Here is a 57,671-nt window from a genome sequence, read left to right on the forward strand (position 1 = left end):
AGACTTTTTCAGCCCTTTTCGTACAATTGTTTTTAAATGCTGTAGAAACTGTACAATAAGAAACGGCGTTAAATGATCATCTTTCTGGTCAATGCTAATAGGGTGGGCCTTCCAGTCGATCTGGATGATCTCTTTTGAATATCCGGCTGTTTGTGGTAAAGCCATGATATCCAGAAGGATTTTAAGGTAATTGATTTCTCTGGTTTCGGCTTTTTCATTACTTTCAAACTCTTCAGTAGCCGGTATGGAGTTTTCTTCCTCACTGAGACAGTTCTGGAAATATTGTGATAAACCCGCATTTATTTTAGGTTCTACATATATGGTTCTGCCGGTTTTTCCCAACCAGTCCACGCCCACAAAATAGCCAGCTTTGATTTCACACTGGTTTTCCCCTTTTACCACCGAAAAAGAGAAAGACTGATGATTGAATTTTTTACTTTCCAGCGTATTAAACAGCTGGAAAGAGTCGTCATCAAGATACAACTCATCATGGATCTCTGAAAAAGGCTCTTCAGAGATGATTCTCTTTATCAGAAAACTTTTATGTTCCGAAAGTAAAATTCCCATCAATTATTTATTTTCAGATCATTGATATAGGCTTTGATGTCCTTTCCGTCATGATCTCCGATAAGAACTCCGTCTTTTACGTATTCCAGAAGAATAGGAACGACCTCATAATTCATCTTCATTCTGAAAATTTCCTCTTTTGTCTGATCAGGGCGGATATCTTCTGTTTTGGCAATAAAATAACTATGACCCAGCTGAACATCTTTCGCTTCAAATTCGCCACTTACATTTCCGTTGCTGAATAGCTGCGAAACTTTTTCAAAACCTTCTTTATTAAAATGAATATGCCTATCTTCCACCAGAGCTTCAGGTAATACATCAATAAAAGCAAAACGCCTTCTTACCGCGTAATCAATATGTCCCACACTGCGGTCTGCGGTATTCATGGTGCCGATGATGTAAAGGTTAAAAGGGAGGATGAGCTCTCTTTTACCGTCCACTTCATATACACTTTCCACTGCTTTATCCCTGTATTCAAGAGCGTAGATCAACTCTCCCAAAACAGATGAAAGATTAGCACGGTTGATTTCATCAATTATCAGAACGTACTTGTCTGACTGGGATCCCGGAGGTGAGGGAGCAGGAGCAGGCTTATCCTTTACAAAGTTTCTGAATTTCTCAACTACAGGAAAATAATAGGATGTTCTGTGGTATACTGCCTTTGCCAGATCATGATAATTTTTTGTGTCTTCTTTTTCAGTGATATCATATTGGTAAAGTTTTATAATCTCACTGAATTTTAAACGGTCTCCCTTCCAGCCGTCACTCGAAATATGGAAGGAATTTTCTCCGATATGGGTGAGGAAAAGCTTATTGGTAAGTCTTATTTTATGATCATTGGCAATAAGTTCTTCCTCTATAGAAGTTTTGAAATCTTCAAATACTTCTTCCAGCCATACGGCAGATGAAATAGTATTGTTGTGTCGGGTATGTTCACAGGCTTTTTTGATAAAATCGCCGAGAACTTTATTTTCAGCTTCATAGATGATGCCGTTTCCGTCTTCATCCGGTTTGGCCACAATACCTCTTACAAAATCTTCATATGTGTAGCTGGGATGAAACTGAATCAGCTTAAACTGGGGGTGATCTTTCAGTTCCTTAATATCATCTAATCCCAGTAATTGAATTGCCAGTTCTTTTGCCTGTCTGGTTTTTCCGGTTCCCGGAGGACCCTGAAGAATGATTTGTTTTTTATATTCTAAAATTCGGAGCTGATGATCCAGTTTGTTTTCACTCATATCATTTTGTTCTGTAGAAGAAGGGGTATTTTGTTCCTGAAAATAATCATAAACCTGCCATGGAAGAGTTACAATGTCGAAAACGTCTCGGTCGAGTTTTTCTTTAAAGATCTGAAGCAGATTATGGCTGTCCTTAAACCAGTCATAGGTAAGTTCCATTTTGAAATCGTCAACATGGGTATTCAGCAGATACACCAGATGGCCTAGTTTATCTTCATTGACGATAGTACATAAAAGTTGTGGCTGTAAACCTGCGATAAGCCTATTGGTAGCTGCTTTTTTATTATTATCCGTACATTTTCGGATCAGTTCCTTGATCTGATGGTAGGTTTCAAATAAAGGCTCTTCCTGATTTAAAGCAATCCTCTGTAAAAGTATGGAGAGTTCGGGCCAGTTTTGTTTAATCAGCTCTCTCTCTGCATTCGTAAAATATCCTTGTTTCAGAGATGAAACACATTGATCTGCTGAGCGCATAAAAAATTCATAAAAAATTTCTTTGTCCCAGTCTTCCCAGTTCTTTCCCGTACCGGCTTCCTGAATAAACTGGGGTACGTGATGGATGTAGCCTTTCTGCCATTCATCCCAAATCTCTAATTTGTCAATTAATTCTGTAAAAGTCATATTGGTTTTTAGTTTGCTGACTGCCATATAATACATGATCCGTTAGCAGCGAACGGAGCCTTTATTGGCGGTAAATTATTTGTAAATAAATGTTGAATATCTTCTATACCATCATATAAAGAGATGAAGTGGTATTTGTTTTCATGGATTTGTTGTTTATGGATTACAATAATAAGGAAAATCTTTAACGGATAATTACGGGAAGACGTAAAATATAAGACTTTCACCACTTATTTCTGAAGTTGAAATATAAAGCCTTTTATGGATTCCGGATTTAATGATACGATCAATTTTCTGGAAGATAAAATTTATAAACAGGATGCTGCCGCAGAATCTGTCGATTTTACCATAGATTTTGAGTCGGCTAAAAAAAATACTCAGACAAAATGAGATGGATAATTATCCGCCACAAAAGCAGCTTCCGCCACCACCAATGAAAGTAGGCAGATAGAGTATAAATGGGTTGAAGATGTAATCTTCAGAATGGAAAACTGATGATTACATCTTGTTATTTTTAATGAGAAGATCAATTGTATGTGAGCCTATGCCGCGATTTCAATTTTCCTGCACATCCATCTCCTCAGTCTCCACACCGGCAGATATACAAACACGACAGACAAAATCCCGGCCAGTACACCTACCACTACAGCCATTGCTGTAGCATCCAGTTTATAATCTTTTGAGAAATTATATTGTCCGATGAACAGTAGGGAGAGGACGAGTAATCCTGTAATCACTCCATGCAGAATGCTTAGCCTGGTCATCAGTTTTTTGAGGTTAAGCTGTTCGTCTACAGTAAACTCTATGGCACCTTGTCCGGCGGCATCAGTCACTCTTTTGAGGATATCGATGGTAAGAACTACCGGAAGGAATATCGCCATCGGAAGGGTGAGACGGGCTAAGTTTTGGGTGCCTGCAAAAAAATGAGTGTATCCCAGTTCTTTGAAACTCGCATAAGCGATAATAAAGTTGAAGAATACATTCGGAAGGACATAGTAAATGGTACGCTTTATCAGAAAGCGTTTCAGGGTGGTTTTTTTTATTAATTTAGGCTTTGCAGGCTTTATTTTAAATTTCATAATGACAGGGTCAACAGCTCAATGGCTTTATCTTTAATTTTACGGGCTTCTTCTTTCGGAAGGAAATTCTCATTAGACATAAACGTGAAATCCATCTGCTGATTATATGTACTGGCTACGAATGTATTGGAATTTAACCATGGAAAAGCAACCGTAGGGCTAATAATGGATTCTACTTTAAATTTCTGATACTCGTTCGGAATATCAATTTTACCCATATTAGAAAGTGTAACATCATGGCTTCCGTTGCTGGTTTTCAGCAGGGAAATCATACGTTCCACCACAGGGTGCATTTGTTCACCCATCCATAACAATTCACGGGCTTCCATTTTACCGATCTTTTGGATGAGGTCATTTTTAATGTCTTTCGCATTGCTCAGAACATCCTGGCTGTCTTTTTTTATGGTGAGTTCCACCGTTGGGGCAAAAGCAAATAAGTGATCCTGTCTGATTTCCGGAATAAAATGGCGGACATCTACAGGGCTGATCACCTTACCTTTGGCCTGTGTTCCCTGTATATCACGGAAAGCCTGCATCACGGCGGCACAAAGCAGTGCATGTACCGAGATTCCGTTGGCCTTACATTTTTCGGTGATCTGTCGGGTCGTTTCAATATCCAGTTTTCTGTGCAGGGCGTAGTTTTTCCCGTGGTTTCTCTTTTTGCTTTTTCTTTGCAGCAGGAAAAAAACACCGGCAAACATGAGGTAAATTCTGGCCTTTAGCTTTTTGGATTTGAGATTGAAATCTTTAGGAAGAAATTCATCTACCGACCGGAAAGCTTCATAAGGCGGAAGTTCTGCCGAAGGATTATCCAGCAGACAAAGCAGCTCCCGCATCAGCGTTATACCCGTAGTACCGTCGCCGATACAATGGGGCATAACCCAGAGAATCTCAGAAACATTCGTCCCTTTGATCCACACCAGTCTGGCCAGAGGCGTTTTTTCACCGTCAAAAAGATGAAACCATTCACTTTCAGACTCAAAAAGCCAGTCATGATCAGTCTGTCGGCTTATAATCCTGAGCGGGATAGGAGTAATCTCTTTTTCTTCTGTAAAAAAAGGATACTTTCCGCCGGATTCATCAATAATCGTTCTTAGCAAAGCATGTTTCTGCTGGATCTTTGTAAGGGCCGTTCTAAAGTTTTCTTCGGAAAGTTCTCCGGAGATTTTTGCAGTAAATACACAGTTTAAAGGTGTTTTAGAATCTACATACATGATTCTTTCCACCATCATAAGCGGTCTTTTCATCATGATACAGCTAAATATTCCAGTTGTGATTTAATAATTTTCATGACTTCGTCACGAACGGCCAGTGCTTCAGCATAAGGCAGGTATCCCTCACTTCCTACAAAAGAAAAATCCATTTCTCCTCTGAAGGTTGAGGTCACCATCGTGGTAGTATTCCCTAACGGACCAATCACAGAAGGACTGAAAATAGTCTCCAGGGTAAATGCTTTATACCGGTGTGGGATCTGAATACGTCCCAGATTGGAAAACATGCAGTCATTGGATGATTTTCCGTTTTTTAATAATCGGGTAAAATTATTCAGGGCATCGTGTCCGGATTCCATCACCATCATAGTGATATAAGGATTCAGCTTTGAAGTTTTACGTTCTACAGATTCCTGCATCAGGCGCAGGTTGTCTAAGAAACTTAATTTATGATCAGAAGAAACAACAATCATCAGCCCGAAAGCAAAAATATGATCTTCCTTCACCTGCGTAGCAAAACGTCTGATATCTACAGGACAGGAAACTTTATTGAAAGCTGCCGTACCTTTTACCCTTTTAAATGCCTGAAGTACAGCGGCACTCAGAAAAGTGTTCACAGTGACTTCATTCGATTTGCAGTAAGAAATCAATTGCTGGCTTACGGTATGATCAAGCTTCCAGTGGATTAAATAATCGTTTTGTCTCTCCACAGCTTTTTTGCCGACAGGAATCCACCTGATGGCGGTAGCAGCCAGTCTGCCAATAAATTTCGCTTTAAGCTGTTGTCTGCGGCTGGCCAGAACCGAGGCCGGAACAACATCCTGAATTCCCAGGATAGGTTTTTCTACCCCGATATCCATTGAAGGATTATCCAGGACCTGAAGGAATTCATATAAAAAAGCCATTGCAGAGCCACCATCACATAAACAATGATGGAACGCAAAAAGCATATCTGAAATTTCTTCTCCCTTGATCCATACAAACCGGATTAAAGGGAGTTTTTCGTAATTAAACGGCGTGTGCCATTCTCTCCTGGATTCTTCCTGCCACTGGTTTTCATGCTGGCGCGCGATAATCCTTACCGGAATGGAGATCGGATTTTCCGGTACATCAAACCATGGAATATTCTTTTCATCATGAGTGATGAGAGCTCTTAACCACGGATGTTTATGCTGAATCTGAGCCAGCGCACGCTGGATATCTTCCAGTTTGAAGCTGCCTCTCAGCCTGAACGGAATGACGGCGTTAAAAGGTTCGGTTCCGTCTCCTAATAACATGCGCTCGCCAAATAACAATCTTCTTTTCATATATAGATATCTGTCTTTTTTAGGCCATATACCATCGCTTTGTCTTTATAAATGCAGACACATCATAGCGATTTCATAGGCTATACTGAAGCTAATGTTGAATGTTGGTGTACAAAGTCTTCTAACAATTCTACTGCTTTGTCGTTTCCTCCGGCAAGGGTGAATGTGTCTCGAACTTCCTGAGCTGCTGCCCTGTATTTAGGATTTTCAAGCAATTCAAAAACGGTTTCACGGAGAGCATCCACACGCAGCCTTTTGTACCGGATACTGATTCCGCAGCCTGCCTGTTCTATTAATTTTGCAATATGGAAATGATCATAAGCGATCGGGGTAATCAGCATTGGTAAACCATTACGAAATGTATCGTTAACAGTATTGAATCCTCCGTGGCAGATCACCATATCCATTTGCTGCATCACTGCAGACTGAGGAACAAAGCTGTTGACAATGAAATTAGACGGCCATTCTTCAAAAATTTCCGGCGGAGTAGCGGCAATTACCGTAACCGGCTGATCAGCAAATGCTGCAATAATTTTTTCAAAGAATGCTTTTCTGATATCCACTAAAAGAGTTCCTAATGAAACAAAGATCTTGGGTGTAGTAGAGGCATTCAGACGGTCCCAGTCAAACGGAGCATCATTAGGACGTCCTTTTACGGGCCCTACAAATTTCATATGAGAGGGAACGGTTTCAAAACCGGCGAAAGCCTGTGATGTAAACACCATATTCAGTTTGTGTGAATGGATATAAATACCTTCTTCATGAATGCCTACTTCTCTTTGAAGGTCTTTGATCAGGTTTTGCTGCCATTCCCAGATTTTAGGAGCACTTTTTTCCGTATCTCCCATCACATCCGGTGGAACAGGAGTGGTGGTTACACAAGGTATATTATGTTTATGGGCAAAAAGAGCCCCTCCGAAAGTAATACAGTCGTTTACAATAACATCGGGTTTCCAGCTTTCCGTAAGCCGGCCTAAACCGGGCATCATCATTTTGGCAAACGGGACATAAGTTTCTTCCAGTGCCAGTTTCATCACTTCCGGACCGGAACACGCCGGACCGTCATCCTGTCTTTTTAGAATACGGGTAATTTCCTCCTGATACGGAATAAGATCTTCTTCAGGATAATAGTAAGAACCTCCTTCCGGAATATGCTTGCTGTCCAGTGGAGTAATACCGAACCATTTCACTTCATGGCCGCGGGCAATCAGGCTGGCTCCCACACTTAATGTCGGGCTCACATGTCCGAAAAACGGCGGAACAACGAATAAAAATTTAGAAGGGTTTTCAGGTTTTGAAGTCGTTGATACAGCTTCTTCCAATAAATCTGCTGCCGTGGCGGAACCTCCGGCTTCTGCGAAAGACTGTCCCACTTTCTGAGCAGCTTCACGATACCCCGGGTTATTCAGAATCTGTTGTACCGCTTCTCTCAGGTGATTCGCTTTGAATCTGTTGAAATTAAGACGTTCACCGGCTTCCGTACGTACCACACGTCCTGCAACGTGTGACTGGTCATAGGCAATTGGAATCACTACCAAAGGGATTCCGTTGGATAAGGTTTCGGAAACGGTATTGTGACCACCGTGGCATACCACTCCGTCAAGATGAGGTAATAAATCCAGTTGCGGAACCTGTTGGTATACCATGAAGTTTTCCGGCCACTGATCGAAAAGTTGCGGGTCGGAAACCACTACAACGGTTAAATCTTCATCCTTAAAGGCATCTACTACTTTTTGAAAGAAAGCTTTTTTATGATCGTGATCGAAAGTCGTTCCGATGCTGACCAGAATCTTTTTATTGGTGGCACTTTTTAAGCGGTCCCAGTCAAATTCACATGAAATTCGGCGTTCGGTAAGAACGGGGCCGGTGAATTGATATTGAGCCGGTAAATCCTCCATTTTACCAAAGAAATAAGTAGAAGTTAATACCAGTGTCAGCAGATCGGAAGTCGCCAGAGAATGTTTTTCATGAACGCCCAGTTCTTGCTGTAATGCGACGATCTGATTCACTTCCCATTCATGTACTTTAGGCAGCTCATTCATAATTTTAATGGCAGCCGGAGCAGTAACGGAAGTGGCATAAGGAATTCCCAGTACTTTGGCAGCAACAGGGGCCGCAAAAAGCTGGTGATCTCCGATAATCAAATCGGGATGATATGTGGTAAGTAAAGAAACAATTCCTTTATAACAGTGTCTGTTCAGCGGGATAAGAACCTCTTCATAAAGGAACTTCACGCTGTCTATTCCGTACACTACTTTTTTTGAAATAATATCGAGATATTGTTCGCTTTCTTTTTTTTCCTCGTCGGTCTGATCATACCGGATCAGTAATAATTTTCCTCCCTCGGGAAGTTTAGCCTCTAAAGTTGGGTCAAGACTGATCCAGGCAACTTCATGTCCTCTTTCCAGCAGGGTAGCACCGATGCTTAGAGTAGGGTTGACATGTCCTGTCAATGGTGGAACTATAAATGCAAATTTAGCCATGGTTCTTCGTTAAAATGTTAGATAAAAACTGAGCGATCGTCTCTGCAATCAGCTGAGGTTGCTGGATGGGAATATTGTGATCGCCGGGAATTAATTCAAGTTCGGATGATCCGATCTGAGTATGCAGCCATTCACCTGTAGGTCTGCAGTTGGAATCAGCACCGTAAAGCAGTAATACAGGAGTCTTCAATGTATGGAATGAGGCTTCACCTAGGAAATGCTTTTCCCTGATCATATCTGTCTTAATACTGGTCTGATTAAACAAAAACTCATACATACGATGATTCTTCTCCATTTGCCTTTTACCCATTTGAACTTTGGTAGTATCTGTAAAATTGGCGACATAATGCTCAAGGAATTCTTTGCTGTATTCATCAATGATGTTACGGGCTTTTTCATCCTGAGGATCCGGAGCTTCCATTACCACCAGTTGGTTGATGCGGTCAGGATATTTTAAGACTGTTTTTAAAGCAATAAGTCCCCCGAAACTATACCCTACCAGATGTACCTTTTCCAGTTGCAGATGATCCATTAAACCTATGAGATCGGATGACATGTTTTCGAGATCATATCCGTCTAAAAAGCGCTCACTCATTCCGTGGCTTTTCAGATCATACATCACCACATGGAAATGCTGCGCCAGAATAGGGGCGATATTAAAATAATAAATAGACAGGTTACTGAACATACCGTGGATCAATACCACGGTTTGTTCGGCACCTTTATTGAGTTCCTGTATATGAACTTGTCTGTTGTTGACAGTGATTATTGGCATTCGTAGATATAATTGATGATCATACTAAGGTCAAGATTGATCAGCTGATCCAGATCCATAGAAGACAGCCAGCCTGTAAAATCAATCTGATCGCCAAAATGGGCCTTAATCTTTTCAGAGAAAGAGACAATCTCGATGCTGTCCATTTCAAGATCTTTCGTGAATGAACTTTCCGGAGTAATATCCATTTCTTCTGCAAATTCTTCACCGATTACTTCAGTAATAAAACCTTTTAAAAGGGTGAAAAGTTCTTCGTGGTTCATTTTTAATGTTGCGTTTACAGTGTCCATCCGATAATATAATTTTTATGTTTAATAGTTTTGATTTCAATATTGTTGATCCACAGGTGATCATCTTTTATCTGTTCGACTTCGAAGGCTTTTGGGTTTCCTTTCAGCCCTGTTCCCAGAAACTTTCCGTATGCTTCTTTCGCGGCCCAGAAACGGGTCGTCCATTCCGCCTGATCTCTGTCTTTTAATAATGTTAATTCGTTGTCGGTAAATACCATGTCGTAGAATCCGGAACTGCGCTCTTCAATGGTTTCCATATCAATGCCTACCGATTTTCCATATCTTGCAATACCCACGGCTTCTTTTCCTTTATGAGCCAGTGAAATATGAATGTTTTCCGTGAAATCACTAATGAGGTAAGGTTTTCCGGCTTCGTCTGAACGGATTTCAAACGTAATCGGGAAGCAGGCATGATTTTTCTCCTGGCGGAGAAGATTTCTTACCGCATCCTTTACCGCCACACGGCTTACCATCCAGTTTTTCTTCTTGTTCGGTAATAACTGCTGATGATGCTGTTTTTCCGTCTGGTTGAAATATCTTTTAAGGATAAAATCCCATGAAGCAACTCTGGTATAGGCCTGATGGAAGAAGAATATCTCAGGAGCAATTTCTTCAGAAAGACGGTTATGTAACGGTGACATGGAAACATTCCACAGAGCAGCGTCGATTTCCAGTCTTCTGTTTTGCCATCCCGTGATGGCACACCATACTTTTCCGTCTCTTTTCAGAATGATATCTGCAATAGCAAATTCATCATTAAGCTCCGTAAGCATACAGGTACATTCAAAAACGCCTTCCTGATCATGCATATCACCAAAGAATTCAATATCTCTGATTTTCACAGGGAATGCAATACGGTCTTTCACTAAGGTAAGCTGCAGCCAAAGCCCGAATAATTGTCCGGCATTGTCCAGCAGAGATCCTTTTCCACCATTTCCTTTGATCTTTCCTACGATCCCTTTAGTTCCCACTGCTGAAACTTCCGTAATTCCCTGATATTTATCTCCATGGAACATATGCATGTCATAGATCTCTTCAGGTGTTCTTTCAATAGGCAGAAGATCCCCGACTGAAAGATTAAATACCGGAGCAGCAACAGGGGAGGATTTTAAGATCACTTCCGCATTGGCAAAGTTTTCAATATCCAGATAAGCATGGTGGGTTCCGCGCCATTCTCCTTTTACTGTTTTTTCAAAAGGTTTAGCCACGTTCATCCATTGGAATACACTTACGTTCATGATTTTATGAACCTGTGTTCCCGGCATTTCTGCTTCTGCGATTTCCGCCAGTTGTTCAAATATCATGGTCATCGGGATTACCGGTTCCATGTCAGCAACATGAGCCCACCCTTTAGGCTGTCTCAGCAAGCTGTGGTCGATAAGGTAAGGATGGCTTTCCAGTGTTACATACAGATCCTTTGAAAAGGTTGTACTTCTTGGTGCTTTTGGAGCAGCCTGTGCTACCGGAGCCGGACGCTGAATTGTAATTTCCGGACGGTTCTGGAATAAAGTGAGAACTTCTTCCTGCATACGGATCATATCGGCAACATTGTCCTGAAAAGCCTTTACAAGAGGATGACCGGATTTTGTTGCAACAGAGGAGCTGGCATATTGTTTAGGCCCATCAAAAGACGGAACCAATGCTTTAACTTCTTTAAAATTACGGATAATAGGAGAACCTAGTTCCAGTTTGATACCCTTTCCTGAGGCTTTTTTTGAATGATTCTGAATCTCTAAAAAGTCGAGAGCAATCGTTTTACCCTCCACAAATAACGAAGCGACAACACGTTGTAACTGCGCTAATGCGGAACGGGTAGGAACACTGGAAGCAATCGTACTGAATGCTTTTCCTTTCAGGGTATCATCAATGAATCCGATGAGTCCTCCGGTACCTACCTGAATGAAAACTCTTGCACCTTCTTCGTATAATCTATCCGTCAGTTCACGAAAACGTACCGGCTGAACAAGATGTTCCGCACTCAGCTTTCTGATGGCTGCCTGATCTGCAGGATAAGGCTCCAGCGTTGTTGCAGACCATAAAGGAATCTTGGTTTGCTGGAACTGTGCTTTTTCCATTCCTGCAAGGATCACATCCAGTTTATCAGCGATAAAAGGAGAGTGGAATCCGGACTGAAACGGCAGTACCTGATGGAAAATCTGTTTTGATTTTAACAGAGGTACCAATTTATCCAGTGCGGCATTGCTGCCACAAAGAATGACCTGATTCGGGCAATTGTCATTAGAAACATATAAGTCTGAAATTTCAGCAATAAAAGGAGTTATTGCATCAATTCCCGCTCCTATGGCAATAAATTTTGAATCTTTTAATTCAAATGTTTCAGGATGAAGAACGTCTATTAATGCTTTCACAGAATTAGCTTCTGCCAACTCTGAGGAATAGCCGGCGAGCCATTCTCCCAAGCTGTGGCCTGCATTCATATCCGGAATAATTCCCAGTTTTTTCAGAGAATTGTCAAGGATACTGCAGTTGTTGAATATATTCAGTGCATCGGTTAAAAGACCTTCACCTTCTGTTTCTATAGGTGCTGCCAATCCGAAATAACGGCTGACACTTTCTACTTCACCTTTAGCCAGGCCGTCCAGTCCGGGGAATACGAAGGCTACTTTACCACCATCTTTTAATAGCGGGGCAGAAGTATACCAGATGTCCTGCTTGTTTTTCCAGGTAAGGTTTTTAGAAACAATTTTAATGGCTTTTTCTATTCTCGCAGGAGTGGGATCGAATATCGCTATTCTGAAATCTCCCTCACCTGTTGTCGTATCATTATTTTGTAATGCAGAAAGTAAAGCTTCATGCGTTGGCCTTGCTAGCAGCAATACATTGTCTTTTTTGGGCATATCATAGCCTTCAAGAACAATGTGAGCATTGATTCCTCCAAAGCCGAAGGCATTCACTGCTGCTACTTTAGGTAATCCTGTTTTCGACCAGTTTTTAGGTTCCTGTACAGGTTCGAAGCGGGTGTGCTTCATATCGGCAACAGGATTCTCACAATATAACGTCGGAGGTAAAGTATCGTGGTGTAATGCCAGACAGGTTTTGATGAGTCCGGCAATTCCGGCAGCAGGCATAGCATGACCAATATTGGACTTTACAGATCCGATCCCGGCTGCTGGAGCTGTGTCTTCTTTTCCAAAGAACTGTGCTAAGGTCTGAAGTTCTGTTTTATCACCCAGCGGAGTTCCTGTTCCGTGGGCTTCCAGATATCCTACTTTGTTTTTATCCAGATCAGCATTGATCCAGGCCTGTTCCAACGCTTTCAGCTGTCCTTTTACAGAAGGACTCATCACGCTGGTTCCGTTCCCGTCGCTGCTTACTCCCACACCTTTGATAACGGCATAGATTTTATCCTGATCGCGAATGGCATCTTCGAGTCGTTTTAAAACAACGAAACCGCAGCCTTCTCCAATCAGTAACCCGTCGGCGTCACTGCTGAAAGGTTTGATTTGTTGTTGACGGGACATTGCTCCCAACTGAGCAAAAATACTCCAGAAGGCAGCATTTTGTCCGGTATGGACGCCGCCGGCGATCATGATGTCGGATCTTCCTCTCTGGAGTTCCTGTACCGCATGATCCACAGCAATCAGGGCACTGGCACAGGCTGCATCAACGGTAAAGGCAGCTCCGCCCAAATCAAAACGGTTGGCAACAAGCGATGCAACAAGATTAGGAATTAATCCCATTGCCGTATCTGCTGCAAAACGTCCTTTACGTTCCTGAAAGGCATGCTTTACTTTTTCAATATCAGCGGAAGATACCTGAGGCAGTAATTCCTGTAATAACGAGGAAATCTGTTCTCCGGTTCTTACAATTTCTATAGCCCGGGTTGCTCCCGGTCCTGTATAATTTCCTTTACCAATTACAATTCCTGTTTTTTCAAGGGATGTTTTCTTCTGAAATACACCGGCATCTTCCAATGCCTTTTGAACTAAATCAAGGGTCAGTAAATGATCCGGCTCTGTTCCTTCAACGGCAAGCGGCAGGATTCCAAAGGCCGTAGGATCAAATTCATAATCAGGGATAAATCCACCGCGTTTACAATAAAAACGGTCTACAGGATTGGTGGTATCACTAAAGTGTACCGGATCTATCCTGTCAGCCGGAGCTAACTGGGTAGAATCAACTTTATTGACAATATTCTGCCAAAAAGTGTTGGCATCCTGCGCCCCCGGAAAGACACAGGATAAACCAATGACAGCAACATCTGTTTTTTTCATACTTAGTTTTACAGAGGATTACCAATTATTTCCCGACATGATCAGCACCTGGCTCTCAGTTCCGTATTTTATCTCGTTAAGGAATATTTCTTTTCCTTCATCCAATGGGATCAGAGAAATACCTCTGCGTTCATATTCGGTTTCTAATATTGAAGAAACCATTCCGGCGCCTTTCCAAGGTCCCCAGTTGATAGAGATTACCTTTCCTTTTAATTTTTTATTTAATGCTTTAGCATAGTCATCAAGTACACTGTTTGCAGCAGCATAATCTGTCTGTCCTTTGTTTCCGTATACTGAGGCAATACTTGAGAATAATACTACAAACTGGCAGTCTGTACGTAACTGTTCTGCCAATACACGTAGAGGTTTTACTTTAGTATCGAATACACGTCCGAAAGAGCTTGTTGTTTTTTGCTTGAATAATTTATCTTCTAATAGACCCGCTCCGTGAATAACGCCGTCTAGACGGTCATATTTTTCATAAATATTATTGATCAGAGCACCTAACCCGTCTTCATCACAAAGATCCAGAGATTTGTAGATGATGGTATTTCCAAGCTGTTCCATATCGCGGATGGTACGCAGGATCTGATTATTTTTGAAAATCCTTACGGTTTCTTTTTCTATCTGAGCAGGAGAAGTAAATGCCGCTGATTTGATAAGATGAGCTCTTATTTCCTCTTTGGTTTTCATTCCTTCCAGTTCTTTAAGATCAGAAGATTCTCTGGGATCAGCCGATCTTCCTACCAGAATATAAGTACAAGGATATGCCTGAGACATATGCTTCACAAGTTCGGCTGTGATTCCCTGTGCTCCTCCGAGTACCAGAACAACGGATTTTTGATCCAGCTGAATATGCGCTTCATCCAGACTTGTAGATAATGGAGAAGGAATGATATCTACTTTATGACGCTGATCATTTTTGTAGATAATTTCAGCAGGCTTATCGTTGGTTAATATTTCCTTTAATGTAATTTCAGCAATCTGATCCACTTCCTGAGGAGTACTCAGGCTGATCAGTCTGCAGGTAGTATGATCAAATTCTCTAGCAAGACTTTTAAATAATCCCGGATATCCCTGATGGTGGCGAAGTACACGGGCATCAGTAATTTCCTGAAGGTGTGCCGGAATATCTGAGATAAGATATACCCATCTCACTTTATCGAAATCCAGTTTTTTGATCATATCCACATGGTCGATAATGCTGTATTTCACTGTGGAAGAGAACATATCCAGCATAATCAGTCCGTCAAAACTGGACAGGTCTTTTTCTGTATCTGTTAATTCTACAATGGCCCCGTGTTTTTCCAGTTCGTTTTTAATGGCTGCTGTTTGCTTAGTGTTGTCCTGAGTGATGGCAAATCGTTTTCCCTGAAGAACTTCTGTATTTTGTATCAGAGAAGCATCTGTAGGAGTGATATCAAAACGAAGACGTGATAATATATTCTGAACCGGTTCAGGAGTTTCCACAACCTTTACTTCATTGCTGCTTTCATTAGATGAGCCACTCATTTCACTGATCCAGCCTGCCAAACCGCGAAGGGTTTTAATGGCGGCCAATTTTTCCATAAGATCATCAGCCTGTTCTAAGTTTTCACCAAAACCAATCTTAGCTTTAAGATCTCCGATAATTTCCATACGTTTGATAGAGTCGATACTCAGGTCAGCTTCAAGATCAAGATCTAAGCCTAACATTTCTTTCGGATATCCGGTTTTTTCACTCACGATATTCAGAATCGCATTTTGAAGATCTTCAAGAGATAATGCAGATGACGTTTTTGGTTTTGAACCAGCGGTTTCAGCTGTGGCCCCGTTTTTTTCAGAAGCAGCAGGTGTTCCGGCTCCGGAATATTCCGTAAGCCATGAAACTAATCCGCTTAACGTTTTGATTCCTGCCAGTTGTTCCATTACCGTATCTTCACTGGTATTACCGTTGGCCAGAGTTCCCAGTTCATTACGAAGTGTTCCGATAATTTCAACTCTCTTGATAGAGTCGATACTCAGGTCAGCTTCAAGATCCATTTCCATTCCCAGCATTTCCTGAGGATATCCGGTTTTATCACTTACAACCTGTAACAATAAGGCTTTAATATCTCTTGCAGGAGCTTGTTTTACCGGAGTAGTGGCTAGCGGTATTTCCTGATGGGCAGGCTGAACTGTCTGAGCCGGTATTGCAGCCATCTGATGTACAGGAGCAGTTGCCGGAGTTGTATAAACAGGAGCCGGGAATGCCTGAGGATTTTGTCCCATAAAGGAAAGCATCACATCTCGTTGCGCCTGAATCATTAATTTCATACTGTTTAAATATTCCTGCAACATACGTTCGGCAGTAGACTGACTCTCAGGAGCAGGTGTCTGTTGGTTGGTAAAATTATTCATTTGGATAGGATTTAAAATAGGTAATGCTCCGTTAGCCGGAAGGTTACCTGTTGTTGGATGAGCAGTTTGCCCGTTAACACGCCAGATCGCCGGATTTTTCTTATAAAGCTCAGGCTGATCAATATGGATAAGTTTGACACTGCGGCCCTCGAAAAGTTTGTCGATGGAGAAGTGTCGTCCTGTTCCTAAATATTGAGCAAGCATACAAAGAAGATGTGTAAACTTATTTCTGCTGTTGTCTTCAACATATAATGTAAGCTGATCTTTTTCTAAGCATGACTTCGTTAATCCGGTTAATACTTTTCCGGGGCCAACTTCAATGAAGATTCTTGCTCCGTCGTTATACATTGCCTGAATTTCTTCTACATATCGTACCGGCTGTACGAGATGATCAGTAAGTCTTTCTTTTATTTCGGATGCTTTTGCCGGATACACTTCTGCAGTGGTGTTAGACCATACCGGAATCTGCATTTCTTCAAAAGATACATCCTGTAATACAGTCTCATACAGTCCTTTTGATTTCGCCAGTAACGGACTGTGGAATGCACAGGCAACTTCCAGTTTTTTAGCGGAAATTCCTTCTTGTTTAAGTATTTCCAGTAATTGGTTGATAGATGCTGTACTTCCGGCAATCACACATTGAGTAGGTGCATTAAAATTAACCGGATAACATCCTTCTGCTTTAGCAAGAATCGGTTCCAGACGTTCCCGTGTTGCACTGGCTGCTAACATTGATCCCGGATCTCCGCCTTCTACTGAGTCCAGAATAGCATGAGCTCTTTGAATACTTAATTCAACCAGTTTTTCTTCTCCGAAAACCCCGGCAAAACATAAAGCTGGTAATTCACCATAGCTGTGTCCTGCTAGCATATCAGGAACAATTCCCAGTGATTGTAAGAATTTAGCTAATGCGAGATCAACAATTCCTAAAAGAGGTTGTGCTAAACGGGTATCTTTAATGGTTTCTTTTTGTTGTTTTAAAGCAGCTTCATCAAATGTTTTTGATGGGAAAACTACTTTTTCAAGTTCAGGATAATCATCCATAAGCTTACGCATCGCAGGGAAAACAACAAACAGATCTCGAGCCATGTTGATTCTCTGGCTGCCTTGTCCCGGGAATAAAAATGCTACTTTACCTTCTTTTTTATTAACGGTAAACGTATCTTTTGTTTCAATCCCTAGCAATACGAGGTCAATTTTCATAACCAGGTCTTCTGCTGTATCCGCTACAATGCTTAGCTGGATTGGCTTTTCCGAACTCATCGTTAAACTGTATGCGATATCTTTTAAAGCAATGTCATCATTGATTTCAAGTAATGCTTTGATTTGTGACAGCTGTCCCTTAGCTTCTTCATAGGTATCCCCGCGGAATACGAATAATTCAGAAGGCCATGACTGCATAGCGATAGCATCATTTTGTTTGGGATGATTAGCGATTACAGTGTGGAAATTAGTTCCTCCGAATCCAAAAGCACTGATTCCTGCATAACGGTTTTTCTCAGTCCATAATCCACTTTCTGCATGGAAAGCAAACGGACTTGTCTGGGCATTATAATAAGTATTAGGCTGCTGAAGATGAAGGGTAGGAGGTTTTATACCGTGATATACTGCAAGGGAAGCCTTGATTAAACCTGCCAGTCCTGCGGCACATTTGGTATGTCCGATCTGTGTTTTTACCGAACCTAAATGTGTCTGACCCGGTAAGGCCCCGGAACGGCTGAATAAATTGGTCAGTGCACTTAATTCAGTTTTATCCCCTACAACGGTTCCTGTACCGTGAGCTTCTACCAGCCCCACAGATGCAGGACTGATACCGGCCTGGGTATAAGCACGTTCTAATGCTCTTACCTGACCGATTTTTCGGGGAGCCGTAAGTCCGAGTGCTTTACCATCACTAGATCCGCCTACACCTTTAATAACCGAATAAATACGGTCGCCGTCACGTACAGCGTCTTCATATCGTTTTAAAACAAGAATGGCAATTCCTTCTCCAAGGGCAATACCGTCTGCATCACCATCAAATGTGGCGCATCTTCCTTTTCTGGACAGGGCATGTGTACTCGAGAACATCAGGTAATCGTTGATTCCGTTATGTAAATCTGCACCACCGGCAAGAACCATATCTGATTTGCCTAATACGAGTTCCTGACAAGCTAAGTCAATAGCAGCCAGAGAAGATGCACAGGCTGCATCTACTGTAAAGTTTCTTCCGCCAAGGTCCAGACGGTTCGTAATCCTACCTGCGATCACGTTGGCCAAAATACCCGGAAAAGAATCTTCAGTTGTATGTGGGAATGCTTCTTTTACTTCTTCATGAAGTTCTCCGAAAACCTGTTTATAATATCCTCTGAAACTATAGCTGTTGGCAAGATCGTTACCGCCTTCAGCACCAATAATTACAGAAATGTTTTCTCTGTTGATATGTTTTTCACCATATCCGGCATCTTCCATAGCACGTTTAGCTACCAATAATGTCAGTAATTGGGTAGGCTCAATGGCTGCCAGAGATTGCGGCGGAATTCCGAACGCAAGAGGGTCAAAATCTATTTTAGGGATAAAGCCTCCCCATTTTGAATGAGATACATCCGGTCCGTCCGAATCCGGATGGTAATAAAGATCTTTATTCCATCTTTCATCAGGTACTTCTGTAACACTGTCTTTTCCAAGAATGATATTTCTCCAGTATTCCTCCAGGTTTTTTGCTCCCGGGAAAATACATTCCATCCCTACGATGGCAATATCAAGTGGTTTTTCAGTAGATACAGGCTCTTCTGACAATGCGGCATTTTTAATGTATTCATAATTATCCGTAACATTCTGGTGAAGTGCTGCCAGTGAAATGACGCGGTTGTGCATGGTGGCTACCTGACCAATCATATACATCCCAAGATCAAGCTGGTCTTCTTTTGGAATGTTTACCAGTTTATCTCCCTGGCGTTCAATTCCTTTTGCAGCAATACGGAGACGGCCTACATTTAATTTTTCAAGCTGCTCCCATACCTGTTTTTTATCCGTGCCGGCTTCCAGCAATTTTGCTTTTTCCGTATTGAAATGATGGGCGAAAGCTGTATTTAAACAACGGGTTTCGTGGCCCGGAGCTGTTTCCAGTAATACTGTATCTTTTGCCTGCATAGCCTGCAGCTGGAATTCTTCCTGAATAGCTCCCGTAAGTACAGCTTCATGAGTATAAAGATAAGCAGTACCCATAAGTACCCCGATCTTTACTCCTCTTGCAGCCAGCGGTGCTGCCATAATAGAAACAAATGCCGTAGAAAATGCATTATGGATTCCGCCTGCAAAAAATATACTGATTTCTTCAGGATGTTCTTCTTTTAAAATGCGTTCAATTTGTTTTTCCCAAAGAACCATACTGGAAAGCGGGCCTACGTGCCCACCACATTCACGGCCTTCGAAGATGAAGTTTTTAGCTCCTTCTTTTAGGAAAATATCCAATAGAGCAGGAGAAGGAACGTGCAAGAAACTTTTTATGCCTGCTTTTTCGAATACTTTTGCCTGAGCGGGTCTTCCTCCGGCAATCAGAACGACAGGTGGTTTGGCTTCCAATATATAAGACGTTTGCTCATCTCTTAATTCCTGCGGTGCAAATCCTAAAATTCCTACACCCCACGTTTTTTCACCCGCCAGTTTTTTTGTTTCTGTTACTAAAGATTTTGCAGAATCTCCTTTAAGCAGGGAAAGAGCAACAAATGGCAGTGCTCCTGCTTCTGCTACGGCGTTGGCAAATAACGGGACATCACTCACACGGGTCATAGGCCCCTGTGCAATAGGGTAACGAAGATTAAGCTGTTGAGCCATTGCATTGTCTTTATCAATTACCTGTAAAGCTTTTGCCTGTTTTAAATGTCCGTACATGGCTTCTTTGAATCCGAAGACCATTTTTTTCAGTGTTTTGAAATCCTCATACAGGTCTACAGCTAATGAGATATCTTGTCCCATAGGGATATAGCTCCTGCTGAGGTCAAAATCGATGAAATATTTTCTAAGTTCTTCAGCGGTAATATTTTCAGATAATGCCGGTGAATTAGGTCTTACCAGTACGCGATGGTTAGCTATAATTTTTGTTTCCGTTCCGTTGAGTTTTGAACATGCCTCTTTGATATCCTGAGGAACTGAACTTTCCGGAAATAAAGCCAGTTGGCTGTCCAGTACAACACCTGTTGCTCCTAAAGCTTTTACAGCGGCAGCAGTATGAAGACCAACACCTCCCTGTATCCATACCGGTATGGATTTAATTTCTTTGATAACCCGCTGAAACAATATGAATGTTGATTCGTAGCCGACCAGACCTCCCGCTTCATTTCCTTTCAGAATAATTCCTTCTGCTCCGTTTTGTTCAGCTTGCAAAGCCTCTTCCAGGCTGCTTACCTGATAGATAACAGGCAGATCTGAAAATAAATTCATCGAAACCCCGGATGGAAGAATCGCAAATTTTACTTTTTCTGAGATTTGGAGGGATATGAGGGTATCATTAGGTACATAAATACCATAGGATGGTACCTCTGTCTGGTCTAGTTGATTCAGTGATTCTTGGGCAGTCATGAGTTCATATCCTAAGCTTAGAACAGGAAATGCGCCCGCCTGATGCAATTTAGGCATAAGGCTAACGTCCGGTTTTTCGAACGGCGTTAGTCCAATAATGGTTAAGTTTTTCATTGCGTTAATGATGTTAGCAGGAGATTCCATAACGAACCACTAAAAAACCGGCTGGTTTAAAGAGTAATTATTTTGTTATGGAGGGAATTTAAGTAGTTAGTTTTATTATATTTTTAATTATAGGAGTAATCTAATGACAATTCCTTAATATTGAGGAGGTTAATTGTCTCACCGCTACTAATCGACAGATTATTAGGTGTAAAATAGGATTTCGGCTTTTTTAGGGCTGTTAGCCCGATTGTGGTCAAGTTTTTCATTGCATTATGGTATTGAAATGATACAATAATATTTCATAACAAAACGCTAGAACCCATAGGTATAATGAGCGATTGTTTATTATGCGGGAATAAAAATAATAAATTTATATTATATCTTTAATCATAAATGAAATTTAGTAATAATTTTTTAACAAAAAAATACTAATTGTTCAAATGCTATTAAAGTACATAATTTATTTACTTATTCTTAGAAACAAGCCGGTACAATTATAATTAAATATAAATATAATAATTTATATTTACAGTAATATCAGACAAAGATAGGAATAAAAAATAAAATATTTCAATAATAAGAGATTTGTTTTTTTATATTACGAAAAGATAATATGCTTGTAATGGTAAATTTTTCACAAGATCGGGAGACTTGCTTTTTGGGTTGACCTTGAGAAGGAGAGGATTAGGTGATGCGGTCAGGTTTTTAAAAACCAGTCGTTATAATAATAAAAAAATACCTCCGATAAAAACCGGAGGTATCTATTTAAAATTCTGTAACTTTTGTTTAAAATATACTTAAGTTGTATTGTTTTACCAGGTCTAAAATCATGTGATAACCGGCTAATGAATTTCCATGCTGGTCTAAGGCGGGGCTGAAAACTCCGATTCCCATTTTCCCGGGAACACTTACGGTAATTCCGCCACCAACACCGGATTTACTCGGTAACCCGACAGTTCTTGAATATTCTCCGCTGAATTCATACATTCCTGCTGTTAACATTTGCGATTCTATCAGGCGGGCAATTTCTGTGTTTTTATAAGCTGCATCTCCATCGAAACGTACACATTGATTGGCGAAGAAGTAGCCTATTTTGGCTAGGTCCTCAGCGGTCAGTTCGATGGAGCATTGTTTGAAATAATTATCCAGCTGATCTTCATTGCCGGAGATCAGTCCGCTGTTTTTCATAATGTAAAACATTCCGCGGTTACGGTGTCCTGTAGATTTTTCAGATTCGAAGACCGATTTGTTGTAGTCGATGGATGGGTTTTTAGTAATATATCTTACCATATCGAGGATTTTAAGAAATGGTTTTTCGCCATCCCCTGAAATCAGAGAAGTGGTAAGGATAGCTCCGGCATTCATCATCGGATTGAGGGGCTTACCTGTTGTTTCCAGATTTGAAAAATGATTAAAAGGTTTATCAGATCCAAAATATCCCATTTTATCAAAAACATTGGCTTCACCTCTTTCGTTGACAGCAACCATTAATGCAATGATCTTGGAGATACTCTGCATGGTGAATTTTTTGTTTATATCACCGGAGTTAAAGATTTTTCCGTTCTTGTCCACTACAGAAAAAGCAATGGCTTTGGCATCCATTTTTCCCAATTCAGGAATATAATCGGCCACTTTACCCTGGCTGTAATACGTTTTATTTTTTTCTAAAATACCGGTTAAAGTTTTTTCCGAAATTGTGGATATATCTGCTGTTTTCTGAGCGTAAACGAATGTGTTTAAGCTCAGAAAAGAGGCGATGAAAATTCCTTTTGCAGAAAATAAAAAGCTGTTTTTTTTCATAGAGAAGATCTTCGAATAAAATGTTTATAATAAGTACCGAAAAAACAAAGATAAAATATTTCATCTTCCTTGGCAATTCTTATTCCAAAACCCTTTTTAAGCGGACTGAATTTTAAAATATACCGATAAGGGTCTCATCGTGAGGTGTTTTTTTGGTATCTATACAGAGTTTTTTGTATGTTTGCATTGTTATAATCTGAATATTCAATAAAACGGGAACTTGCATTCGGTCTGTTGAATTTTACTGCCTGTACTTTCAAATTATATTTTCATTAGTCTAAACATTGATATTGCTCGCTTATTTCAGTTGCAGCAGGAGGTGAAAATTAATATAATTAAAAAACAAAACCACTTTATTAAATTTCTTTCTGTCGCTGATTCGTGATTGAATGAAAAGGCTTGATGTAAACTGGAGATTAGGTTTCTGATCTGAGAGATAGAATTTTGAATCGTTGATTTTGTTATTAATAAATAGTAAATCAAAAACAAAAAATATTATGAAACAGGAAGCTGTCTTTATATCTGATGATAGTCAAAAGCAGGTAATAAGACAATATGATCATTCGTTGGCTGATTTTAACGGAAATATTCAGCAGAGGATTATTAATACAAATTTTGGAGAGACTCATGTTTTAGGCTATGGAGATCCGGCTAAGCCGAAGCTTGTCTTACTTCATGGTGCCAATTCGAATGCAACATCATGGCTGAAAGATTTTCCGGTGTACTCTAAAAATTATATGATCTATGCGGTTGATTGTATGGGTGAGCCCGGGAAAAGTGATGCTAACAGGTTGCCTTATGACGGTGAGGATTATGCTGATTGGCTGAATGAAGTTTTTCAGGAACTGAAAGTTGAAACTGCTGATATCGTAGGATTATCTCAGGGAGGGTGGATTGCTGTAAAATTTGCTGTTAAATATTCCGGTAAGGCGGGAAAGCTTATTCTTCTTTCTCCTGCGGGAATTGTACCTACAAGCGGGAGTTTTATTTTTAAGGCTGTATTGTATTCTCTTTTGGGAAAATATGGAAAAAATAAAATCAATCAGCTGATTATTGGAAATCAAAAACCGGATCAGTCAGTCTTGGATTTTATGTCCTTGATGCAGCAGTCTGTGAATTCAAGAATGGATAAGGAGTATATTTTTTCTGATGATGAGTTGAAGAAAATTACAAATCCAACTCTTTTTATAGGTGGGAAGTATGATGTTATCAGAGATTCTGAAAAAATAGAAACAAGATTACGGCATTTACTTCCGGATGTTGAGTCTTTTATTGATTCTGAAAAAGGGCATGTTTTGATAGGTCTTGCGGATAAGATAACGGCCTTTTTATCCGGATCTGAATAAGAAAAATCTGTAAGCTTTATCCTGCCATTTTCTGTGAGATATGAACAGAAGCAGAATGGCAGGTTTAAAATACCTCTCCAATATTTACGAAGAAGCCATGGGAGTTGTCTTTTCCAAAACCGTAGTCAACACAAAGATTGGTATTGCTGTGTTTGTTGAGTTTAATTCGTACACCTAGTCCGTATCCGAGAAGTAGTTTTTTGTATTCATCGGAAAGATCGGCGGAGAAAGACTGTACGTTGGCAAAAACAACACCTCCTAACAAGCCGTTTCTGGTGATAGCAAAACGGTATTCGTTTTCATAATAATACATGTTTCGTCCACGAAATCTACTCTGAATATATCCTCGTCCTATGTTGTTCTGGTCGTCCCAGCCGGTACTTGGTAACATTAGGTATGGGGGTGCGTTTTTACTGGTATTCAGCCAGGCAAATCCCCAAAATGCAAGTACATTCTCTGAAGATGCAGGAAACCGGATGTATTTTCTGGCATCAATCTGTAAAGATGACCAGTTGGTCTGGCTTCCCATAAAGGTAAAATTAGGGCGATAGGTGAGGCTTATGTATTCTCCGTTTTGAGGATTGATCTGATTGATTCTGTTGTCGAAAAGAGCTTTAACTGCAATACCGGAGGCTCTTTCAGATGATTGTAAATCACGGGTGAGAAGATGGCTGATCCTTTTTCCTAAAGAATCTGTAACTTTAATATTCCAGAATTGATCATAAAAAATACCACCTCCTGCATAAAAGTTTTTTAAAATTTTGAACATTACCGACTGATGGAGCTTGACATATTCAAAGTTGACCGTATAAGCGGTATTGGAATTGGCTTCAATTGATATTCTTTTTCCTCCCAATCCGTAAATTTCAGAAGGATAACTGAGGTACTTAAAATCACTGATGATGTTTATTTTATTTCCTTTTGTCCAGATATTGGAATATAAAGGGAATATAATCTGCTTATACTGGGAGTAGGTAAAGCTTGTGCTGATGTTGGAAATTTTCTGATCTTTGGCTCCCTGCTGATAGAAGCCGATATTTCCGCTTACCACACCGGCAAAGCCCGTTTGTAAAGTATATCCGGCAGCCGGAATAAATGACCAGTTGAATTTTTTTCCTGCTCTTACAGTGTCTGCATTGTTTTTTTTATGCAGTATTCTGTGAAGAACATCTACAATGTCTTTTTGTGGTACTTCAGTTGTATGTATGGTATCACTTAATTGTTGTGGCGGGTTTATCTGAGCCTTACAAAAAAGAGAAAAAGTAATAATAAAAAAACAAATGAAGATTCTTTTCATTGTTATGAATTTACCCGACAATATTACATATAAATTCTTATGTTTTTAATAAATAGTTTGATCCTTATTGTGTTATGATGAAAGATTTTTCTTATTGCCTGTTTTCCAGTGTTTTATAATATTTACTATTTAAAAAAATGCTACTGACAAACTGTTGTCACTAATTCTTTTTAAATTTACTTAACCTCCCGGAATAAAGGAATATTAAACATCTGAAAATAATCTGATATGAAAACAATAATTGAAAGACAGCGTATTTATCTGAATGCAAAAGAAGAGTGGCAAGAGTGGCTGGAGCGGAATCATCAGTCTGAGCAATCAGTCTGGCTTGTTTGTAATACCATGAAATCGGGCTTGCCTTCAGTAAGCTGGAGTGAACTGGTTGACATAGCACTTTGTTTCGGTTGGATTGACAGTACAAGAAGAACCGTTGATAAGAATTCTTTCATGCAATTGTTTAGTAAACGGAAATCTAACAGCACCTGGTCAAGAATTAATAAAGAGAAAGTTCAAAGACTGATCAGGAATGGTCTTATGATGCCCGCTGGGTATAATGTGATCAGAATAGCAAAACAAAATGGTTCATGGACGATTCTTGATCAAGTTGAAAAGCTGATCATTCCGGAAGATATGAATGAAGAATTTAAAAATCATAGCGGCTCAAGAGATTACTTTTTAAGCCTGAGTGTTTCATTAAAAAAGATGATGTTACAATGGATTACTATGGCTAAGCGTCCTGAAACCCGAAAAAGACGTATTGAGGAAATTGTGATCAATGCCGGAAAAAGAATGAAACCTGAAAGATTTGTATAAAATGAAAATGGCTTGGCGTCACCGTATTGCAATTTTTTAGGATGTTGAAAAAACCGTCTTCTGCTGATAAGTTGAGACGGTTTTTATATTATTTAAGGTATAAGAAGATAAACGGGTTTATCTTCTTCCTCGGCCGCCTCCGCTTCTCATTCCTCCCATTCTCATTTCTCTTCCTCTTTCATCGAATCCCTGTCCGCCGGGGAAATTCATACTATGGATAGCAGGTCCGGAATTATTATGGAATTGATTCGTATTGTTTCCCATATTTCTTTCATGATCCATCTGTTCTTTACTCGCAGAAATCCGATTATCCCGCATTCCGTCCATTTCATCTTTATTGGGATGATAATTAACTCCTTTATCCCCGTTAAAACTCATTCGGTTGGTATTGACGATGTTGACTTTATTGATATAGGTATTGTGAACATTTTTATCTACCCGCCAGACTGAAGTGTTATACATGAAATGTCCTCTGTCCCATCTGCCACCATAAAAACCGTTTCCGAAATATCCGAATCCGTAATTTATTCCTCCGTAATAGCCTACTCTTGAACCCCAGTATCCGGGATGCCATCCGTAAAAGCCATCATAGAACGCCCAATATCCCGGTGTCCATAATAAATCGATGGCCGGGGGGAGTACCCAGACTCCGGCTACCCAGTAATACCCACCCGTGGCCCATGCCCAATAGCCTGGAGTCCACAAATAGCCGTCGCCGGGACATGGAGGTTGTACATAATCCGGTAACGGAGGCGGAGCTAGTTCTGTTCTTACACTTATGGAAGCCCGGTCATCTATATAACCGGTATTCTGTCCAAAAACTGAAGCCGTTGCAAATAAAGTTATTATTGCAATGACCAGTAGTTTTTTCAGCTTAAAATAAAAATTTTCATGAAGAAGATCATTATTTTTAAATTCATTAATTTCTTTCATCAGGAATAGTTTCTCATGAAAGGAAGATTCTTTGTTTTTCATAAAAAAAGATTTAAAAATTGATGAATAAAAATATACCTCCGGGAGGTTATAAATAAAATGCGATTTAAAAGCTAAAAAGTATGATTTTACGCTATTAATGATTTAATGTATCTTTAATAAACTAAAAACTTGAAGAGTCAGTTTTCTCTTTTATTAATAACATTCTTTCTCTATAATCTGTTATATCAACGGATATAACAAAAAAATATAGGTCAATCATATTGATTAAAACTCAGTGAAAATGACAATATAAAGTATTGACAGTACAGTTGTTATGGTATGCAATATAGTGAAAAAAACATAAAGGAACAATAGGTGTAACGTTAATTGTAACACAAAGAATGGAGTCGTGAAGTAAGAAGAAAAAAGTTGATGATTTCGGGAAACGTATCATTTTTCAGAGAATGGATTCACTTTAGCCAGATATCTCCTTTTTCAATGGGATTATCATGACTTTTCAGCCAATTCCATATCTCCTGATTGATCGCTTCAGCGGCTTCGTTGTCAGTTCGCGGAAGACCACCGTTGTAACTGATGCTTATTCCCATTTTTTCTTTATTGAAGCCGGCCATCGACTGTCTGAACGAGGCCGCCGGATCTTTTGCTGTATTTTCCTTTAATTTCATCAGTTCCTTTGTATTAACTGCAATGGCTTTGGGAAGAATCAAATTTGATGATGGTGCAGACTTTTGTAAACCTCTCAGGGTATAAGTATAATCTCCATCAACAGATGAAATTTCAAGGATCAGGCCCGGAAGCCCCCTGAACTTGTAAGGGCCGTCAGTTAATGGGATTTCAGAAGAATACCAGGCAATCCATTTTCTGCCGGCAAATTCAATACTGGCATTTTTACATTCGTATTTTAATATTTTTTTTGTACCCGGAAGTAAGGTCCATGTAGTGTTAAACTGATACGGAACCTTATATAAATTTCTCATCACGGACTCGATACTGAGGTATGAATTTTCTGCCGGGTTTTTAATTATTTTTCCGTAAAAAGAGTATGGAATTAATTTTTGTTCCAGATTGCTGATAAAGGAGGAGCTTGGATTGGGCTCAGAATTGATCGCTCTGTAAATTGAATCATTTACAGTTTTACCCCGGCTCTGAAAGATGGATTTCTGACTTTTTGCATCAATAGTGAGCAGCATATCCTCTTTTCTGACCGTGGTATCATTTGACGCGGATCTGTACTTTAACTCATAAAAAACATGGATGTTCTGCGCATGATAAAAATGAGCATATGCGATGAAAAGAACTGTGTATATGATTTTAAAAATTATTTTTCCCATTCAAATTTTATTTCGAGACCGTTTCTCGGCTGTTCAACAATTTTATTATTGGGGTTTTGCTGTAAAGCTTTTTCTAAAGCAGGGGACAGGGCATATCGCAGCTTAGGATAATCTTTGTAAGGTAAAGGGTCTCCTTTGTAGTCATTAAAAGGGTTTTTAATGGGCTGAGTATAGTGTTCAGAGCTTTTTAGCTGCCAAATGAAATCTTTGCTTTCATCATAGATTTCGACAGCTAATCCGGGAAGATTGTCAAATTTCCACGGACCTGTTTTTACAAGGCTTTCAGGGGTGTACCACACCGTGTAATTTCGACCTCTAAAGAAAGTGACTGCCTTATGAAGGGTAGTACCGTTAAGGGTTTTGGTTTCATTTAATAATTGCCATTTCATAGCGGGGGAATCTTCTAAAATGTAATTTTTCCCCTGAATGTTGTCCTGAATAATTACCCGATTTTCTGAATTTGAATAGAGTATGTATTGAAAGCTTTTATCGGAAATAATAATAAAAGAACCGGTTTCAAACTCTGTCGTGTTCTTGGTTTTATCTTTGATCCCAAAATCGGCAGTATAAAGTTTGGTTCTGTTTTTTGCATCATAAAATAAAACTCCCGGAAACTCAAAAGAGGTTCCTGCGGAATTATTTTTAACTGTAAAAACATAGTTTTCTTTGAATTTTTGTGCAGAGGTAGTACAAAAAAAGAAAATGACAATCAATGGAATTATTCTTATAATCATATATTTTCAGTGACAGGTTATTAATAATCCCGGGATAGCAATTCCCGGGATTATGCTTTAATTTTAATTAGTTCAGACCTGAAGATGCTTCAGAAAGCATATCCTGTGCTTTTTGGTTACATGCTGACTCAGATTCTACATAAGAATAGGAATAGCTAACCAGGGTCTGGGAGCCATCACCATTGATACGGTAGACTTTTATCTCGCACCATCCTCCATAATACTTCACTTCACTTGTCATTTTGGCTGTGGATATTGCCGTTGTAGCTGATGCAGTCATGTTTGCGCTCATTAGTCCTGTAAATCCAAGAGCTAAAGCAAAAAATAGTTTTTTCATAACAAAATTATGCGTTTCCTAATTAAGTGGTAATAAGCCAGGTGGAAACTTTTTCCCGGCTCCCTTAATAAATAAACTTGATTTGATTGTATTTAAGCCCTTTGGCCGTACTGCGCACTACGTCTTGGGGGGTAAATCGTGTTTGAAAAAATAAAAAAGATGGAAGCTGCTGAAATTAAAAATTGAAATACAGGTGTTTTTTCGGTTCTTTTATTTTTTCATGGGTTTGCTTCTGTACCCGATGACCTCTATAACCCTTTTGTACGGATAAAAAGTACCATAAAGAATGACTTTTTTTGAAAAATATCCGCGTTCTTTGGAAAGGTCAATACTGAGTTTGAGAGTATCTTTTTGTCCTGGTAAGAGCGTCTTTTTATAGTCATGTACTCCTGTGCAGTCACATGTCGTTTTAAGAAACAGGTCATTGATCGTCTTAGTTCCGGAATTGTAAACAGGAACGTCAATTTTTACAACAGAAGATCTGATCGTATCTACATCATAAAAGCTGTTGAGTTGAATTTTACCCAGCTGTGATTTGTCGTACTTTTCGTATTTTTTCATTTCCTGATCTTCACTGAGGTGGATAACAGGTTTAGGGGTTTTATTGCATGATAATACCGTTGCAATCGTTATAAATAATAATAAATAAATCCTCATTTTACTTTTAAATAAATATCCACTTTTCTGAATTGTTCCTGAAGGAAGGCGTTTTCATTCATAAAAAGACTCCAGCTATTTGATTGACGTATATAGGTGGAAGGATTGTTTACCGTTCCTGTAAAGACATAGATACCTTCATTGTCTTTTCGCGGTCCGTACTCAAATCCTATAAAAATTCCATCTTTTCTGAATAGATTATTGATTTCGTTAAAACTGATCTTATTAGCTTCTTCTTTAGGATCCAGATTGATTTTTTTTGAATAGATCTCTTCAGACGGCAAATGATCCTTTTGAGAATAAACTTTGATGATAATCGTGTTTTTTTCGGCAGATAGATTGGCTATTCTAAAAGAGATTTCTTTAATCTTATGATCTTCACCTTCAGGGTTAGGGATAAAGGTAACCAGCTCTTCTTTTTCTTTAAGAAGCCATTTAACCTTGAGCTTTTTTTCAGTCTTGGTCGTTTTATTTTTTGTGATAACAATTTCCGGGATTTCTGTTGAAGACTGAGAATACAGATAAGTATTCATTGTAATCATCAGAAGGCAAATTACCTGTTTCATCGAATTATTAGTTTTAAATTGAGGGACCTTTTTTTGATCCCTCAATGTAAAATTATCACATTTTATTTAGTTACATTGTACATCGTAACTATTTTCCATCCATAAAACATAATGGGTTCTTGTACAGCACGTCAGATATTCGTTTCCGGAGCAGTTCCAGTCTGACCAACCCCAGAATTTTCTACCCGTTGAATCTGATGATCCTGCTTCTGATGACGCCTCAAAGGACATCACTGACGCTAATGACAAAATACCGAATGCTGCGATAAATAATTTTTTTTTCATGGTTAAAAGTTTTTAGTTTTAAAAAATAATATTAATTACACTATTTATAATTCGCTTCCATGTGATATCAGGCATCTTCACGAATTGTAATTCATCATGTTTTTAAATTCTTTTAATGAGAGTCATTCCATGTTGGTTTTCATCTGTTTAAAAGGACCGACTGATGTTCTGTCTGAGACAAATATGTTGGAAATTACGGAAATAATAAAATGATTAATTTATAGATTTAAGAATTTATAGTCTAAATTTAAGAATACAGGAATGCAAATACATACAGTCATTCAACTTATTTAAACCTTTAAGCGGATTATTTTTTTAAATAATTGCTAACGGTGGTTCCTGTTCTTTTTTTGAATGCCATGGCAAATGCCTGTTCATTATTGTAGCCCAATTCTTCTGCAATAAAAGGTATTTTATAAGACCTGAATTTTTGATCTTCTGCCAGTCTGCCGATCGCATAATCTATACGTAAATCATTCAGGTATGTCGCAAAATTTTTTGCTTTATAAATATTGATGACTTCCGACAGGTACCGGGAATTGGTTTTTATTTGCTTGGCCAGACTGTCCAATGTGATCCCTTTCTTAAGAAAAAGCTCTTTAGCTTCAAAAGAATGAAGTTCTTTCAGAATATCATTCGCGACTTCTTCTGAAGTAACTCTGTTTATTTTATTTTGTCCGTCGGCGGATTGTACCGGATTGGTAAGTCGATCCTGAAAATCCTCTTTTTTATTGTTTTCGGTTTCAGCTTTTTTATAAATGGAATGGAGGTGATCCTGGGTAATTTTCGGGTGTTTTTTTTCGGATCTTTTTGATTTAAAATACAGCCGGATTATTAGTAGAAGCGCAATTGCCAAAGCTCCTTTATAGAATTGCTTTTCCAGATGATGATCCACATGGTATTGCCCATACAGTAATCCGGAGAAAACAAATACAAGAAAACAAAATTTTAATTTCATCAGTTTAAATGCTTAGATGGTAAAAATGAACACTCCAAAAAATCATCTTAATGATTTGATTTTTATCTGTGAACCATAAACTTATTTAATTTAAACTAGGTAATCTTCTAAAGCTGATATAAATTTATAAATCTATATCAATAGATGTCGGATAAGACGGAATAAATATGTTAATGAAACTTATACTATGATTTTTAAATAGGAAAGATATTGCCGGTTTTTACAATCTAAATGGTATTTTTGTAGCTGTTTTATCACGCTAACAAATAATTTTTATTCACACCTATGGGCAACAGATTTTCTGACAGCAGTCAAATCAAAATTGTTTCTTCCTTTGCCGAGCTTATCCGTCTTGATTTTCATGGGGATGTGAATGCTGTTTGCTGGGAGAGGAATTTAGATGGTGATTTTAAAGAAATTGTGTCTCAGCTTCACCTAAAAGATAATATTACAGAAGTTTCCGCAGGAGATCTTTTATCCCTTCAGTTATCGGAAAAAGGGAATGCTGCAAGAGAAATTATACTCAGTGATCTGAAATTATTAACAGAATCCGGAGCGTCTCCCTCCCTTAATCTGCTTAAAAAATATGAACGCGACGAAGAGCTTGATTTTATTTCAACAGATGTTTATTCTTATCATGTAGACCGTTCGCCTATTGCTACAAGTACTTTTTTGTGTACTTATTACGGAGCTGCTAGTGATATCCTGCCCAATAATCAGGCGTTACAAAAAATTCTCATTCCTGAGATCAGAGAAAAGCTCAAAGAATTGCACAGCGGAACGGAAGAGGAATTTGAAGAATTTTTAAAGGAATATTATTTTGATCTCCATTATCAGCCGAAAACGGATGCTCAACCTGTAAATTTAGGATTAGGTCATCTTTGGAGGTTGTCTGTGGATCATCCCGGACAAGAGGTTTTACCCTGTATTCATCGGGCTCCTGTAGAAAATAAAGGAGAATGCAGATTGCTTCTGATTTGTTAAATCGTTTTCTTAATAACATCAATAGGGTATACTCTCATACCGTTTAAAGATATGTTAATTATTACACCCACAGACTTTTCCTTTTTATGGTCTTCAAAACTTGAAAACTACCCCTGTTGGTAAGTGTGGTTTATAATAATTATTTCTTTTTGAAAAATAAATATTCAGCCTTCTGCAATCTGTCAATCAGTCTGTTTATTTATTTTAAGAAAATCTTAACATACGAATTGTTTTTTAGGCATAGAGATTGTTTATTTATATACTAAATACCTAAATATTTTATTATGAATAATTCAGATTACAACAAAGCAGAAAAAGCAGTGAATGAGACGGAGAAAACGTTAAAAAATGCGGCTAATGATGCGAAATGGAAGGTTAGTGATTTAGCCGATAAAGCGAAAGACTATATCAATGAAAAAAGAAATAACGATCAGGAAGCAACCCAGGAAGACTGGCTGGAAAGAGTAAAGTCCAACATATCTGATGCTTGGGAAGATATAAAGGACAAAGCAGATGATGCTTGGGAAAAAACAAAAGATGCTGCTGAAGATGTAAAAGCAGAATGGAAAAAAAAGACTAATTAATTAGTGAGATATAAATGGCTGGAAATCAAAAGTTCCAGCCATTGTTTTTAGCTAAACATTCTTAAAATAAGTATACGTTATTAAATTTAAATAAGGTATATTTATATACTATTTTATTGAATGTGTTCAGATATAGGTTAACCTAATTCTATAAAGGACATAATAGGATCACTTTATTCTTCATTATCTTTTCCTTTATTGATCTCTTCTACAAGTTTTGAATTAAAAGCAGGAAGATCTTTAGGAGTTCTGCTGGTTACAAGTCCGGCATCGACTACAACTTCAGCATCTTTCCAGTGGGCACCTGCATTTTTTAGATCCTGACTGATGGAGTTAACAGAGGTTAAATCTCTGCCTTCAACCAGCCCGGCGTTTATTAATACTTGAGGACCATGGCAGATAGCACCCACAGGTTTATGTTGAGCAAAAAAATCTTTGACAAAGGATATTGCTTTTTCATTGGTTCTTAGCTGATCGGGATTAATAACACCTCCCGGCAGTACTAGCGCATCATAATCTGATGCCCGTGCATTGTCTAAAGTCTGATCTACCGGATATTCTTTTCCCCAGTCTTTTTCTGCCCACGCTCTAATACTTCCGTTTTCAGGACTTACTATATGGGCGGTCCATCCCTGGCGCTCCAGGTACTCTTTGGGTGAACTCAATTCGCTTTCTTCAAAGCCGTGGGTAGCCAGTATGGCGATTTTTTTTGACATAATTATATTTTTGTGTTGATAAAATTAATTGTATGGCTGAATCTTCATGCATTGATAAAGCTGCCGATCATTACAAAAAAAATTCCGCTTCATCTGGGAAGCGGAGTTTTCTTTACTTCTTTATTTCTTCAAGATTTTGAAATTTATCATGAGAAGTTTTCAGCTGGTGAAGCTGCTGAAGTACGACCTGTGAACTTTGCGGGCAAAGGTCGCCGCTTTCTAATGCCTTTTCATAAGCATCAATAGCCGCCTTTTCTCCATAGACTACATTTCCTAATGTTGCATTGGCGCTGTCTCCTGCAAAAGAATTTTTAATATCAATCCAGGCTCTGTGGATGGCTCCAGCAGTAGATCCGGATTGTTCCGGTGTGCCTCCTCTCTCGGTAATCAGATGAGTCAGTTCGTTTTTCATAGTGTGTGACTGTGATACCATGGTATCATAATCAGCTCTTAATTGAGGATATTGATCCCATACCTTGTCTTCAACTTTAGAAAACCCCTGAATTCTGTCGTTTGTAATGTTCAGTAAATCATTTAATACTGAAACTGTTTTTTCGTTGTTCATACTTTTATATTTTTAAAATGGTAGTATTTACTTTACAAGTGTTATGCCTTAAACAGGCTATTTGATAAGATGTGGTATTTAAAAAAGTCTTAAAATTCTAAAGAGATAATTATAAGTTTCTTTCAACTCCTTATAGAATAACAACTTCAGGCAAGTGTCCCGAGTTCTGGAACTGAAATGCCCCTGTATAGAATGATCTGTTTTAAAAACAGAACCTTAATTTGTAAATGTGAATTATCTAAAAATGGTCTGTAATATTTTTATTCACATAAAATTTGTTGATTATCAGTGGTTTATTGTTAGTTGTTTTTGGGGGGAATTTCTCCTTTCATCAAAAAGGCAGCATTCTTGTATAGTACAATGAACACTAAAAAATTATTATTATGAGAAGTATTCTTTGGCTGATTGCCGTTATTTGTATTATTACATGGATTTTAGGAATGTTGGGGATTATTCCCGGGATGGATACCGGAAGCCTTATTCATGTATTGCTTGTTATCGCCATTATTGTCGTATTAATCAATATTATTTCCGGCAGAAAACCCTTAAACTGATCGGTTCAAAGTAGGTTTGATATAAGTTAACTTTGGTTTCCCTGCTAAAGAGGAAGCTAAAGTTTTAATAAACACACCAAAAAACTATGACTATTGCACCAGCACTATTTAATGATCTGATAAAAGATACTAGTGAAATAAAACGAATTACAGTTAAATATTCGAGGAAAGAAGAATATCAGGGGTTCTTAAAATTTTTCCAGCCTGAGCCTCTTGAAGCGGTATTGTCTCTACGGAAAGGAATCAGTATGGAGCATCGATTACATTATATTGATTTTGAAAAGGCGAAAGAAATAGTTTTCTATTTTTCTGATAAAAGAATATCTGCTCATACTGAAATACTAATTGATGATTCTCAGAATTAGAAGTTCTGATTCTTACGTAATTATTTCAACCGTATAAAAATCTTGACTTTATCCAATAATTTGAACAGATAATTTCAATTATAATTCTCAATCTCAGAAAAGAAAATAGATGAGCCCAATTGCAGCTGCGGTCATTAAGATAAGGGTGATACCACCTAAAATATTTGACAGTTTCGAATTGGTGTACTCTTTCATTATCTTTTTATTGTTACCGATATGCATGATGACTGCTATCATTACAGGAGCTGTCAGTCCATAAACTATTGCGGTATACAAGAGTGCCTTGATAGGGCTTACATCAAAAAAATCAAGGGATAGGCCCACCAGTAATGAGATGATTATAGATCCGTAAAGAGGCTTTGCCTGAGAAAATTTCTTGTCCAGCCCGGCTTTCCATCCAAAGGTTTCTGCCAGCATATAAGACTGGGAACCGGCCAAGACAGGGATGGCCAGGAGGCCGGTTCCCAATACACCGGTAGCAAAAATAAAATAAGTGAGTTTTCCGGCAAGGGGTTCAAGTGCCTGGGCGGCTTGGTCAACGGTATTGATCTGATGTATTCCACCATTAAATAGTACTGTTCCTGTCGTCAGAATCATAAAAAACATGACCAGATTAGAAAGCAGCATTCCCAGGTTTACGTCTGTTTTCATTTCGCTCAGAATCTTTTTATCTACAACCAATACTCCTTTATGGGCTTGATCTTCGGCTTCCATAGTGGTCTGCCAGAAAAAAAGATAGGGTGAAATCGTTGTTCCGAGAATGGCTACTATAATGGAAAGAAAGTCTTTATCAAATTTTAAAGTAGGGATAAAAGTATTTTTTGCAACCAAAAGCCAGTCCTGTCCAACCATAAAAGGAACAATGATATAAAGCAGAAGACTGAGACACAGCCATTTTAAGATCATAGCTATTTTTTGATAGGGGTATCTGATAATGATAAAAAGGAGTAATGCTGTGATGATAACACAAAAAACAGATACAGGCAACGCGGGATATATCATATGGGCGACCGCTCCCATGCCCTGAATATCAGCACCAATATTTAAGGTGATTGCAGGAAAACTAAAGAGAAGCATGCCATACAGTAGTGGTTTTGAATAATGCTGTTTAAGTGTTACGGTTAGCCCCTGTGAAGTTATCAGCCCAATTCTTGCACACATTCCCTGTATAGCGGCCATAAGTGGAAAAGTTAATACGGCGGTCCAAAGTGTGGAAAGCCCAAACTGAGCTCCTGCCTGCGAATAGGTGGCGATACCTGACGGATCATCATCACTTGCTCCGGTAATCAGACCGGGGCCCAGTTTTTTAAAAAAACTAATGATCTTTAGATGATCTTTCTTCTTTTTTAACATGGAAGTCTAATGCTAATTGTTAATTATATTAAAGTTAATGAAAATTTAGATCTTTTATTCTGTCATTTTCGGTTTTTAAAATTATATAGTATAAAACGACAACCCGGATTCAAACGTTTGTATATGTAATAATTAATGAGTTTGATTTACAAAAAAACCACATTTTTCTGTAACAGGATATAAATTTGTAAATTTAGCTGTAACAATTAATATGTTATGAAGGAGCCTATTTATGTGACTTTTGCCAGTAAGATCGAAGAAATGATTACATCAGGTATTTATAAGCCGGGTGATAAACTGCCTTCGCTCCGAAGCCTGCATAAGAAAAAAGGACTGAGCGTTGGAACCATCTTACAGTCATTCAATTATTTGATAGATAAAGGACTATTGGTTTCCCATGAAAAATCGGGATATTTTGTAAATAATAAAGTTGAGAAAAAGTTATTACCTCCGGCAACAATGCCATTACATGTTTCTTCAAGAAGCATCCATATAGATAAATTGTTGCGGCAATTGCCGCTTGAAGGTTCAGGTAAGAATTTTGTATCCTTTACAAATGCCGTTCCCGATAACAGATTACTTCCTTACAATACACTTAAGCGTGCAATTCAGGAGACTTCAAGAGATGTAACGGGAAGTTATCTCGGCTTGGAAAATCGAAATGGGAATACGATATTACGGGAAGAAATTGCAAAAAGGTCGTGGCATTGGACAGGAAATACGCATGCAGGTGAAGTCATCATTACAAATGGAGCATTAGAATCCATACTGTGCTGTTTGAGAGCCGTTACCAATCCCGGTGATACAGTGCTTGTACAGGATCCCTGTTTCTTTGGAATCATGCAGGTAATAGAATGTCTGCATCTCAATATTGCAACCATTCCATCAGATCCGCTTACCGGGATCCGTGTTGAAGACATAAAGAAAGTCTGCGAAGAGCTGCCGGTTAAAGCCTGTGTCATCGTCAGCAACTTTAATAATCCTGACAATGCAAGTATAAGCACATCAGATAAAAAGGCAATTGCTTCTTTGGCTGATGATCTCCAGCTTCCTGTTATAGAGGATGACCTTTATGGAGAACTTTATTTTAAAGGAAAACGCCCGGACACCATCAAATCATATGATAATAACGGATGGGTGATGTATTGCAGCTCTTTTACAAAAACACTTGCCCCGGGCTTCCGAATTGGCTGGTGTTCTGCAGGACGGTTTAGCTATGAAGTATCACGGGTAAAATCAATGCTCAACCATTCTACCAATAATATGGGCCAGTGTGTAATAGTACAGTTGTTACAATCAGGAGGTTTTGACAGGCATCTTCGGAAATTCAGGACGGAAATGCAGAAGAATGCTCATCACTTTATTTCAATAATAGAACAATATTTTCCGGAAGGAACTAAGCTTACCTATCCCGAAGGAGGTGTCTATCTTTGGGTAGAACTTCCCGGTCAGATCAATACATCCGATTTTCTTGCCATTGCATTTGAACATAACATTTCCTATGCTCCGGGTGAAATATTTTCTTCCAAAGGAGATTATACAAACTGTCTGCGGTTGAGCTATTCCAGCTTGTGGGAGACAAAAGTTGAAGAAGCATTGATAAGATTGGGAGAGCTATTCTCAAAACCTCCTTTACAAAAGTAGTTTAAAACTTTTCATTCATTTTTACAATCAATCTGTTACATGAAAGTATTCAGATTCTGTATCTGTTATAATAAAGCTTTCTGTATTACCTTTGATATATCATATCCCGAAGCATAATAATATAGAAAAGAACTGGTCATATGAGAAAGATAATATGGATATTCCTGATGGGAATACCAGCTTTTACAGCTCTTCAGGCTCAGAATCGTGTGAATTCAAATAAAACAAAACAGATTAATTCAGAAATAATGGAAAATCAAAAATCAACGACAACATTTCCTGTAACTCCGGGATTACAAAACAAAATCAGAATTGCTTATATTGACGAACCGCCATTTTATTGGACTGATGAAAACGGAAAGGTGAAAGGAGCGGATATTGAGCTTGCCGAAGTGATTTTACAGGCCATTGGGATAACGAATATCGTGTACGAACATACTACATTTGAACAATTATTACCAGGAGTACAGACGGGCCGCTGGGATATGAATGTTCCGATTTTCGTAACTCCTGAACGTTCAGAAGATGTAGCATTCAGCATTCCTGTTTGGGCGCTTGGAGACGGTTTCGTTGTTCTTCAGGGCAACCCGAAACAACTGACAGATTATAAAGCAGTAGCCTTACGTGCTGACGCCAGACTGGGTATTATACCGGGACAGGTACAGCTTCAAAGAGCTAAAGCCGCAGGGGTAACAGATCATCAGATTATTTTTCTGAAAGATCAGCATGAGGCCGTAGAAGCTTTACTTAGCGGAAGAATTGATGCATTTGCTGCTACAGCTCTTGGTAATCATTCTATTGCCCAAGCAAACCCGGGACTGGAATCTGTGGCGCATAAAATCGGTAAGGATGAAAAGGTAACAGTAGGGGGATTTTCATTCAGTAAAAATAATCCCGAACTGCTGAAGGCTGTGAATGAACAACTGCATCAGTTCCTGGGAACTCCGGAACATCGTGAAAAGATGGCAAAGTATGGAATTACAGCAACCGAAATCGATGAAGTAGCAGATGCAAAATGATCAGGAAGGTTATATTGATTCTAATTTTTTTCTCAAACTTTATGGCGATGCAGGCACAACAATTAACAAAAGGAGAGATCCGGTATAATGATATTTCTTCTTTCGGATATTCCCAATATGTTGAAATCGATTTAGGGACGTCTAAAATGCTCATCCTGTCCGGACAACTTGCTTTGGATGCAGAAGGTAACACTGTTGGCTTGAATAATTTTGAACATCAGGCCGAATTTATTTTCTCAACTATTGAAAAAATATTGAGAAGGGCCGGCGGAGATATGGGAAATATTGTAAAGCTTAATAACTATTTTTCGGATATTTCCAATCTTCCTAAATATAGAACCATCAGGAACCGCTATATTGATACAACAAAGCCACCTGCACAAACATCCGTTGAGGTAAAGCAACTTTTCAGAAAAGATGTTATGCTGGAAGTAGAAGTAACTGCAGTGATTCCTTATCAAAATAATAAAGAGCATTAAATGGAAATCCAGAATAGTATAGCAGAAGATATAGATGAAATATTCAGATTATATCGTGGGGCTACAGCCTATATGAAATTAAAAGGACAGGTTTGCTGGCCTGAATTTTCAAGGGATTTGATCATGCAGGAAATTTCAGAAAGAAGACAGTGCAAAATTACCGTTGAAGATAAAATTGCCTGCATTTGGGCCGTTGCGTTTGATGATCCACAGATATGGCAGGAACGCAATGCAGATCCGGCTGTTTATATCCACAGAATTGCCGGTAATCCTGAATTTAAAGGAATGAATTTAGTGAAACGGATCGCAGATTGGGCAAAACAATATGCATTAGAAAATGATAAAGTCTTTGTTCGCATGGATACTGTCGGAAATAATACCGGCCTTATTTCCTATTATTCCAAATGTGGATTTGAATTTTTAGGTTTATCAGAACTAAAAAATACAGAAGGCCTTCCTGCCCATTATAACAAGGCAACCGTAAGTTTGTTTGAAATAAAGCTATAAGATTGAAACCCAAATAACATAGAATAGATGAAAATTTTTGTTTGATCTTATGATAAATTGATATAAAGCCATTCTCATAGAATGGCTTTATTATTTAAAGAAGCCGGGTGACAAAATAATAATCTCGATATATCTTGACTTTATTGTTTAAATTTAAACCATCAAAAAACGGATCAATATGCACGGAGCAGATATTTTAAAAGAGTATATTTCCAGGACAGCAGTGCTGACTGATGATGAATTTGAATATGTTCTGTCGCATTTCAAGCCTCTTTCATTCAAAAAAGGCCAGGTGATCATAAGCGAGGGAGATGATGTAGAACATGAATATTTTGTAATCGCCGGATGCCTGAAGTCTTTTTATATCAATGATGAGGTAAAAATGTATATCCTCCAATTCTCCATGCCAACATGGTGGGCATCAGATTTTGAAGCGCTGTATGGTAAGACAAAGGCCAAGATAAACATAGACTGTATTACCGATGCCGAAGTGCTGCAGTTATCCAATACCGACAGAGAAAAATTATGCAGGGAGATTCATCAGATGGAGCATTTCTTTCGTTGGCGTACCAACAGAGGCTATGTTGCTTCTCAGAAGAGATTGCTTTCTTTGATGAATAATGATACCAAAACCCGCTACGAAGAACTCCTTAAAATGTATCCTCAACTTTACAGTCTTGTTCCAAAGCATTTGATAGCCTCTTACCTTGGTGTTTCCAGGGAAACATTGAGTCGTCTTTACCAGTCAGACAAAAAGTGATGTAGATCACCTAACTTCCCCGTCAACTCATGGTTACTTTGTATTGGAAATTTAAAACAATTTAAATACAAAGCAATGAGAACACAAAAATTCAACGTCGCAGTTGCACAGAGCAACATTGAATGGGTAGGCAGAAAAGTAACCGGAGCCCATAACGGAACTATTAATCTTAAAGAGGGTGAACTTATTGTATCGGATGGACAGCTTGCTGGCGGAAAGTTCATCGTAGATACTGCTTCTATTACAATTTTAGACATTACTGATCCTGAAACCAATGCACAATTTGCAGGACATTTGGCTTCAGATGATTTTTTCAGTATTGATCGTTATCCTGAATCATATTTTGAGATTTCTAAAGTCAGCAACAATCATGTTGAAGGCAGCCTTACCATCAAAGGAATTACGAATCCTGTTGGGTTTGATATGACCGTAGCAGTTAATGATAACACTCTGACCGCTTCAGGTAAGATGATCGTTGACCGTACGCAATTTGGAATTAAATTCCGTTCAGGAAACTTCTTTCAGAACTTGGGAGATACCCTTATTTACAATGATTTTGAACTTAATGTATCGTTAACTGCGAAATTGGTAACAGAACCGGTTTCAGCATAAAACAGTTGCCATGCCATACGTAAAGATTGAGCTGACCCGCGAAGGGGTTACCCGCGAGCAGAAACAAAAACTGATAAAAGGGATTACGGATCTTCTAACCAATGTATTGAATAAAGATCCTCATCTTACTCACGTTGTGATACAGGAAATAGAACTGGATGATTGGGGATATGCAGGAGACCAGGTATCAGTCTTACGTGAAAAGGGAATAACAGCTACAAAAAAAATAAAACAATGAAAAAACATACTGTAATCGTAACAGGAGCTTCTTCCGGTATTGGTGAAGCAGTCGCAAAATATTTTCTGGATAAAGGTGACAATGTTGTCATCAACTCAACAACACCGGAAAAATTAGAAAAAGTATATCAAAAGTTAGGAGCAGGAGAACATCTTGCAATGGTCGTAGGCAATGTAAAAGATAAAAAGACTGGCGAGGAGCTGGTATCTGTTGCTTTAGACAGGTTCGGAAGTGTGGATGTATTGGTAAATAACGCAGGGATTTTTGAAAACAAACCGTTTCTGGAGGTCGATGAATCTTATTTAGACCGCTTTTTAAATACCAATTTAAAAGGCACTTTCTTTACAACGCAGGCCGTTATCTCACAAATGTTGAAACAACATAGTGGTGCAGTTATCAATATCGGGACTCCGCTGGTAAATACCGGACTAGGAGGTGCTCCGGCGGCGGCTCCTATTGCAAGTAAAGGAGCAATACATGCGATTACTGTTCAATTGGCCGCAGAATTTGGAAAACAGAACATACGTATTAATACGATTGCTCCCGGTGTGATCAGAACTCCTATGCATGGTGATTATAGCGATAAAATGGCAGGTCTGCATCTGCTTAACCGGGTAGGTGAAGTTGAAAATATAGCAGAAATGGTATATACCGTGGCTAAAAACAACTTTATCAGCGGTGCCATCATCAATGTAGATGGAGGCATGGGAGCCGGATATCACCTGCATTAACATGAAAACAATATTTTTAACCGCTTTACTATCCTTCTTATGGTGGGGTAGTAAAGCACAAAATCAAATCAAGATGGAAACACAAACCACTCAGCAAAGAGATGTACACTTGATATCTCAGCTATTGGAAAATATTTATTTTAAAGGAATCTTTGAAGGAGATACCGCTTTGTTAAGCACCGTTTATCATCCTGCTACATTACTTTTTGGAGATGTAAAAGGGCAACCTTACGCTAAAAATCTGAAAGACTATCTTGAGGGTGTCAAAAACCGTCAGAGCCCCAAAGATTCAGGGAACCCCTTCAAAGGAGAGATTCTTTCTGTAAAAGCAGTTAATTCAATAGCATACGCAGAGGTGAAAGTAACAATGTATGATTTTATCTATCAGGAATTCTTATCTTTTCATAGAATTGATGGGAAATGGCTGTTGGTAAATAAGATGATCTCAGACATAGCAGATGAGACTGGAGAAAGCTTTAAAAAAGAGCAAAATCCAAAAACATCTCTTATGGCGACAATGACTATTCTGCCGGGTTTTGAAAATCAGGTGAAAAAGGGATTGGATATAATGGAAAATGAAAGTAATAAAGAAACCGGATGTCAGCAATTTGTGGTAACCTTTCAGAAAGATTCACCGCAGAAAGTAATTGTATATGAGGTGTATGATGATGACAAAGCGTTTGAACTGCATAAAAATGCAGGCTATTCCAGGGATTTCTTTGAATTGGTAAAAGGTAAAATTGAAGATGACAAGATTGAAGTTGTGTATCTTACAGAATTAACACCTGTTTTATAAAGTATAAGCCTATGTGGAACAGAACGAGAGTAACTGAATTATTGAGAATTGAGTATCCTATTTTACAAGGCCCATTTGGTGGAAACCTGTCGTCAGTAGAATTAACGGCACTGGTTTCAAATGCCGGGGGGCTGGGTGGATATGGACTTTATACAAATACTCCACAGGAAATTGTTGAAATAAACAATAAGATAAAACTTGCTACCGATAAACCTTATAATCTGAATTTATGGGTTTCGGATCACGATATTCCTGATGAAGGAGTTTCTGATGAACTTTACGATCGGACTGTCAAAATATTCAAACCCTATTTTGAAGAACTTGCAATTGATCTGCCTCCGAAACCGTCTCCTTTTCAATCCCGTTTTGAAAATCAAATGCAGGCAATACTGGATATTCGGCCTAAAGTATTCAGTTATATGTTTGGGATCTTATCAGAAGATATTGTAGAACAATGCAGAAAAAAAGGAATTACGACAATTGGTGTTGCAACTACTCTGGAAGAAGCATTAGCGTTGGAAGCTTCAGGAACAGATATGATTGTAGCTTCCGGTTTTGAGGCAGGAGGACATCGTCCGTCATTTTTAAATACAGCAGAAGATTCAGTCACAGGAACTTTTGTATTGCTCCAGTTGATTCGGGAGAAAGTGAAAATACCGGTAATCGCTGCGGGTGGTATTGCAACAGGAAAGGGTATTGCAGCTGCTTTTGCTTTAGGAGCAGATGCGGCACAGATCGGTACAGCGTTTTTCGCCTGTCAGGAGTCAGATGCTCTCCCCATTCATCGACAGATGTTGTTCTCAGAGAAAGCGCAGCATACAGTGCTTACGCGTTCCTATACCGGTAGATTGGGAAGAGGTATCAGCAATAGAATTACCAGGGAATTATCGGGAAAAGAAAAAGAGTTTCTGCCTTTCCCATTGCAATCTCAATTCATGTCTACTTTACGAAAAGCTGCTATAGAAAAAGAGAAATGGGACATGGTTCTGTTTTGGGGAGGACAGATAGCACCCAACTTAAAACATACAAAAGCAGGTGAATTGATGGCATCTTTGATAGAGGAAACCAACAGGTTTTATGGGGAAATATAAGACCTGTAAAAGAATGATCTTCTATGTGATATTCCATTTATTGCTTAATTCAAACTGAACGATAAGTTCATCTGAAAGCTGACTTTCATTAAAAATCATTGATCTACATCATCATTTTTTTGTATCAATTGTCATCGTTTTTCCTGTTCCCATGATGTCATCTTTGTATCATAATTTAAAACAAAGAAAGTCATGGAAAAACAAATCAATTTTGCCATACAGGGCCACAGAGCAGATGTAGGCGAATATATTATTTACCGTTTATTACCTAATCGATTCGTGGATGCGGTAGGACCATTTGTATTTTTAGATCATGCAGCACCTATCATACATGAACCGGATGAACCTTTAAAGAAAGTTGATGGAAGTGGAGCGCACCCACACAGGGGTATTGCCACATTAACTTATGTATTAAGTGGTGAAGCAGATCATTTTGACAGCGCAGGACATCATCAGAAAGTATATTCTGGTGGCGCTCAATGGATGAAGGCCGGAACAGGAATCATTCATGATGAATCTATGAATCCCGATCCGGGAACCAACGATCATACCACTCATGCATTGCAGTTTTGGGTAAACCTTCCCGGAAAGAACAAAGCTGAACAGCCGGAATATGTTCCGGTACAGGCCAATGAAGTCCCTCAGATGAATTTAGCCAATGAAAGCGGATGGATGAAAGTGATTTCAGGAGAATACGGAGCAATGAAATCCCGGATTCCTACTTATCTGAAACAGTTTATCTACCATGTTCATCTGGAAGCAGGAAAAGAATTTGCTCTTGATATTGAAGAGGGAATGGAACTGGCGGTTTTTTTACCACTTAATAAAGCTGTGATTAATGAGAATCAGTATCCTGAAGGACAATTTCTTTATTTTGATCAGGAAGCAGGAAGTATCAAGATGAAAAGCCTTCCAGATACTCCATCAGACATTATTCTTTTTGGAGGAATGCATTATCATGAACCCATAGTGGCTCAGGGACCTTTTGTAATGAATACCATGGAGGAAATAGGAGTTGCCTATAATGATTTCTATAAAGGAAAGTATGGTAAGATCAATTATAACGCAGAATAATCTTTCAATCAATCAAAACAATATGGAAACAATAACAGAAACACTGACCAAATGGGTTATTGATCCTATACACAGCCAGATCGGATTCAAGGTAAAACATTTGATGTTTACCAATGTAAGAGGGAAATTTGATGACTATAAAGCGAGCATTTCTACTATTGGGAACGATTTTACAACAGTCAGGATTGAAGTCCGTATAAACCCGGCGTCTGTCAATACTAATGATTTTCAGAGAGATGAGCATCTTAGAAGTGCTGATTTTTTTGATATAGAAAGTTGGAAAGACATAACGTTTACCAGTACTTCATATGAAAGAACAAAGAAGAACGAAAGTTATGGTTTGTTTGGCGACCTAACTATTAAAGGCATTACAAAACTCATCCGTCTGGAAATGGAATCCGGTGGAATTTTAAAAGACCCATGGGGTAAGGAAAAAGCAATATTTAATATCTTGGGAAGGATTAACAGAAAAGATTGGGGCCTGAACTGGAATGCTGCGCTGGAAGCTGGCGGAGTACTGGTGGGTGAAGATGTCTGGATCAATTGTGAAATTCAATTGACAAGAGAGTCCTAAACTAAAATTAGAGGTACAGATATGGTGTTCAAATGGAACCATATCTGTACTTTTAAAATCATCAGAAACTATTTCAAGGCTTCAAAAGAGAATATTTATATTTGTTATCCATCCAATTCCTGATAGATTATGCATGAATCACTGATTAATTATATTGAAAGGCATTCCACCCAGCCTATGTCACGGGAAGATATTGAACAGATCAAATCTGTCTTTCTTCCGAAAAAGATACGGAAGAAACAATATCTTTTACAGGAAGGTGAAGTTTGCAAATATGCTGCATTTATTGTCAAAGGTGCCATGAGGCAGTATAGCGTTGACGACAAGGGAGTAGAGCATGTGGTACAGCTATATCTTGAAGACTGGTGGGTAACCGATCGGGAAAGTTTTACCATGTTGACCCCTTCCGCCTTTAATATTGATGCCTGGGAAGATACTGAAGTATTGCTGATTTCCAAAGCTGATTCTGTAGAACTCATGAAAATTCCTGCTTTCAATGAGATGGGCAGAATTTTAGACGATAAACATTCTTTTTCCTCGCAGAAGAGAATCAATGCTTTTATCAGTCATTCGGCTGAGCAGCGCTATATTGATTTTTTAACGGCATATCCTGAGTTTTTGCAACGGTTTCCACAACATCTTGTAGCATCCTATCTGGGAATAACCAAGGAAACATTGAGCAGAATACGCGGACAAATTATTAGAAAATAATAGGACATATTCATCAATGATTTTATACCTTTCGGAAGTCATGAAGAGAATCATTAAAATTCCAGCTAAGCAAAATGCATCTGCAAAGGAGAATCATTTATCCTTTGAGGATTATTCTGTGATGGAGCAGCGCTTTCAGGGAAAAGAAGAAAAAGGCATGATGTATCTGGAGAGCCATGCTCTGCTCTTTGTATTGGAAGGAACGCTGATACTTACTTTTGGAGAACAGGAATATACAATTGGTAAAAATGAAATGACCCTGTTGAGAAAAGCAACCTGTATTCAGCATGAAAAACGAGGAAATCCTGAAAATGAAGGAAAGTATTGTGAAATGATGTTCAGCATTAGTGAAGATATGGTCAGTACTTTTTTAGCCACTACTGAGAAGGTCGTTCCAAAAGGTTCGGATGGCAAAGTCAGACCGGGTGTACATACTATGAGCGAATGTCTTATTACCTTTACAGAATCGTTAAGCGTTTATTTTAATGATAGCTCCGGCGTTTATTCCGGTCAGTTGAGGCTGAAAATGTCAGAAATGCTGTATCATTTGGGAATAGGAAATAACGGATTGTTTCAGGAATTATTACAGCTTCGCAGACCGGCAAAAACAAACATAGGCCATGTGATGGAACAGCATTATACTTCTCCGGTTTCACTTGAGGACATTGCTTACCTGTCGGGAAGAAGTCTTTCCAGTTTCAAAAGAGATTTCAAGGCAGTTTATAATATGACTCCGGCCATCTGGATCAGGAAAAAAAGATTAGATAAAGCAAAAGAAATGCTTGAAACGACCCAATTACCCATCGCCGAAATCTGCTTTTCCCTAGGCTTTGAAAACATTTCCCATTTTTCCAGAGTTTTTAAAGACCATCACGGAAATACACCTACCTTTTATCGTACTGCACTTTAGAATAATCTTTACTATTCTGTATTATCAAAAATGGTCTGTGTAGAACATTAAAATGAACTTTTTAGAAAAGTTGGTGTGCCTGATTGCCGGTATCTTTGCTATAGAAAGAATGATTAACAAATTTAAAAAATAAGGTATGGCATTATCAGATCAAAAAAATAACAACGTTCAGGATTATCAGGATATTATCACCGTTTTAGAAAACTATACCGAAGGGTTAAAATCAGGGAGTGTAGGACAGCTTCAGCTGTCTTTTCACAAAGATGCCATCATGTATGGTTATTGGGATGAATATCTTGTAGAAGGGGGAGTTTCTAATTTATATGATTCTGTAGCAAAACATGGAGCAGCATCTAATATTAAAACACATATTGATATCCTTCATACAACGGATCATATAGCCCTGGCCCGCATTATGTATGAAAAGAATGCTGCGGGAAAAGATGGTATGGATTATCATGCTTTGATTAAGGTAGAAGGAAAATGGAAGGTTATTTCCAAACTATTCCAGACATTTTAAGATTAAAAAAAAATTATAAACAAAATGTTGCTGTTTTTTCAAAAGAGGAACGGCAATATTTTTGGTATGCAATTGTAATTCAGATACATAATGCAGTGCGTCTTCGGTTGTGCCATCTAACCAATGAATAGATTCCCGATGCGTATATTTAAACCCTGCCCGCTGGTTGACAGCTTCTGAAATAAGATTGCTTTCTCTATGGCTTGTTGTTAATCTTTTCAAATTTAAGTGAGAAGCACTTTGTATTCTGATACGATATAAAAGAGAAGACAGTCCTGATCCCCGATATTCTTTTTAAGGTAGGATTGGCCAAGATAAGCTTTGTATTTATTTGATCATAAAATACTTGTCATATCAATAGATTCGGTATTTTTAAAAAGAGCGAAACCAATCTCGAATATTTTACCCGTTCTTCCCATTCAGCGTCTGTAAGCTCAGTTTCAGCAGGTGTGCCGGATCTGAACATTGTTGGTTCCGCCTGAATGGCTTCCAGTCGCATGATTTATAAAGAGCAGGTTCGGCATCACTAAGCTGCCTGATACTGAATTCTCCTTCACGTATTTGTAAGAGTTCTTTTGACTTAATATAATCAGTTAAAAAAAAACTGACTGGTTTGACATGAGTTTTCTTGTACTGCACAATTTATGTCCGAGAATGTGAAAATAGACAATGGAATAACCATTAAATATCAGTTTTAGCTATCAGTTCATCCTTAAAAGCAGCTAGTTTTAGGTGATTCGAAATATCCAATATTTAGGTGTTAAATCATATTACTTTCCGATACAGAACTTAGAAAAAATATTTCCCAGGACTTCATCGTTAGTAACTTCACCGGATATTTCACCCAGATGTTCAAGGGCATTTCTCAATTCGTAGGCCAGTAGTTCTGTGGAGATCCTGAAGGAGATGGCTTCTTTTACTTTATGTACGGCATCTGACGATTTCTTCAGGGCTTCAAAGTGACGCTGATTGGTAATAACGACGTTGTTTTCTTCAGACTGTAAATGTTCAACGTAAGAGGATAATTCGTTTTTAAGATCCTGGATATTTTGATTTTCAACAGCTGAAATTTTGAGGAAATCAAATTCATGAGAAATTGCATTTCTGAAAATATCTTCAACGGTTTCATACTTCGTAGGGGTAACTTCATCAATTTTTGTTGCGCAGATGATGAGTTTCAGATCGTCTCTTAATAAAGACCGGATCATCTCAATATCTTCTGAAAAATCTTCGGTAGCAGCGTCGGCAAGATAAACCAGAATATTGGCGTTCTCTACTTTTTCTTTCGCTTTTTTTACTCCGATGGCTTCAATTTCGTCCATTGTTTCCCGAAGTCCGGCAGTATCAATCAGTCGGAAAGCGTGGCCTTTGATATGAAGTACTTCTTCGATGGTATCACGGGTGGTTCCTGCAATATTGCTTACAATAGCTCTTTCTTCTTTCAACAGGGAGTTGAGTAGGGTAGATTTACCGGCATTCGGTTTCCCGATGATGGCAACGGCTGTTCCGTTTTTGATGGCGTTTCCGTACTGGAAGCTTTCGATCAGAGAATTTAATTTGAGCTCAATTTTATCCAGCAAACCGCTTAATGCAGTTCTGTCAGCAAATTCCACGTCTTCTTCTGCGAAATCCAGCTCCAGCTCAATCAGGGAAACGAAATTCAGAAGATCTGTTCTTAAAAAAGAAATTTCGTTGGTAATTCCTCCTTTTAACTGATTAATAGCTACTTTTCTGGAGGCTTCATTTTCAGAGGCAATAACATCTGCAATCGCTTCGGCTTGTGAAAGGTCAATTCTTCCGTTGATGAATGCGCGAAGAGTGAATTCTCCGGCTTTAGCCATTCTAGCTCCGTTTTTGATCAAAGCTTCAAGAATACGTTTTCCAATGTGGGGTGAACCGTGGAATGCGATCTCTACAGAATTCTCTGTAGTGAAACTTTTCGGAGCCAGGAAAATAGACAGCATAATCTCATCAATTGCCTCTTCATCATCCATAAAATAACCGTAATGAATGGTGTGGGATTTTTGTTTTTCCAGTTTTTTGGCAGGAAAACTTTTCTGAACTATGGGTAATGCTTCGCTTCCTGAAACTCTGATAATGCCTAAAGCGCCTATTCCGTTGGCTGTAGCCAGTGCACAAATGGTATCGTTATTCATGGTGCAAATTTACGGTTTTTAAAGCAAATTTCTATGGAGATGTATTATTCAGATTATCTATTGTTTTATTGGAGGAAGATGGTCTGTCGATAATCTGTAAAAATGGAGTTGTATTTCAATATTGTAAGTCATTATATTGTTAATGAGAATTATATCCTATAAAAAAATCTTACTTATTTATTTTTTCACCAGAATGTTCGGAAAAAAATAATATTGAAATTTTAAATAATATAAAAAGCTTTCATAAATAGATGTAACTTTCAATCTAATGTGCTGCGGTAAAGTATATTATGCGAAGTGGTGAATTCATTGTAAAATAATAACTCTAAATAGGATCAAATATAGAGCTGGTATTATTTAATGTTGAAAATAAGTTTGGTATATTAATTGTTCATTAGGCCGTCGATGATATCAAAATAATAAATATTTGTTATTTAATTACAAATAAATTATTAATAACTGTTAAATCAATATAAAAATACATGAATAAATTATTTTTTTTTAACATTAATAAGAAGGTATTTTTCTTTTTAATGGTAGCCTTTTGTACAGTGATAAAAGCGCAGTGCATCCCTTACACAGGACAGGTCATGACTACCGGAAATACTTACTGTCTTAACGGGAATCTTAGTGTCGGAACGACGATTGATATTCCTTTCGGGGCAACTCTTGTTATTCAGTCGGGGCAGTTACAGTCGGTCAATATCGGAGTAAACGGAATTCTGGATATTGGTGACGGAGCGAGTGTACGGTCTACGGGGTCAATTACCATCGGGACATTTGGATCCCAGCAGAATTCAAAGGTTAAATTAGGTACCAAATCATTCTTATCGCTTACGGGATCTGTTTCCCAGGGAGATCCTACTTTTATGGGGGCATTTCCGGGGACTACCTCCACAATTGATATGGGGACAAGCAGTGTGGTTGAAATATGTGGTACATTCAGCCAGCAGTCAACCACTTATCCTTCTGTCAACTATGTCGGGCTTCCTACAGGTAAGGCATATTGTATTGCCAAAGCAGATGTGAGTGGAGGAGGTCCGGGATCGGTAATCAGTAATGATAGCCAGATTGTAGCCATTGCTATGGGACCGGTGAGTGCGCTGGGTGCAGGAGGATCAAGTTTCTGCGGACCTAATGCAACATCCGCTACATGTCCTTCTTTATGGCCGGAAGGTTTATCCAATGATAAATCAAGTTGTGGGAATGCTCCTACAATCATTGATGATATGGATGGAGTCTGTACAAAACCTGGAACTTCGGGAACTCCTGACGGATATACTAAGCTAGGGATTACTATTCAGCAAAAAAGTGCTTCATGGCCGGAAAATATTCCCAATGGATTTATGGCTATGGAAGCTAAAGATAAAGGTTTTGTAATTACAAGAGTAGCACACGTAAGTCAGACACCGCAGCCAGGCGATGCAATTGCAGATCCGAAAGAAGGGATGCTTCTTTATGATATTCAGGATAAATGTGTAAAGCTTTATAATGGTACAGAATGGAAATGTGTTCAAAAAAGCTGTAATGACTAACCCCCGATTAATAAATTACTATGAAAAATATAAAAAATATCAGTATTGCTGCTGCCTTTGTTGTTTCTAATTCGATTTTTGCTCAAGTAGCGATTGAGAAACAGACGGTGGACGGAAATAGTACTGTTTTGGATTTTAACAATATCACCGGAAATACAAAAGGATTAATCCTTCCTGCAACTTCAGGACTTCCTACGGGAGCTTTGGTAAACGGAACATTTGTTTTTGATGTTACGGATAATAAAGTGAAGGTATATGAAAATGATGTTTGGAAAGATTTATCAGACCCGGGAAGTTCAGCTGCTGTTGTAGTTAACAATACGGCTGAAACCGGCAAAGGTGTGATTATCGGTGCCTCATCCAGTACGGCAGATGGAGTGCTTGTGTTGGAAGCTCAGGATAAAGCAATGATCCTTCCGAAAATCACAACGCCACACGTGAATGTAAAAAATCCTTATCCGGGGATGATATGCTATGATACTACAAGCAAGACGCTGGCTATATTTGACGGAACGGTATGGAATTACTGGAAATAAATATCCGGAAGAAACCCTGAATTATAAAGTAAAGCAGTTGTATAGAGTGTTGTACAGCTGCTTTTATTATTTTACTGAATTCTGGTCTGTCAATCAGTCGCAAAATTAAAATTCTGATGAATAGCGGAGTTTAAAGAATCTGAGCACTTTCTTTAATACTGTTCATCACAAAAATACTTTTCGTCTGGCCTATCCCTTCGATTTCTGAAAGCTTATTGATGAAAAACTCATGAAACTCATCCATATTGGGAGCCAGGATTTTTAACATAAAATCAAAATCACCGCTGATATTATAAAATTCAACCACCTCTTTCAGTTTACCTACCTCTTCAATAAATTTACCCGCGGTTTTTTTGTTGTGAACATTCAGGGCGATCATACAAATGACCATCATTCCTTTATTCACTTTTTTCCGGTCTATCACAGCGGTGTATTCTTTAATAATTCCCAGTTTTTCCATGCGTTTAATACGCTCGTGGGTAGGAGTGGGGCTTAAGTTGATTCTTGTGGAGATATCACGGATACTCATTTTGGCATCTCTTTGAAGAAGCCTTAGAATAGATAGATCTTTTTCGTCCGGGGTGTAATTTTCTGTTGGCATTTGTTCTGTTTTTAAGGTTAAATTGTATTGTAACAGTTGTTTTGTTCTTTATTTTTGCTATTTAAAACTAATATTGTTCCAAATTTATATCAAAATTTTCAAATACGTTCTGTTAATTTTAATTTTGCAGGAAATTTGAAGATATGGATACAAGAAGAAACTTAATATTAATTTTAGCATCGGTTGGGACGTTTGTAGAGGCTTTGGATATTGCCATTATTAATTTAACGATTCCTTCTATTCAGGAGCAGTTTCACATTGGGGCAGAAACTGTTCAGTGGCTGCAGACGCTTTATGTGCTGTTTTTCGGAGGATTTCTTATTATTGGCGGAAAACTTTCTGATCAGATGGGAAGAAAGAAAATGTTTCTTTTGGGAGCTTTGATCTTTATGCTGACCTCGCTGGGAGCGGGATTGTCCGGAAGTTTTGAAACATTGGCGGTGTTCCGTGCCTTACAGGGATTGGGTGCCGCTTTTGTAATGCCATCCGCTTTGTCTATTGTCACCAATACCTTTAGAGGTGAGCAGGAGCGAAACCGTGCGATAGGAATCTTCAGTTCCTTTGCGGCAATCGGGTCAGGAAGCGGTCTTTCTGTAGGTGGAATTATCAGTACTTATCTAAGCTGGCATTGGGTATTTTTGATCAATGTTCCGATTCTTTTGATTACCCTGATATTGTCTTATTATTATTTACCTGTGGACGAGAAAAACGAAACGGTGCAGAAAACAGATACGATTTCAGGGATACTAATGGTTTTAGGGCTCCTAAGTTTAACCTACGGAACACACGAGCTGGTTTATATTAAAGAACAGCCTTTCCTTGTAGTAGGTTCTCTGGGAGTTGCCATACTGCTGTTAATTATGGTATTCTACCGGTTGAGATCTGTAGCACAGCCGTTGATTGATTTAAAATTGTTCAGACATCAGTCACTGGTGGTTTCCAATGCAGCCTTTTTTACCCTTGGAGCTTTTTTTATAGGATTTTTATTTCTGATTTCATTAATGCTTCAGAAAGATATGGGATATAGTGCAGCTTCTGCAGGATTGATGCTGGTACCGTTCAGTATTATGTCTGCTTTGACAGCTAAGTTTATCTTACCTCAGGTTTCAAAAAGATTAAATCCTTCGCAGATAGGTGTTTTAGGATGGCTGTTTATGCTGACCGGAGGATTGCTGCTGTTGATTTCCGTTTACTTAGGACATCCGTTAACGGTAGTGTTGCTGGGAGCAGCATGTATTTCAGGAATAGGAATGACATTCTGTTTTACGGCACTTTCAGTGATGGGAATTCAGGATGTTGAACCTGCAAATTACGGACTGGCATCAAGTTTGAGTTCTACAAGTTACTTTCTGGGAGCCGGAATAGGATTGTCATTCATGACATTGATGAGTCAGATTTTTCCGTCAGAATTTGCGGTGGGAAGCCTGAATCTAATTATTCTGATAGGTTATGCTGTTTTGGCGCTGGGTATGTTATTCTATTTTATATGGAAAAGCTTAAAAGTGAAACGTGGAGAAATAGCTGTTTCATCATAAGCGACCTTAAAATTACACAAACTATATGACAAAAGAATCGGTGCTTAGGTGCCGGTTCTTTTTTTTGGCCTTTTCACTTCTCTTAATTATTTTTACTCCATGAAAATACAGATCATTAGCGATCTCCATCGGGAATTCGGATCCTCGGAATTGTGTTTTAGTCAGGCAGATGTAGTTGTACTGGCCGGAGATGTGAATCTGGGAATAAAAGGAATAGAATGGATCAGGTCTAAAATCCCGGATAAACCAGTGATTTACGTTTTGGGGAATCATGAATATTATAAAGGAGCATATCCTAAAACACTTCATAAAATTCAGGAAGCAGCGCAGGGTTCAATGATTTTTGTGTTGGAAAATTCCTTTGTGGATATTGATGGCATCCGTTTTCACGGGGCAACATTATGGACTGATTTTTCCATTTTTGGAAATGCAATGAAATATGGTATGATTTGCCAGCCTGAAATGAATGATTATAAAATGATCAGACGTGATCCTTCCTATTCCAGGATGAGAACAATAGATACTTTTAAAATTCATCAGTTTTCAAAATTATGGCTAAAAGAAAGTCTTGAAGATTCAAAAGAACTTAAAAATATAGTGGTCACTCACCATGCTCCAAGCATCCGGTCTGTTCCTGAGGAGTATAAAGAAGATCCGTTGACTGCTGCTTATGCTTCCGACCTTGAAGATCTTATTATGGAGCATCAGCCGTTATACTGGATTCACGGGCATATTCATACTCCTTGCGGGTATCAAATCGGAAAGACAAAAGTGATCTGTAATCCTCACGGTTATATTGATGAAAAATATAATGGACATGATAAGAAATTAATTGTAGAGGTGTAAAATACCTAAGGTCGAAGCAATCATAGTAAAACTGGCAGCGATGTTTTTCCATTTTCACTACCTTCGCACCTCTTAATGTATTTTTTCATGGCAAAGAAATCTCTTCGGGAACCTGATTTCGTTTCACAGTTGGCTTTTGATGAAGTTTTGAAGCAGGTAGAATTCGACCTTAGAATTAAAGAATTTGTAGTGATGGAAATTGACCGGGCCAATTATATCATCAAACCCAATATGCCCTACCGTTCAGATTATTTCTGTATTTTTCTGGTACAGGAAGGGAGTGTTGATATCAGACTTGATGACAAAAGTTATGAGGTTTTTAAAGGAGATGTGATTTTTTGCCCGATTCTTGAAACTTTCTGGCTGAATAGGATCGCGGAAAATTATAAAGCTAAATATATTTTCTTTTCTGTTGATTTTATTTCTCAGGCAGGCTTTAATTACAAATCCAATAATGTCCTGAAAAGCTTATCTTCAGATCCTACCCATATCATTAGAAATGAACCGGATATATACCGGAAACTTAATTTTCACCTTGACGAATTAAAGGTATTGAACAATACAGAAAAAGATAATTATTATTTTAATGAAATGATATGGCACCACTTTTCACTGGTCATCTATGAAATTGATAATTATTTCAAAAAAATAGAAAAACCCCATTCGGTAACCCACCGGGAAGATGAGCTGACCACCAGTTTCTTTCAGTTTGTTCAGAAACATTTTAAAGAAGAGCATCATGTTCAGTTCTATGCTGATAAGTTATGCATCAGCCGTAAATACCTGACAAAAGTGATTAATAAAACCATGTTCAAATCCCCGCGGGATATTATCCATCAGGTGTTAGCTGTAGAAGCGAGATTGTTGCTCAAAAATCCTAATCTTAATATCAATGAGGTGGCTTTACAGCTTAAATTTTCCGATCAGGCTTCTTTCAGTAAGTTCTTTAAAAAACATACGGGAAGAGCTCCGCTGGAATACAGGAAAGATGATTTGTATTGATAACGTGGCAGTTGTGTTTTTAGGTGTCTTTTTGCTAAATTTATAGCATAGTCTTGATTTAAAGTTTGTATATCTATCATTTATATAGCCTATAAATGATATTTCTCATGTTTTTAGAAATAAGGAGTCTTTTTGACAAAACAAGGGGTTTTTTGAATATTTCCGGTGAATTTTTTTCGTTCGAATTTTGTGCGGAAATTTAAAAGGAATATTGTTATGCAAAGATTTTTTATTCAGAAATCAACCCTGCTTTTCCTCTCGCTCATCGTGCTGACGGGATGTAGGAAAAATAATCAAAATCAGGCTTATCAACAGCAGGCACCGGAACTTCCTGTAGCGACAGTGAAGCAGGGTGATGCCTCTGTTTCCAGAGAATATGCAGCTTCTGTAGAGGGAGTTTCCAACGTGGAAATCAGACCTCAGGTAACAGGATATTTAAGTAAAATCTTTGTGGATGAAGGAGATTATGTGAGAGCAGGTCAGCCTTTATTTAAAATTGAAGATCAGGTATTCCGTGAACAGCTGAAAAGCGCTCAGGCAGCTTTGATTACTGCTCAGGCTAATCTCTCTGCTTCGAAAATTGACCTGGACAGGAAAAAAGAGCTCTTCAGAAATAAAATGGTTTCCGATATTCAGGTGAAAGAAGCGGAAGCGTCGTATAATGCAGCAAGAGGAGCCGTAAGCCAGTCGGTTTCTGCGATTGAATCAGCAAAGATCAATCTTAATTTTTCTACAATTAAAGCTCCTGTAAGTGGATTTATCG

General features: G+C 38.6%; 54 protein-coding genes (2 of these 54 cut by a window edge). 28 read left to right on the forward strand and 26 right to left on the reverse strand.

Annotated elements, in window-relative coordinates; translation table 11 throughout:
- Window positions 1-567: the 5' end (the start) of a restriction endonuclease gene (locus JO178_RS01750; protein ID WP_291930795.1), read on the reverse strand. Its footprint begins 909 nt before the window's first position; 567 of the gene's 1,476 nt are visible here — the first part of the coding sequence; its start codon is at window positions 565-567; the stop codon falls past the left edge of the window.
- Window positions 567-2,426 carry an AAA family ATPase gene (locus tag JO178_RS01755; protein WP_291930797.1) on the reverse strand — a complete coding sequence of 620 codons (1,860 nt, stop codon included), beginning with the start codon at window positions 2,424-2,426 and terminating at the stop codon, window positions 567-569. Before JO178_RS01755 ends, JO178_RS01750 begins: the two co-directional genes overlap by 1 nt.
- 261 nt (window positions 2,427-2,687) lie before the next feature.
- Here JO178_RS01755 and JO178_RS01760 point away from each other — a divergent pair, with 261 nt between their 5' ends.
- Window positions 2,688-2,816: a hypothetical protein gene (locus JO178_RS01760; protein ID WP_291930799.1), complete on the forward strand. Its 129-nt coding sequence runs from the start codon at window positions 2,688-2,690 to the stop codon at window positions 2,814-2,816.
- Between the two features lie 152 nt (window positions 2,817-2,968).
- Here the strand turns inward: JO178_RS01760 and JO178_RS01765 are convergent, their stop codons facing one another.
- From JO178_RS01765 to glsA, 9 genes are all read right to left on the reverse strand, one after another.
- The gene (locus tag JO178_RS01765) at window positions 2,969-3,505 is read right to left on the reverse strand and encodes a hypothetical protein (RefSeq protein WP_291930801.1); all 537 of its coding nucleotides are present in this window, start codon (window positions 3,503-3,505) and stop codon (window positions 2,969-2,971) included.
- Window positions 3,502-4,755: a condensation domain-containing protein gene (locus JO178_RS01770; RefSeq protein WP_291930803.1), complete on the reverse strand. Its 1,254-nt coding sequence runs from the start codon at window positions 4,753-4,755 to the stop codon at window positions 3,502-3,504. The genes JO178_RS01765 and JO178_RS01770 overlap by 4 nt, the downstream gene beginning before the upstream one ends.
- The gene (locus tag JO178_RS01775; protein ID WP_291930805.1) at window positions 4,752-6,023 is read right to left on the reverse strand and encodes a condensation domain-containing protein; all 1,272 of its coding nucleotides are present in this window, start codon (window positions 6,021-6,023) and stop codon (window positions 4,752-4,754) included. Before JO178_RS01775 ends, JO178_RS01770 begins: the two co-directional genes overlap by 4 nt.
- 80 nt (window positions 6,024-6,103) lie before the next feature.
- Window positions 6,104-8,506, reverse strand: a complete 2,403-nt coding sequence (locus JO178_RS01780) for a nucleotide disphospho-sugar-binding domain-containing protein (RefSeq protein ID WP_291930808.1) — start codon at window positions 8,504-8,506, stop codon at window positions 6,104-6,106.
- Window positions 8,499-9,281 carry an alpha/beta hydrolase gene (locus tag JO178_RS01785; protein WP_291930809.1) on the reverse strand — a complete coding sequence of 261 codons (783 nt, stop codon included), beginning with the start codon at window positions 9,279-9,281 and terminating at the stop codon, window positions 8,499-8,501. Before JO178_RS01785 ends, JO178_RS01780 begins: the two co-directional genes overlap by 8 nt.
- The gene (locus JO178_RS01790) at window positions 9,272-9,571 is read right to left on the reverse strand and encodes a phosphopantetheine-binding protein (protein ID WP_291930811.1); all 300 of its coding nucleotides are present in this window, start codon (window positions 9,569-9,571) and stop codon (window positions 9,272-9,274) included. Before JO178_RS01790 ends, JO178_RS01785 begins: the two co-directional genes overlap by 10 nt.
- Window positions 9,559-13,806: a beta-ketoacyl synthase N-terminal-like domain-containing protein gene (locus JO178_RS01795; RefSeq protein ID WP_291930813.1), complete on the reverse strand. Its 4,248-nt coding sequence runs from the start codon at window positions 13,804-13,806 to the stop codon at window positions 9,559-9,561. The genes JO178_RS01790 and JO178_RS01795 overlap by 13 nt, the downstream gene beginning before the upstream one ends.
- Before the next feature lie 18 nt (window positions 13,807-13,824).
- Entirely contained in the window at window positions 13,825-20,859 is a 7,035-nt protein-coding gene (locus JO178_RS01800; protein ID WP_291930815.1) for a type I polyketide synthase, read from the reverse strand.
- A 777-nt stretch (window positions 20,860-21,636) separates the two neighbouring features.
- Window positions 21,637-22,650 carry a glutaminase A gene (glsA, locus tag JO178_RS01805; protein ID WP_291930817.1) on the reverse strand — a complete coding sequence of 338 codons (1,014 nt, stop codon included), beginning with the start codon at window positions 22,648-22,650 and terminating at the stop codon, window positions 21,637-21,639.
- 497 nt (window positions 22,651-23,147) lie between these two features.
- Between glsA and JO178_RS01810 the strand changes: the two genes are divergently transcribed.
- Window positions 23,148-23,996 (forward strand): alpha/beta hydrolase, encoded by an 849-nt coding sequence (locus JO178_RS01810; protein WP_291930819.1) that lies wholly within the window; start codon window positions 23,148-23,150, stop codon window positions 23,994-23,996.
- 64 nt (window positions 23,997-24,060) lie between these two features.
- On the opposite strand, the gene JO178_RS01815 is transcribed toward JO178_RS01810, so the two are convergent.
- Window positions 24,061-25,293, reverse strand: coding sequence for a hypothetical protein (locus JO178_RS01815; protein ID WP_291930821.1), 1,233 nt, complete (start codon window positions 25,291-25,293; stop codon window positions 24,061-24,063).
- 228 nt (window positions 25,294-25,521) lie between these two features.
- Here JO178_RS01815 and JO178_RS01820 point away from each other — a divergent pair, with 228 nt between their 5' ends.
- Window positions 25,522-26,106: a YdeI/OmpD-associated family protein gene (locus JO178_RS01820; RefSeq protein WP_291930823.1), complete on the forward strand. Its 585-nt coding sequence runs from the start codon at window positions 25,522-25,524 to the stop codon at window positions 26,104-26,106.
- 117 nt (window positions 26,107-26,223) lie between these two features.
- Here the strand turns inward: JO178_RS01820 and JO178_RS01825 are convergent, their stop codons facing one another.
- The 8 genes from JO178_RS01825 to JO178_RS01860 form a co-directional block, all read right to left on the reverse strand.
- A complete protein-coding gene (locus JO178_RS01825; RefSeq protein ID WP_291930825.1) occupies window positions 26,224-27,081 on the reverse strand; it encodes a YXWGXW repeat-containing protein in 858 nt (285 codons plus the stop codon).
- Between the two features lie 410 nt (window positions 27,082-27,491).
- Window positions 27,492-28,373 carry a GLPGLI family protein gene (locus JO178_RS01830; RefSeq protein ID WP_291930827.1) on the reverse strand — a complete coding sequence of 294 codons (882 nt, stop codon included), beginning with the start codon at window positions 28,371-28,373 and terminating at the stop codon, window positions 27,492-27,494.
- Window positions 28,361-29,107: a GLPGLI family protein gene (locus tag JO178_RS01835; RefSeq protein WP_291930829.1), complete on the reverse strand. Its 747-nt coding sequence runs from the start codon at window positions 29,105-29,107 to the stop codon at window positions 28,361-28,363. The genes JO178_RS01830 and JO178_RS01835 overlap by 13 nt, the downstream gene beginning before the upstream one ends.
- A gap of 67 nt (window positions 29,108-29,174) precedes the next feature.
- Window positions 29,175-29,444 (reverse strand): hypothetical protein, encoded by a 270-nt coding sequence (locus tag JO178_RS01840; protein WP_291930831.1) that lies wholly within the window; start codon window positions 29,442-29,444, stop codon window positions 29,175-29,177.
- A gap of 210 nt (window positions 29,445-29,654) precedes the next feature.
- Entirely contained in the window at window positions 29,655-30,101 is a 447-nt protein-coding gene (locus JO178_RS01845; protein ID WP_291930833.1) for a DUF1573 domain-containing protein, read from the reverse strand.
- The gene (locus tag JO178_RS01850) at window positions 30,098-30,667 is read right to left on the reverse strand and encodes a hypothetical protein (RefSeq protein ID WP_291930835.1); all 570 of its coding nucleotides are present in this window, start codon (window positions 30,665-30,667) and stop codon (window positions 30,098-30,100) included. Before JO178_RS01850 ends, JO178_RS01845 begins: the two co-directional genes overlap by 4 nt.
- Before the next feature lie 66 nt (window positions 30,668-30,733).
- Entirely contained in the window at window positions 30,734-30,952 is a 219-nt protein-coding gene (locus JO178_RS01855; protein WP_291930837.1) for a hypothetical protein, read from the reverse strand.
- A gap of 307 nt (window positions 30,953-31,259) precedes the next feature.
- Window positions 31,260-31,910: a helix-turn-helix domain-containing protein gene (locus tag JO178_RS01860; RefSeq protein WP_291930838.1), complete on the reverse strand. Its 651-nt coding sequence runs from the start codon at window positions 31,908-31,910 to the stop codon at window positions 31,260-31,262.
- Between the two features lie 285 nt (window positions 31,911-32,195).
- Here JO178_RS01860 and JO178_RS01865 point away from each other — a divergent pair, with 285 nt between their 5' ends.
- Together JO178_RS01865 and JO178_RS01870 are read left to right on the forward strand one after the other, a co-directional pair.
- A complete protein-coding gene (locus JO178_RS01865; protein WP_291930840.1) occupies window positions 32,196-32,894 on the forward strand; it encodes a DUF1826 domain-containing protein in 699 nt (232 codons plus the stop codon).
- A 284-nt stretch (window positions 32,895-33,178) separates the two neighbouring features.
- Window positions 33,179-33,478: a hypothetical protein gene (locus JO178_RS01870; protein ID WP_291930843.1), complete on the forward strand. Its 300-nt coding sequence runs from the start codon at window positions 33,179-33,181 to the stop codon at window positions 33,476-33,478.
- Window positions 33,479-33,651: 173 nt separating this feature from the next.
- On the opposite strand, the gene JO178_RS01875 is transcribed toward JO178_RS01870, so the two are convergent.
- Window positions 33,652-34,194 carry a type 1 glutamine amidotransferase domain-containing protein gene (locus JO178_RS01875; RefSeq protein WP_291930845.1) on the reverse strand — a complete coding sequence of 181 codons (543 nt, stop codon included), beginning with the start codon at window positions 34,192-34,194 and terminating at the stop codon, window positions 33,652-33,654.
- A 112-nt stretch (window positions 34,195-34,306) separates the two neighbouring features.
- Complete coding sequence (locus JO178_RS01880) at window positions 34,307-34,759, reverse strand: PA2169 family four-helix-bundle protein (protein ID WP_291930847.1); 453 nt, start codon at window positions 34,757-34,759, stop codon at window positions 34,307-34,309.
- A 383-nt stretch (window positions 34,760-35,142) separates the two neighbouring features.
- Here JO178_RS01880 and JO178_RS01885 point away from each other — a divergent pair, with 383 nt between their 5' ends.
- Together JO178_RS01885 and JO178_RS01890 are read left to right on the forward strand one after the other, a co-directional pair.
- Complete coding sequence (locus tag JO178_RS01885) at window positions 35,143-35,313, forward strand: lmo0937 family membrane protein (RefSeq protein ID WP_291930849.1); 171 nt, start codon at window positions 35,143-35,145, stop codon at window positions 35,311-35,313.
- A gap of 86 nt (window positions 35,314-35,399) precedes the next feature.
- Window positions 35,400-35,678: a hypothetical protein gene (locus JO178_RS01890; protein WP_291930850.1), complete on the forward strand. Its 279-nt coding sequence runs from the start codon at window positions 35,400-35,402 to the stop codon at window positions 35,676-35,678.
- A 93-nt stretch (window positions 35,679-35,771) separates the two neighbouring features.
- On the opposite strand, the gene JO178_RS01895 is transcribed toward JO178_RS01890, so the two are convergent.
- The gene (locus JO178_RS01895) at window positions 35,772-37,031 is read right to left on the reverse strand and encodes a divalent metal cation transporter (RefSeq protein ID WP_291930852.1); all 1,260 of its coding nucleotides are present in this window, start codon (window positions 37,029-37,031) and stop codon (window positions 35,772-35,774) included.
- 216 nt (window positions 37,032-37,247) lie between these two features.
- Here JO178_RS01895 and JO178_RS01900 point away from each other — a divergent pair, with 216 nt between their 5' ends.
- The 15 genes from JO178_RS01900 (at window position 37,248) to JO178_RS01970 (ending at window position 48,697) form a co-directional block, all read left to right on the forward strand.
- Window positions 37,248-38,675: a PLP-dependent aminotransferase family protein gene (locus JO178_RS01900; RefSeq protein WP_291930854.1), complete on the forward strand. Its 1,428-nt coding sequence runs from the start codon at window positions 37,248-37,250 to the stop codon at window positions 38,673-38,675.
- A 140-nt stretch (window positions 38,676-38,815) separates the two neighbouring features.
- The gene (locus tag JO178_RS01905) at window positions 38,816-39,694 is read left to right on the forward strand and encodes a transporter substrate-binding domain-containing protein (RefSeq protein ID WP_291930856.1); all 879 of its coding nucleotides are present in this window, start codon (window positions 38,816-38,818) and stop codon (window positions 39,692-39,694) included.
- Between the two features lie 47 nt (window positions 39,695-39,741).
- Complete coding sequence (locus tag JO178_RS01910; RefSeq protein ID WP_291930858.1) at window positions 39,742-40,173, forward strand: RidA family protein; 432 nt, start codon at window positions 39,742-39,744, stop codon at window positions 40,171-40,173.
- The gene (locus tag JO178_RS01915) at window positions 40,174-40,680 is read left to right on the forward strand and encodes a GNAT family N-acetyltransferase (RefSeq protein WP_291930860.1); all 507 of its coding nucleotides are present in this window, start codon (window positions 40,174-40,176) and stop codon (window positions 40,678-40,680) included.
- A 178-nt stretch (window positions 40,681-40,858) separates the two neighbouring features.
- Complete coding sequence (locus JO178_RS01920; protein ID WP_291930862.1) at window positions 40,859-41,440, forward strand: Crp/Fnr family transcriptional regulator; 582 nt, start codon at window positions 40,859-40,861, stop codon at window positions 41,438-41,440.
- A gap of 75 nt (window positions 41,441-41,515) precedes the next feature.
- Window positions 41,516-42,052: a YceI family protein gene (locus tag JO178_RS01925; protein ID WP_291930864.1), complete on the forward strand. Its 537-nt coding sequence runs from the start codon at window positions 41,516-41,518 to the stop codon at window positions 42,050-42,052.
- A gap of 10 nt (window positions 42,053-42,062) precedes the next feature.
- A complete protein-coding gene (locus JO178_RS01930; protein ID WP_291930866.1) occupies window positions 42,063-42,290 on the forward strand; it encodes a 4-oxalocrotonate tautomerase family protein in 228 nt (75 codons plus the stop codon).
- Window positions 42,287-43,021 carry an SDR family oxidoreductase gene (locus JO178_RS01935; protein WP_291930869.1) on the forward strand — a complete coding sequence of 245 codons (735 nt, stop codon included), beginning with the start codon at window positions 42,287-42,289 and terminating at the stop codon, window positions 43,019-43,021. The genes JO178_RS01930 and JO178_RS01935 overlap by 4 nt, the downstream gene beginning before the upstream one ends.
- Window positions 43,022-43,094: 73 nt before the next feature.
- A complete protein-coding gene (locus tag JO178_RS01940; RefSeq protein WP_291930871.1) occupies window positions 43,095-43,817 on the forward strand; it encodes a nuclear transport factor 2 family protein in 723 nt (240 codons plus the stop codon).
- Window positions 43,818-43,828: 11 nt separating this feature from the next.
- On the forward strand, window positions 43,829-44,908 hold the full coding sequence (locus JO178_RS01945; protein WP_291930873.1) for a nitronate monooxygenase: 1,080 nt from the start codon (window positions 43,829-43,831) through the stop codon (window positions 44,906-44,908).
- 192 nt (window positions 44,909-45,100) lie between these two features.
- Window positions 45,101-45,982 (forward strand): pirin family protein, encoded by an 882-nt coding sequence (locus JO178_RS01950; RefSeq protein ID WP_291930875.1) that lies wholly within the window; start codon window positions 45,101-45,103, stop codon window positions 45,980-45,982.
- Window positions 45,983-46,004: 22 nt separating this feature from the next.
- Entirely contained in the window at window positions 46,005-46,556 is a 552-nt protein-coding gene (locus JO178_RS01955; protein WP_291930877.1) for a YceI family protein, read from the forward strand.
- A 129-nt stretch (window positions 46,557-46,685) separates the two neighbouring features.
- A complete protein-coding gene (locus tag JO178_RS01960; protein ID WP_291930879.1) occupies window positions 46,686-47,267 on the forward strand; it encodes a Crp/Fnr family transcriptional regulator in 582 nt (193 codons plus the stop codon).
- 16 nt (window positions 47,268-47,283) lie between these two features.
- Entirely contained in the window at window positions 47,284-48,177 is an 894-nt protein-coding gene (locus tag JO178_RS01965) for an AraC family transcriptional regulator (protein ID WP_291930881.1), read from the forward strand.
- A gap of 136 nt (window positions 48,178-48,313) precedes the next feature.
- Window positions 48,314-48,697 carry a nuclear transport factor 2 family protein gene (locus JO178_RS01970; RefSeq protein WP_291930883.1) on the forward strand — a complete coding sequence of 128 codons (384 nt, stop codon included), beginning with the start codon at window positions 48,314-48,316 and terminating at the stop codon, window positions 48,695-48,697.
- A gap of 402 nt (window positions 48,698-49,099) precedes the next feature.
- On the opposite strand, the gene JO178_RS01975 is transcribed toward JO178_RS01970, so the two are convergent.
- Window positions 49,100-49,336: a hypothetical protein gene (locus JO178_RS01975; RefSeq protein WP_291930885.1), complete on the reverse strand. Its 237-nt coding sequence runs from the start codon at window positions 49,334-49,336 to the stop codon at window positions 49,100-49,102.
- Between the two features lie 131 nt (window positions 49,337-49,467).
- Window positions 49,468-50,853 carry a tRNA uridine-5-carboxymethylaminomethyl(34) synthesis GTPase MnmE gene (gene mnmE, locus JO178_RS01980; protein ID WP_291930888.1) on the reverse strand — a complete coding sequence of 462 codons (1,386 nt, stop codon included), beginning with the start codon at window positions 50,851-50,853 and terminating at the stop codon, window positions 49,468-49,470.
- Window positions 50,854-51,335: 482 nt separating this feature from the next.
- Here mnmE and JO178_RS01985 point away from each other — a divergent pair, with 482 nt between their 5' ends.
- A complete protein-coding gene (locus JO178_RS01985) occupies window positions 51,336-52,388 on the forward strand; it encodes a hypothetical protein (RefSeq protein ID WP_291930890.1) in 1,053 nt (350 codons plus the stop codon).
- Window positions 52,389-52,408: 20 nt separating this feature from the next.
- A complete protein-coding gene (locus JO178_RS01990; RefSeq protein ID WP_291930893.1) occupies window positions 52,409-52,924 on the forward strand; it encodes a hypothetical protein in 516 nt (171 codons plus the stop codon).
- 130 nt (window positions 52,925-53,054) lie between these two features.
- Here JO178_RS01990 and JO178_RS01995 read toward each other — a convergent pair whose 3' ends face one another.
- Window positions 53,055-53,525 carry an Lrp/AsnC family transcriptional regulator gene (locus JO178_RS01995; RefSeq protein WP_291930895.1) on the reverse strand — a complete coding sequence of 157 codons (471 nt, stop codon included), beginning with the start codon at window positions 53,523-53,525 and terminating at the stop codon, window positions 53,055-53,057.
- Window positions 53,526-53,668: 143 nt separating this feature from the next.
- Between JO178_RS01995 and JO178_RS02000 the strand changes: the two genes are divergently transcribed.
- The 4 genes from JO178_RS02000 to JO178_RS02015 all read left to right on the forward strand — a co-directional run.
- Window positions 53,669-55,060 (forward strand): MFS transporter, encoded by a 1,392-nt coding sequence (locus JO178_RS02000; RefSeq protein WP_291930897.1) that lies wholly within the window; start codon window positions 53,669-53,671, stop codon window positions 55,058-55,060.
- Window positions 55,061-55,159: 99 nt separating this feature from the next.
- On the forward strand, window positions 55,160-55,906 hold the full coding sequence (locus JO178_RS02005) for a metallophosphoesterase (RefSeq protein ID WP_291930900.1): 747 nt from the start codon (window positions 55,160-55,162) through the stop codon (window positions 55,904-55,906).
- 87 nt (window positions 55,907-55,993) lie between these two features.
- Window positions 55,994-56,908: an AraC family transcriptional regulator gene (locus JO178_RS02010; RefSeq protein WP_291930902.1), complete on the forward strand. Its 915-nt coding sequence runs from the start codon at window positions 55,994-55,996 to the stop codon at window positions 56,906-56,908.
- 216 nt (window positions 56,909-57,124) lie between these two features.
- A protein-coding gene (locus JO178_RS02015; protein ID WP_291930904.1) for an efflux RND transporter periplasmic adaptor subunit crosses the window boundary here: on the forward strand, window positions 57,125-57,671 show its beginning. The gene runs 599 nt beyond the window's last position; 547 of the gene's 1,146 nt are visible here — the first part of the coding sequence; it begins with the start codon at window positions 57,125-57,127; its stop codon lies beyond the right edge, outside the window.

Origin of the sequence: Chryseobacterium sp., from assembly GCF_019236175.1 — a bacterium.
Classification (GTDB): domain Bacteria; phylum Bacteroidota; class Bacteroidia; order Flavobacteriales; family Weeksellaceae; genus Chryseobacterium.

What these genes read in the sequence shown, in the direction of transcription:
- JO178_RS01760 (WP_291930799.1), top strand. Translation starts at nt 2,688, where the DNA reads ATGGATTCCGGATTTAATGATACGATCAATTTTCTGGAAGATAAAATT.
- JO178_RS01770 (WP_291930803.1), bottom strand. Translation starts at nt 4,755, where the DNA reads ATGATGAAAAGACCGCTTATGATGGTGGAAAGAATCATGTATGTAGAT.
- JO178_RS02010 (WP_291930902.1), top strand. Translation starts at nt 55,994, where the DNA reads ATGGCAAAGAAATCTCTTCGGGAACCTGATTTCGTTTCACAGTTGGCT.
- JO178_RS01860 (WP_291930838.1), bottom strand. Translation starts at nt 31,910, where the DNA reads ATGAAATTAAAATTTTGTTTTCTTGTATTTGTTTTCTCCGGATTACTG.
- JO178_RS02000 (WP_291930897.1), top strand. Translation starts at nt 53,669, where the DNA reads ATGGATACAAGAAGAAACTTAATATTAATTTTAGCATCGGTTGGGACG.
- JO178_RS01840 (WP_291930831.1), bottom strand. Translation starts at nt 29,444, where the DNA reads ATGAAAAAACTATTTTTTGCTTTAGCTCTTGGATTTACAGGACTAATG.
- glsA (WP_291930817.1), bottom strand. Translation starts at nt 22,650, where the DNA reads ATGAAAAAAAACAGCTTTTTATTTTCTGCAAAAGGAATTTTCATCGCC.
- JO178_RS01890 (WP_291930850.1), top strand. Translation starts at nt 35,400, where the DNA reads ATGACTATTGCACCAGCACTATTTAATGATCTGATAAAAGATACTAGT.
- JO178_RS01940 (WP_291930871.1), top strand. Translation starts at nt 43,095, where the DNA reads ATGGAAACACAAACCACTCAGCAAAGAGATGTACACTTGATATCTCAG.
- JO178_RS01960 (WP_291930879.1), top strand. Translation starts at nt 46,686, where the DNA reads ATGCATGAATCACTGATTAATTATATTGAAAGGCATTCCACCCAGCCT.
- JO178_RS01870 (WP_291930843.1), top strand. Translation starts at nt 33,179, where the DNA reads ATGAATAATTCAGATTACAACAAAGCAGAAAAAGCAGTGAATGAGACG.
- JO178_RS01850 (WP_291930835.1), bottom strand. Translation starts at nt 30,667, where the DNA reads ATGAAACAGGTAATTTGCCTTCTGATGATTACAATGAATACTTATCTG.
- mnmE (WP_291930888.1), bottom strand. Translation starts at nt 50,853, where the DNA reads ATGAATAACGATACCATTTGTGCACTGGCTACAGCCAACGGAATAGGC.
- JO178_RS02005 (WP_291930900.1), top strand. Translation starts at nt 55,160, where the DNA reads ATGAAAATACAGATCATTAGCGATCTCCATCGGGAATTCGGATCCTCG.
- JO178_RS01885 (WP_291930849.1), top strand. Translation starts at nt 35,143, where the DNA reads ATGAGAAGTATTCTTTGGCTGATTGCCGTTATTTGTATTATTACATGG.
- JO178_RS01845 (WP_291930833.1), bottom strand. Translation starts at nt 30,101, where the DNA reads ATGAGGATTTATTTATTATTATTTATAACGATTGCAACGGTATTATCA.
- JO178_RS01780 (WP_291930808.1), bottom strand. Translation starts at nt 8,506, where the DNA reads ATGGCTAAATTTGCATTTATAGTTCCACCATTGACAGGACATGTCAAC.
- JO178_RS01895 (WP_291930852.1), bottom strand. Translation starts at nt 37,031, where the DNA reads ATGTTAAAAAAGAAGAAAGATCATCTAAAGATCATTAGTTTTTTTAAA.
- JO178_RS01800 (WP_291930815.1), bottom strand. Translation starts at nt 20,859, where the DNA reads ATGAAAAACTTAACCATTATTGGACTAACGCCGTTCGAAAAACCGGAC.
- JO178_RS01865 (WP_291930840.1), top strand. Translation starts at nt 32,196, where the DNA reads ATGGGCAACAGATTTTCTGACAGCAGTCAAATCAAAATTGTTTCTTCC.
- JO178_RS01930 (WP_291930866.1), top strand. Translation starts at nt 42,063, where the DNA reads ATGCCATACGTAAAGATTGAGCTGACCCGCGAAGGGGTTACCCGCGAG.
- JO178_RS01945 (WP_291930873.1), top strand. Translation starts at nt 43,829, where the DNA reads ATGTGGAACAGAACGAGAGTAACTGAATTATTGAGAATTGAGTATCCT.
- JO178_RS01830 (WP_291930827.1), bottom strand. Translation starts at nt 28,373, where the DNA reads ATGGGAAAAATAATTTTTAAAATCATATACACAGTTCTTTTCATCGCA.
- JO178_RS01880 (WP_291930847.1), bottom strand. Translation starts at nt 34,759, where the DNA reads ATGAACAACGAAAAAACAGTTTCAGTATTAAATGATTTACTGAACATT.
- JO178_RS01915 (WP_291930860.1), top strand. Translation starts at nt 40,174, where the DNA reads ATGGAAATCCAGAATAGTATAGCAGAAGATATAGATGAAATATTCAGA.
- JO178_RS01765 (WP_291930801.1), bottom strand. Translation starts at nt 3,505, where the DNA reads ATGAAATTTAAAATAAAGCCTGCAAAGCCTAAATTAATAAAAAAAACC.
- JO178_RS01990 (WP_291930893.1), top strand. Translation starts at nt 52,409, where the DNA reads ATGAAAAATATAAAAAATATCAGTATTGCTGCTGCCTTTGTTGTTTCT.
- JO178_RS01970 (WP_291930883.1), top strand. Translation starts at nt 48,314, where the DNA reads ATGGCATTATCAGATCAAAAAAATAACAACGTTCAGGATTATCAGGAT.
- JO178_RS01855 (WP_291930837.1), bottom strand. Translation starts at nt 30,952, where the DNA reads ATGAAAAAAAAATTATTTATCGCAGCATTCGGTATTTTGTCATTAGCG.
- JO178_RS01785 (WP_291930809.1), bottom strand. Translation starts at nt 9,281, where the DNA reads ATGCCAATAATCACTGTCAACAACAGACAAGTTCATATACAGGAACTC.
- JO178_RS01935 (WP_291930869.1), top strand. Translation starts at nt 42,287, where the DNA reads ATGAAAAAACATACTGTAATCGTAACAGGAGCTTCTTCCGGTATTGGT.
- JO178_RS01795 (WP_291930813.1), bottom strand. Translation starts at nt 13,806, where the DNA reads ATGAAAAAAACAGATGTTGCTGTCATTGGTTTATCCTGTGTCTTTCCG.
- JO178_RS01900 (WP_291930854.1), top strand. Translation starts at nt 37,248, where the DNA reads ATGAAGGAGCCTATTTATGTGACTTTTGCCAGTAAGATCGAAGAAATG.
- JO178_RS01835 (WP_291930829.1), bottom strand. Translation starts at nt 29,107, where the DNA reads ATGATTATAAGAATAATTCCATTGATTGTCATTTTCTTTTTTTGTACT.
- JO178_RS01920 (WP_291930862.1), top strand. Translation starts at nt 40,859, where the DNA reads ATGCACGGAGCAGATATTTTAAAAGAGTATATTTCCAGGACAGCAGTG.
- JO178_RS01910 (WP_291930858.1), top strand. Translation starts at nt 39,742, where the DNA reads ATGCAGGCACAACAATTAACAAAAGGAGAGATCCGGTATAATGATATT.
- JO178_RS01955 (WP_291930877.1), top strand. Translation starts at nt 46,005, where the DNA reads ATGGAAACAATAACAGAAACACTGACCAAATGGGTTATTGATCCTATA.
- JO178_RS01755 (WP_291930797.1), bottom strand. Translation starts at nt 2,426, where the DNA reads ATGACTTTTACAGAATTAATTGACAAATTAGAGATTTGGGATGAATGG.
- JO178_RS01820 (WP_291930823.1), top strand. Translation starts at nt 25,522, where the DNA reads ATGAAAACAATAATTGAAAGACAGCGTATTTATCTGAATGCAAAAGAA.
- JO178_RS01825 (WP_291930825.1), bottom strand. Translation starts at nt 27,081, where the DNA reads ATGAAAAACAAAGAATCTTCCTTTCATGAGAAACTATTCCTGATGAAA.
- JO178_RS01815 (WP_291930821.1), bottom strand. Translation starts at nt 25,293, where the DNA reads ATGAAAAGAATCTTCATTTGTTTTTTTATTATTACTTTTTCTCTTTTT.
- JO178_RS01875 (WP_291930845.1), bottom strand. Translation starts at nt 34,194, where the DNA reads ATGTCAAAAAAAATCGCCATACTGGCTACCCACGGCTTTGAAGAAAGC.
- JO178_RS01965 (WP_291930881.1), top strand. Translation starts at nt 47,284, where the DNA reads ATGATTTTATACCTTTCGGAAGTCATGAAGAGAATCATTAAAATTCCA.
- JO178_RS01790 (WP_291930811.1), bottom strand. Translation starts at nt 9,571, where the DNA reads ATGGACACTGTAAACGCAACATTAAAAATGAACCACGAAGAACTTTTC.
- JO178_RS01905 (WP_291930856.1), top strand. Translation starts at nt 38,816, where the DNA reads ATGAGAAAGATAATATGGATATTCCTGATGGGAATACCAGCTTTTACA.
- JO178_RS01925 (WP_291930864.1), top strand. Translation starts at nt 41,516, where the DNA reads ATGAGAACACAAAAATTCAACGTCGCAGTTGCACAGAGCAACATTGAA.
- JO178_RS01950 (WP_291930875.1), top strand. Translation starts at nt 45,101, where the DNA reads ATGGAAAAACAAATCAATTTTGCCATACAGGGCCACAGAGCAGATGTA.
- JO178_RS01985 (WP_291930890.1), top strand. Translation starts at nt 51,336, where the DNA reads ATGAATAAATTATTTTTTTTTAACATTAATAAGAAGGTATTTTTCTTT.
- JO178_RS01810 (WP_291930819.1), top strand. Translation starts at nt 23,148, where the DNA reads ATGAAACAGGAAGCTGTCTTTATATCTGATGATAGTCAAAAGCAGGTA.
- JO178_RS01995 (WP_291930895.1), bottom strand. Translation starts at nt 53,525, where the DNA reads ATGCCAACAGAAAATTACACCCCGGACGAAAAAGATCTATCTATTCTA.
- JO178_RS01775 (WP_291930805.1), bottom strand. Translation starts at nt 6,023, where the DNA reads ATGAAAAGAAGATTGTTATTTGGCGAGCGCATGTTATTAGGAGACGGA.